The 53,482-nt window shown below is 72.8% G+C and carries 48 protein-coding genes; 19 read left to right on the top strand and 29 right to left on the bottom strand.

Translation table 11 applies throughout. The annotated features are described in order from the left end of the window. Positions 1-401: 401 nt before the first annotated feature. Positions 402-1,406 carry a tryptophan--tRNA ligase gene (trpS, locus tag IH45_RS0126350; RefSeq protein ID WP_030673360.1) on the top strand — a complete coding sequence of 335 codons (1,005 nt, stop codon included), beginning with the start codon at positions 402-404 and terminating at the stop codon, positions 1,404-1,406. 101 nt (positions 1,407-1,507) lie between these two features. Here the strand turns inward: trpS and proC are convergent, their stop codons facing one another. From proC to IH45_RS0126335, 3 genes are all read right to left on the bottom strand, one after another. Then, positions 1,508-2,317, bottom strand: a complete 810-nt coding sequence (proC, locus tag IH45_RS0126345; RefSeq protein WP_030673357.1) for a pyrroline-5-carboxylate reductase — start codon at positions 2,315-2,317, stop codon at positions 1,508-1,510. A gap of 287 nt (positions 2,318-2,604) precedes the next feature. Then, entirely contained in the window at positions 2,605-3,363 is a 759-nt protein-coding gene (locus IH45_RS0126340; RefSeq protein WP_030673356.1) for an ABC transporter permease, read from the bottom strand. A gap of 25 nt (positions 3,364-3,388) precedes the next feature. Beyond that, entirely contained in the window at positions 3,389-4,282 is an 894-nt protein-coding gene (locus IH45_RS0126335) for an ABC transporter ATP-binding protein (protein ID WP_078897789.1), read from the bottom strand. 209 nt (positions 4,283-4,491) lie between these two features. On the opposite strand from IH45_RS0126335, the gene IH45_RS1000000148105 reads away from it, so the two are divergent. The 4 genes from IH45_RS1000000148105 to IH45_RS0126315 all read left to right on the top strand — a co-directional run bounded on the left by IH45_RS1000000148105 (position 4,492) and on the right by IH45_RS0126315 (position 8,759). Then, positions 4,492-4,887 (top strand): hypothetical protein, encoded by a 396-nt coding sequence (locus IH45_RS1000000148105; RefSeq protein WP_030673352.1) that lies wholly within the window; start codon positions 4,492-4,494, stop codon positions 4,885-4,887. Positions 4,888-5,150: 263 nt separating this feature from the next. Further along, entirely contained in the window at positions 5,151-6,623 is a 1,473-nt protein-coding gene (locus tag IH45_RS0126325; RefSeq protein WP_394298712.1) for a SulP family inorganic anion transporter, read from the top strand. Positions 6,624-6,715: 92 nt separating this feature from the next. After that, a complete protein-coding gene (locus IH45_RS0126320) occupies positions 6,716-8,125 on the top strand; it encodes a M1 family metallopeptidase (RefSeq protein ID WP_030673348.1) in 1,410 nt (469 codons plus the stop codon). Positions 8,126-8,342: 217 nt separating this feature from the next. Further along, a complete protein-coding gene (locus IH45_RS0126315) occupies positions 8,343-8,759 on the top strand; it encodes a nuclear transport factor 2 family protein (protein ID WP_030673346.1) in 417 nt (138 codons plus the stop codon). A 29-nt stretch (positions 8,760-8,788) separates the two neighbouring features. On the opposite strand, the gene IH45_RS0126310 is transcribed toward IH45_RS0126315, so the two are convergent. Next, a complete protein-coding gene (locus IH45_RS0126310; RefSeq protein ID WP_030673344.1) occupies positions 8,789-9,307 on the bottom strand; it encodes a hypothetical protein in 519 nt (172 codons plus the stop codon). 356 nt (positions 9,308-9,663) lie between these two features. On the opposite strand from IH45_RS0126310, the gene IH45_RS0126305 reads away from it, so the two are divergent. Continuing rightward, positions 9,664-10,191, top strand: coding sequence for a hypothetical protein (locus tag IH45_RS0126305; protein ID WP_030673342.1), 528 nt, complete (start codon positions 9,664-9,666; stop codon positions 10,189-10,191). Positions 10,192-10,249: 58 nt separating this feature from the next. Here IH45_RS0126305 and IH45_RS0126300 read toward each other — a convergent pair whose 3' ends face one another. Continuing rightward, complete coding sequence (locus tag IH45_RS0126300) at positions 10,250-10,639, bottom strand: SH3 domain-containing protein (RefSeq protein WP_030673340.1); 390 nt, start codon at positions 10,637-10,639, stop codon at positions 10,250-10,252. A gap of 159 nt (positions 10,640-10,798) precedes the next feature. Here IH45_RS0126300 and IH45_RS0126295 point away from each other — a divergent pair, with 159 nt between their 5' ends. Further along, a complete protein-coding gene (locus tag IH45_RS0126295) occupies positions 10,799-13,162 on the top strand; it encodes a protein kinase domain-containing protein (RefSeq protein ID WP_030673337.1) in 2,364 nt (787 codons plus the stop codon). 34 nt (positions 13,163-13,196) lie between these two features. On the opposite strand, the gene ilvD is transcribed toward IH45_RS0126295, so the two are convergent. The 4 genes from ilvD to IH45_RS0126275 all read right to left on the bottom strand — a co-directional run bounded on the left by ilvD (position 13,197) and on the right by IH45_RS0126275 (position 17,693). Next, complete coding sequence (gene ilvD / locus IH45_RS0126290; protein ID WP_030673334.1) at positions 13,197-15,047, bottom strand: dihydroxy-acid dehydratase; 1,851 nt, start codon at positions 15,045-15,047, stop codon at positions 13,197-13,199. Positions 15,048-15,222: 175 nt separating this feature from the next. Continuing rightward, positions 15,223-15,894 (bottom strand): TetR/AcrR family transcriptional regulator, encoded by a 672-nt coding sequence (locus IH45_RS0126285; protein WP_030673329.1) that lies wholly within the window; start codon positions 15,892-15,894, stop codon positions 15,223-15,225. Next, entirely contained in the window at positions 15,891-16,703 is an 813-nt protein-coding gene (locus IH45_RS0126280; RefSeq protein WP_032918432.1) for a sugar phosphate isomerase/epimerase family protein, read from the bottom strand. The genes IH45_RS0126285 and IH45_RS0126280 overlap by 4 nt, the downstream gene beginning before the upstream one ends. Before the next feature lie 57 nt (positions 16,704-16,760). Next, complete coding sequence (locus IH45_RS0126275; protein ID WP_030673324.1) at positions 16,761-17,693, bottom strand: Ppx/GppA family phosphatase; 933 nt, start codon at positions 17,691-17,693, stop codon at positions 16,761-16,763. A 94-nt stretch (positions 17,694-17,787) separates the two neighbouring features. On the opposite strand from IH45_RS0126275, the gene IH45_RS0126270 reads away from it, so the two are divergent. Further along, positions 17,788-18,621 (top strand): hypothetical protein, encoded by an 834-nt coding sequence (locus tag IH45_RS0126270; RefSeq protein WP_030673322.1) that lies wholly within the window; start codon positions 17,788-17,790, stop codon positions 18,619-18,621. A 71-nt stretch (positions 18,622-18,692) separates the two neighbouring features. Here the strand turns inward: IH45_RS0126270 and IH45_RS0126265 are convergent, their stop codons facing one another. Then, positions 18,693-20,588, bottom strand: a complete 1,896-nt coding sequence (locus tag IH45_RS0126265; RefSeq protein ID WP_032918429.1) for a hypothetical protein — start codon at positions 20,586-20,588, stop codon at positions 18,693-18,695. Between the two features lie 278 nt (positions 20,589-20,866). Here IH45_RS0126265 and radA point away from each other — a divergent pair, with 278 nt between their 5' ends. Then, positions 20,867-22,327 (top strand): DNA repair protein RadA, encoded by a 1,461-nt coding sequence (gene radA, locus IH45_RS0126260; RefSeq protein ID WP_030673317.1) that lies wholly within the window; start codon positions 20,867-20,869, stop codon positions 22,325-22,327. A gap of 209 nt (positions 22,328-22,536) precedes the next feature. Then, complete coding sequence (disA, locus tag IH45_RS0126255; protein ID WP_030373403.1) at positions 22,537-23,691, top strand: DNA integrity scanning diadenylate cyclase DisA; 1,155 nt, start codon at positions 22,537-22,539, stop codon at positions 23,689-23,691. 42 nt (positions 23,692-23,733) lie between these two features. On the opposite strand, the gene IH45_RS0126250 is transcribed toward disA, so the two are convergent. Together IH45_RS0126250 and IH45_RS1000000148930 are read right to left on the bottom strand one after the other, a co-directional pair. Further along, positions 23,734-24,705, bottom strand: coding sequence for an NAD-dependent epimerase/dehydratase family protein (locus IH45_RS0126250; protein WP_199810727.1), 972 nt, complete (start codon positions 24,703-24,705; stop codon positions 23,734-23,736). 132 nt (positions 24,706-24,837) lie between these two features. Next, positions 24,838-25,656, bottom strand: a complete 819-nt coding sequence (locus IH45_RS1000000148930) for a hypothetical protein (RefSeq protein WP_030673311.1) — start codon at positions 25,654-25,656, stop codon at positions 24,838-24,840. A 229-nt stretch (positions 25,657-25,885) separates the two neighbouring features. Between IH45_RS1000000148930 and IH45_RS0126240 the strand changes: the two genes are divergently transcribed. After that, positions 25,886-26,470 (top strand): phosphatase PAP2 family protein, encoded by a 585-nt coding sequence (locus IH45_RS0126240; protein ID WP_030673309.1) that lies wholly within the window; start codon positions 25,886-25,888, stop codon positions 26,468-26,470. 43 nt (positions 26,471-26,513) lie between these two features. On the opposite strand, the gene IH45_RS0126235 is transcribed toward IH45_RS0126240, so the two are convergent. Further along, entirely contained in the window at positions 26,514-26,996 is a 483-nt protein-coding gene (locus tag IH45_RS0126235; protein ID WP_030673306.1) for a pyridoxamine 5'-phosphate oxidase, read from the bottom strand. Positions 26,997-27,295: 299 nt separating this feature from the next. Between IH45_RS0126235 and IH45_RS0126230 the strand changes: the two genes are divergently transcribed. The 5 genes from IH45_RS0126230 (at position 27,296) to cseC (ending at position 32,064) form a co-directional block, all read left to right on the top strand. Continuing rightward, positions 27,296-28,243: an HhH-GPD family protein gene (locus IH45_RS0126230; protein ID WP_030673303.1), complete on the top strand. Its 948-nt coding sequence runs from the start codon at positions 27,296-27,298 to the stop codon at positions 28,241-28,243. A 373-nt stretch (positions 28,244-28,616) separates the two neighbouring features. Next, positions 28,617-29,189 carry a SigE family RNA polymerase sigma factor gene (locus tag IH45_RS0126225; protein WP_234440678.1) on the top strand — a complete coding sequence of 191 codons (573 nt, stop codon included), beginning with the start codon at positions 28,617-28,619 and terminating at the stop codon, positions 29,187-29,189. Positions 29,190-29,428: 239 nt separating this feature from the next. Then, positions 29,429-30,034: a hypothetical protein gene (locus IH45_RS0126220; RefSeq protein WP_030673299.1), complete on the top strand. Its 606-nt coding sequence runs from the start codon at positions 29,429-29,431 to the stop codon at positions 30,032-30,034. 9 nt (positions 30,035-30,043) lie between these two features. Next, positions 30,044-30,754, top strand: coding sequence for a two-component system response regulator CseB (gene cseB, locus IH45_RS0126215; protein ID WP_030673298.1), 711 nt, complete (start codon positions 30,044-30,046; stop codon positions 30,752-30,754). 8 nt (positions 30,755-30,762) lie between these two features. Then, positions 30,763-32,064, top strand: coding sequence for a two-component system sensor histidine kinase CseC (cseC, locus tag IH45_RS0126210; protein WP_030673297.1), 1,302 nt, complete (start codon positions 30,763-30,765; stop codon positions 32,062-32,064). Between the two features lie 46 nt (positions 32,065-32,110). On the opposite strand, the gene IH45_RS0126205 is transcribed toward cseC, so the two are convergent. The 3 genes from IH45_RS0126205 to IH45_RS0126195 all read right to left on the bottom strand — a co-directional run bounded on the left by IH45_RS0126205 (position 32,111) and on the right by IH45_RS0126195 (position 34,949). Beyond that, positions 32,111-32,566, bottom strand: coding sequence for a VOC family protein (locus tag IH45_RS0126205; protein WP_030673296.1), 456 nt, complete (start codon positions 32,564-32,566; stop codon positions 32,111-32,113). A 69-nt stretch (positions 32,567-32,635) separates the two neighbouring features. Further along, entirely contained in the window at positions 32,636-33,073 is a 438-nt protein-coding gene (locus IH45_RS01000000144125) for a helix-turn-helix transcriptional regulator (protein WP_050515202.1), read from the bottom strand. 262 nt (positions 33,074-33,335) lie between these two features. Beyond that, positions 33,336-34,949, bottom strand: coding sequence for an MDR family MFS transporter (locus IH45_RS0126195; RefSeq protein WP_030673294.1), 1,614 nt, complete (start codon positions 34,947-34,949; stop codon positions 33,336-33,338). 139 nt (positions 34,950-35,088) lie between these two features. Here IH45_RS0126195 and IH45_RS0126190 point away from each other — a divergent pair, with 139 nt between their 5' ends. After that, positions 35,089-35,667, top strand: a complete 579-nt coding sequence (locus tag IH45_RS0126190; protein WP_030673293.1) for a TetR/AcrR family transcriptional regulator — start codon at positions 35,089-35,091, stop codon at positions 35,665-35,667. Positions 35,668-35,685: 18 nt separating this feature from the next. Here the strand turns inward: IH45_RS0126190 and IH45_RS0126185 are convergent, their stop codons facing one another. Continuing rightward, on the bottom strand, positions 35,686-36,375 hold the full coding sequence (locus tag IH45_RS0126185) for a M23 family metallopeptidase (protein WP_030673291.1): 690 nt from the start codon (positions 36,373-36,375) through the stop codon (positions 35,686-35,688). A gap of 575 nt (positions 36,376-36,950) precedes the next feature. On the opposite strand from IH45_RS0126185, the gene IH45_RS0126180 reads away from it, so the two are divergent. Next, entirely contained in the window at positions 36,951-39,563 is a 2,613-nt protein-coding gene (locus IH45_RS0126180) for an NACHT domain-containing protein (RefSeq protein WP_030673289.1), read from the top strand. 355 nt (positions 39,564-39,918) lie between these two features. Here the strand turns inward: IH45_RS0126180 and IH45_RS0126175 are convergent, their stop codons facing one another. After that, complete coding sequence (locus tag IH45_RS0126175) at positions 39,919-42,438, bottom strand: ATP-dependent Clp protease ATP-binding subunit (protein ID WP_003982979.1); 2,520 nt, start codon at positions 42,436-42,438, stop codon at positions 39,919-39,921. A gap of 508 nt (positions 42,439-42,946) precedes the next feature. Between IH45_RS0126175 and IH45_RS1000000146865 the strand changes: the two genes are divergently transcribed. Continuing rightward, the gene (locus IH45_RS1000000146865; protein WP_234440677.1) at positions 42,947-43,645 is read left to right on the top strand and encodes an SCO3374 family protein; all 699 of its coding nucleotides are present in this window, start codon (positions 42,947-42,949) and stop codon (positions 43,643-43,645) included. On the opposite strand, the gene IH45_RS0126170 is transcribed toward IH45_RS1000000146865, so the two are convergent. From IH45_RS0126170 to IH45_RS0126120, 11 genes are all read right to left on the bottom strand, one after another. Next, positions 43,576-43,908 carry a histone-like nucleoid-structuring protein Lsr2 gene (locus tag IH45_RS0126170; protein ID WP_030673287.1) on the bottom strand — a complete coding sequence of 111 codons (333 nt, stop codon included), beginning with the start codon at positions 43,906-43,908 and terminating at the stop codon, positions 43,576-43,578. The two genes, IH45_RS1000000146865 and IH45_RS0126170, sit on opposite strands and share 70 nt — an antisense overlap. Before the next feature lie 156 nt (positions 43,909-44,064). Next, positions 44,065-44,583: an amino-acid N-acetyltransferase gene (locus IH45_RS0126165; RefSeq protein ID WP_030673285.1), complete on the bottom strand. Its 519-nt coding sequence runs from the start codon at positions 44,581-44,583 to the stop codon at positions 44,065-44,067. A gap of 9 nt (positions 44,584-44,592) precedes the next feature. Next, complete coding sequence (locus IH45_RS0126160) at positions 44,593-45,048, bottom strand: BlaI/MecI/CopY family transcriptional regulator (RefSeq protein ID WP_030673283.1); 456 nt, start codon at positions 45,046-45,048, stop codon at positions 44,593-44,595. Between the two features lie 244 nt (positions 45,049-45,292). Further along, positions 45,293-45,472 (bottom strand): hypothetical protein, encoded by a 180-nt coding sequence (locus IH45_RS0126155; RefSeq protein ID WP_003982975.1) that lies wholly within the window; start codon positions 45,470-45,472, stop codon positions 45,293-45,295. A 46-nt stretch (positions 45,473-45,518) separates the two neighbouring features. Further along, positions 45,519-46,115 (bottom strand): hypothetical protein, encoded by a 597-nt coding sequence (locus IH45_RS0126150; protein WP_030673281.1) that lies wholly within the window; start codon positions 46,113-46,115, stop codon positions 45,519-45,521. A 459-nt stretch (positions 46,116-46,574) separates the two neighbouring features. Beyond that, positions 46,575-47,372 carry a type III pantothenate kinase gene (locus IH45_RS0126145; RefSeq protein WP_030673279.1) on the bottom strand — a complete coding sequence of 266 codons (798 nt, stop codon included), beginning with the start codon at positions 47,370-47,372 and terminating at the stop codon, positions 46,575-46,577. Positions 47,373-47,377: 5 nt separating this feature from the next. Next, entirely contained in the window at positions 47,378-48,421 is a 1,044-nt protein-coding gene (gene nadC, locus IH45_RS0126140) for a carboxylating nicotinate-nucleotide diphosphorylase (protein WP_030673276.1), read from the bottom strand. Further along, a complete protein-coding gene (locus tag IH45_RS0126135; protein ID WP_030673273.1) occupies positions 48,418-50,232 on the bottom strand; it encodes an L-aspartate oxidase in 1,815 nt (604 codons plus the stop codon). The genes nadC and IH45_RS0126135 overlap by 4 nt, the downstream gene beginning before the upstream one ends. After that, positions 50,229-51,254: a pantoate--beta-alanine ligase gene (gene panC, locus IH45_RS0126130; protein ID WP_030673270.1), complete on the bottom strand. Its 1,026-nt coding sequence runs from the start codon at positions 51,252-51,254 to the stop codon at positions 50,229-50,231. Before panC ends, IH45_RS0126135 begins: the two co-directional genes overlap by 4 nt. Further along, positions 51,251-52,342 (bottom strand): Rossmann-like and DUF2520 domain-containing protein, encoded by a 1,092-nt coding sequence (locus IH45_RS0126125; RefSeq protein ID WP_030673267.1) that lies wholly within the window; start codon positions 52,340-52,342, stop codon positions 51,251-51,253. The genes panC and IH45_RS0126125 overlap by 4 nt, the downstream gene beginning before the upstream one ends. 314 nt (positions 52,343-52,656) lie before the next feature. Further along, on the bottom strand, positions 52,657-52,857 hold the full coding sequence (locus IH45_RS0126120) for a hypothetical protein (protein WP_030673264.1): 201 nt from the start codon (positions 52,855-52,857) through the stop codon (positions 52,657-52,659). Between the last annotated feature and the right edge of the window lie 625 nt (positions 52,858-53,482).

Genomic DNA, 53,482 nt, shown 5'->3' with positions numbered 1-53,482 from the left:
CGTGATCACTACTTTAACGGCTTTTCCCGGTGACTCATAATCGAGTCGGCGGACCGAATTCCGGCATGCCGAAATTCATCCCGTTCGGGAGTCGTGCAGGTAGTGATTGTGCCGCCGGTGCGGCGTGAAGGGTCGTCACGGCGCCGGTTGGCTCCGTGGCAACTCGGAGAACACTACACGAGGGAGTTGGGGGCTTCAAACCCGCCTCCGGGGGCGGTCGGGAGCGTACGGTGGCCTGCATGACAACGCGTGCGCTCGCACAGCAGTGGTGGCCCGCCTGACGGCGGCCGCCCCCAGCGCATGCAGACGACGGCCGCCGCCCCGGCGGCCGTTTCGCGTATCTCCTCGCAGCCGGCCGGTGGGCACGGCGGTCCCGGGACCGGCAGGACGGGAGACGAGAGATGACGCGGACGCGGATCTTCGGCGGGGTGAGACCGACCGAACATCTGACTCTGGCCGACTACCTGGGCGCGTTGCGCCGCTGGGCGGACGAGGACCAGCACCGTGCGGAGGCCCTGTTCTGCGTCGTGGACCTGCACGCGCTGACCGTGGACCACGATCCGGCGCGGGTGCGCAGGCTCAGTCGGCAGGCCGTCACGCTGCTGTTGGCGGTGGGGCTCGATCCACGGCAGTGCACGGTGTTCGTACAGAGTCACGTCGCCGAGCACACACGGCTGGCGTATCTGATGGAGTGCACGGCCGGCGACGACGAGATGCGGCGCATGGTCCAGTACAGGGAGAAGGCCGAGCGCGAGCGGGCGCGGGGCGGGAGCGTACGGCTGTCGTTGCTGACGTCACCGGCGCTGATGGCGGCCGATGTCCTCGCGTACGGGACCGACGAGGTGGCGGTGGGTGAGGGCCAGGCACAGCACCTGGAGCTCACGCGGGACCTGGCGGTCCGCTTCAACCAGCGGTACGGGCAGACCTTCGTGGTGCCGAGGGCAACGTGTCCGGCAGAGGTCACGCGGGTGATGGATCTCCAGGACCCGGCCTCGGCGATGGGCACGTCGCCCGCCCGCAGGGCCGGGGTCGTCCATCTGCTCGACGAGGCGGAGGCGGTGCGCGAGAAGGTCATGGGTGCGGTGACGGATGCCGGGCCGGACGTGGTGTACGACCGGGCTGCGCGGCCGGGGGTGGCGAACCTGCTGGACGTACTGGCGGCGTGCGACGGAGGTGATCCGGAGAAGCTGGCGGCTGAGTACGACTCGTACGGCGCGCTCAAGAAGGACACGGCCGAGGCTGTGGTGGAGCTGCTGCGGCCGGTGCGGGAGCGGCACGCGGAGCTGGTGGCGGACCCGGGGTATGTGGACTCCGTCCTGCGGGACGGGGCCGGGCGGGCGCGGGGGATGGCACGGCCGCGGGTGGATGCGGCGTATCGGGGGGTGGGATTGCTGCCGGTGGGCTGAGCCCGGCGGGGGCGTGGTGGTGGCCTTGGGGTGGGGGCGTCCCGTACGTACGAGGGCGGGTCTCGTACGTACGGGTGGGGTCGGCCCCTGCGTACGGGCGGTCAGCCGTTGCCGGAGGCGAGTTCGCGGCTGCGGTCGCGGGCCGCTTCGAGGGCGGCGATGAGGGCGGCCCGTACGCCGTGGTTCTCCAGCTCGCGGATGGCGTTGATGGTGGTGCCGGCGGGCGAGGTGACGTTCTCGCGGAGGGTGACCGGGTGCTCGCCGCTGTCCCGGAGCATGGTCGCCGCGCCGATCGCGGCCTGCACGATCAGGTCGTGGGCCTTGTCGCGCGGCAGGCCGAGCAGGATGCCGGCGTCGGTCATCGCCTCGACGAGGAAGTAGAAGTACGCCGGGCCGGAGCCGGAGAGGGCGGTCGCGGCGTCCTGCTGGGACTCCGGGACGCGCAGCGTCTTGCCGACGGTGGCGAAGATCCCCTCGGCGCGGGTGAGGTGCGCGGCGGTGGCGTGGGTGCCGGCCGAGATGACGGACATGGCCTCGTCGACCAGGGCGGGGGTGTTCGTCATGACCCGTACGACGGGGGTGGCCGCGGGCAGCCGCTCTTCGAAGAAGGCGGTGGGGATGCCGGCGGCGCCGCTGATGACGAGGCGGTCGGCGGGGACGTGCGGGGCCAGCTCGGTGAGGAGGGCGCCCATGTCCTGCGGTTTGACGGTCAGGATGAGGGTGTCCGCGGACTTGGCGGCCTCGGCGTTGGTGACGGGGGTGACGCCGTAGCGGGTGCGGAGCTGATCGGCGCGTTCGGGGCGGCGGGCGGTGACCATGAGGTCAGTGGGGGCCCAGCCGCCTCGGATCATGCCGCTGAGGAGGGCTTCGCCGATTTTTCCGGTGCCGAGTACGGCGACCTTCTGGGTCATGTTGCGGTTCACCTCGCCGGTGGGGCTTCGGGGGTTGCGGTGGCCGGCGTGCGGCCGGTCCGTTACTTCTGCACTTCTGCTCGGTCATCGTCGCATCGTGGGGGTTCGGGGGGTGGAGGCGTTCACGTTGTGGGCAGGGTGGGGGGCAGGGGTGGGGCGGAACGCAGCCGGAAATGCCTGGGGTGAATCACGGGCCTCGGCTGGATTCGGCTGGGAAATCCCCTGGCCGTCGGCCGGATTCCATCGGCCGGATTCCATCGGCCGAGCCGCCCGTCATACGGCCGCGTTCACGGCGTACGCCGTCGCAGCGTCGTTGTGCTCAGGGCCAGGATTCCCAGCGTGCAGGCGGTGACGATGGTGATGTCCCGGAGGAAAACGGTGGTGAGGGCGGGGTGGGTTTGGAGTTCGGTCATGCTGTCGACCGCGTAGGACATGGGGAGGATGTCCGAGAGAGTTCTGAGGGCCGGCTGCATGGTGTCGCGCGGGGTGAACAGGCCGCACAGGAGGAGCTGCGGCATGAGGATGGCGGGCATGAATTGGACGGCCTGGAATTCGGATGAGGCGAAGGCCGAGACGAGGAGGCCCAGGGCCGTGCCGAGGAGGGCGTCCAGGACGGCGACCAGGAGGAGCAGCCAGGGGGAACCGCTGATGTCCAGGTCCAGCAGCCATACGGACAGGGCGGTGGCGAGGGCGGACTGGACGATGGCGAGGGCGCCGAAGGCCAGGGCGTAGCCGCCGAGCAGGTCGGCCTTGCCGAGGGGCATGGCGAGGAGGCGTTCGAGGGTGCCCGAGGTGCGTTCGCGGAGGGTGGCGATGGAGGTCACCAGGAACATGGTGATCATCGGGAAGACGCCGAGCAGGGAGGCTCCGACGCTGTCGAATGTCCGGGGACGCGCGTCGAAGACGTAGCGCAGCAGGGCGATCATCACGCAGGGGACGACCAGCATCAGGGCGATGGTGCGCGGGTCGTGGCGCAGCTGCCGCAGCACGCGGGCGGCGGTGGCCAGGGTGCGGGCCCCGGAGAAGGGCGGCGCCGCGGTGGTCATAGGGGCGCTCCTCGGGTGGGGGTGGTCATGCGGGGTGCTCCTCGGACGGGCGTACGGGGCGTTCCTCGGGGCGGGCAGGGGCGTCCGTGGCGGCGCGTTCCTCCGCCGCCGTCCGAGTGCCGGCGCGTTCCGCCGCCGCTGCCTCGTCGACCAGGTGGAGGAAGGCCTTCTCGACGGTGGCCGTACGGGTTCGGGTCCGCAGCGCGTCGGGGGTGTCCTCGGCGAGGATGCGGCCCTCGCGCATCAGGAGCAGCCGGTCGCAGCGCTCGGCCTCGTCCATGACGTGGGAGGAGACAAGGAGCGTGGCGCCGCGTTCGGCGGCGAGGCGGTGGAAGAGCTGCCACAGGTCGCGGCGGAGTACCGGGTCCAGGCCGACGGTGGGTTCGTCGAGGACGAGGAGTTCCGGTGTGCCGAGGAGGGCGACGGCGAGGGAGACGCGGCTGCGCTGGCCGCCGGAGAGGTTGCCGGCCAGGGCGTCGGCGTGCCGCGTCAGGGCGACGTCCTCGATGGCGCGGCGCACCTGCTCCCGGCGGGTGGCGCGGGCGGCCCGTCCGGGGTGCAGGACGGCGGCGAAGTAGTCGAGGTTCTGGCGGACGGTGAGGTCGCCGTATACGGACGGGGCCTGGGTGACGTAGCCGATGCGGGGGCGCAGGCGGGCGTGGCCCGCGGGGCGGCCGAGTACGTCGAGGGTGCCGCCGACCTTGGCCTGGGTGCCGACGACGGCGCGCATCAGGGTGGACTTGCCGCAGCCGGAGGGGCCGAGGAGGCCGGTGATCCGGCCGTGCGGGACGTCGAAGGTGAGGTCGTCCAGGACGGTGCGATGGCCGCGTACGACGGTGAGGGCGCGGGCCCGGACGGCGGCGGGGGCGGTCGGGGCGGCGGAGGCCGTACCGGCCGGGGCGCGACCGTAATTCATCATGTGTTGAATATTGCGCGGATGGTCCGGGGCGTCAAGGCGTCCGCGGTGGGCGCGCCCCGCGGGCGCCGTAGCGATCGGAATCGACCGTTCCTGTTCGCTGACTCCGCGTTTACATGACGGTTACACAGCGACTCGCGCAAAGTCATGTCCCCCTGGACAGAATGAGGTTGACCGCCCAACCATCCGTGCCGGAACAGGGGGCTGACGCCATGCGCCGCGTGCTGCTGTTCGTCCTGGCAGCGCTGCTGGCATTCCCGGTGGGTGGCGAGAGGGCGTACGGGCGGGTGGCCCAGGGCCGGACCACGGTCGCGGCCGGTGGCGCGGATGCGGCCAGGGGCGGCGTACGAGCTGCCGTGGCGCCGTACGCGTACGAGGACGGCGGCCCGGCGGACCCGACGGCCGAGCGCTGCCCCACCGGCCGCGCCACCCGCTCCGCGACCGGCATACCGGCCTCCCATCCCGGCGACCAGACCAGGTGCGCGAGCGACCCGACGGTCCCGCCCGCCGAGGGGCCGCCGCCGGCCGCCCCGGTCACCGGCAACCGCGCCGTACCCCTGATGAGGTCGGGACAACTGCCCGTCAGTCATCGCGTCTTCCGCTGCTGAGCGGCTGTCGGCAGCCGTAAGCCGGCAGCTGGCAGTCGGCAGTCGACCGCTGGGCACCGGCACACCGAACACCGGCATGCCGGGCCCCGCCCGGACCCCGCGACCCCGCCCGGACAGCCGCCCCGCGCCCCCGCAGGCCCCTGTGGCCCCCGTGGCCCCCGTGGCCCCCCGATTCACGGACATCCGTCCCTCTCCCCCGCACGGCGCACCTTCGCGCCATGCGGTCCGTCGCAACGCCCTGGAGGCACCGCATGCGAAAAATCATGGCCATACGCCCGGACTTCACCGCTTCCCTCGTCGTCTTCCTGGTCGCCGTGCCGCTGTGCGTCGGCGTGGCCGTCGCCTCCGGCGTCCCGGCCGAACTCGGGCTGGTCACCGGCATCGTCGGCGGGCTGCTCACCGGCTTCCTGCCGGGCAGCAGCCTTCAGGTGAGCGGTCCGGCGGCCGGGCTGACCGTCCTCGTGTACGAGGCGGTGCAGGAGTTCGGGCTGAGTGCGCTGGGCGCGCTGGTGCTGGCGGCCGGGGTGCTTCAGCTCGTCATGGGGGCGCTGCGGCTGGGGCGGTGGTTCCGCGCGATCTCCGTGGCCGTCGTGCAGGGCATGCTCGCGGGCATCGGGCTCGTCCTGATCGCCGGTCAGCTGTACGCGCTCACCGACGCCAAGCCGCCCGGCAGCGGTCTCGCCAACCTCGGCGGCCTGCCGGAGCTGGCGGCAGACACGATCTGGTCGGACCAGGCGCTGACCGCGACGGCGATCGGGGTCGGCACCATCGCCGTCCTGGTGCTGTGGCCGCGCTGGCGGCGGGCGGCCCGCGTCCTGCCCGCGCCGCTCGCGGCCGTGGCCCTGGCCACCGCCGCCGTCGCCGCGCTCCGGCTGCCGGTGGCGCGGGTGGAGGTCGAGGGGCTGCTGTCCGCCGTACAGCCGCCGGGCGGCGCGGACTTCGCCCGGCTGGCGGGGGTCGGCGCGGTCGGTACCGTGCTGGCCTTCGCGCTCATCGCGTCCGCCGAGTCGCTGTTCAGCGCGGCGGCCGTGGACCGGCTGCACGACGGGCCCCGTACGGACTACGACAAGGAGCTGATGGCGCAGGGGGCGGGCAACGCGGCGTGCGGGCTGCTCGGCGCGCTGCCGATGACCGCGGTGATCGTACGCAGCTCAGCGAACGTACGGGCGGGGGCGCGGACGAAGGCGTCGCGGGTGCTGCACGGCGTGTGGCTGCTGCTGTTCGCGGCGGCGTTCCCGGCGGCGCTGGGTGTCGTGCCGCTGGCCGCGCTGGCGGGGGTGCTCGTGCACGCGGGCTGGAAGCTCATCCCCGTACGGGATCTCGTGCCGCTGTGGCGGGAGCACCGGGGCGAGGCCGTGGTGCTCGCGGTGACGGCGGTGGCGATCGTGGTGACCAACATGTTCGAGGGCGTCGTCATCGGGCTGCTGATGGCGGTCGCGAAGTCCGCCTGGGAGACCTCGCACGCGCACCTGGAGGTGTCCGGGCTGGAGGATCGCGGGCCCGGGGCGGGGCCCATCCGTGTGCGCGCCTTGGGGAACGCCACTTTCCTGCGGCTCCCCAGGCTGCTGGACCAGTTGGAGGCGCTGCCGCGCGAGCGTGCCGTCGTACTGGACCTCTCCGGGCTGCGCCATCTGGACCGTGCTTGTGCGGCGGCGCTCGGCAGTTGGGCGGAGCGGCGGCGGCCGGGTGGTGGGCCCGTCGGGCCGGCACCGGCACCCGGACATAAGTGTGGATAGCCACCGTTAAGCGGAAGGGGGCGGCGTTGCGGGGCCAAAGGGCCGTAGGGTCGGAAGGCTTGATCAAACCGTCCGACGACCCGAGGAGCCCCGTGATCCGCCGGCCTCTCCGCTCCTGCGGTGCGACCGCCGCGCTCTCCGTCGCCCTGCTGCTGTCCTCCTGTACGAGCGCGTCGCGCCTGGACGGTACGGAGGGCGCGGGCAGCGTGCAGGACCCGCTCTTCCCCGCCCTCGGCAACGGCGGGTACGAGGTCGGCCACTACGGGCTCGACCTGGACTACGACGTACGCGGCGGCACACTCGACGCCACCGCCGAGATCAGCGCCACCGCGCAGGCCGACCTCGCCTCCTTCAAGCTGGACCTCCAGGGGATGAAGGTGCACAGCGTGCGGGTGGACGGCAAGGACGCCGGATTCTCGCGCAAGGGCCACAAGCTGACGGTCCGGCCGCCGCAGACGGTGAAGAAGGGCGCCACGTTCCGTACGACCGTCGAATACGACGGCACGCCGGAGGAGATGACGGACCAGGACGGCTCCACCGAGGGCTGGGTGCGCACGGAGGACGGGGCGTTCGTCGCGGGCCAGCCGGCCGGGTCGATGACGTGGTTCCCCGGCAACAACCACCCGGGCGACAAGGCGGCGTACGACTTCCGGATCACCGTGCCGGACGGATACACCGCCGTCGCCAACGGCGAGCTGCGCGGCCGTAGGAGTGCGAAGGGACGGACCACCTTCGAGTGGCACAACGGCGAGCCGATGGCCTCCTACCTCGCCACCGCGACCATCGGGAAGTTCATCGTCAAGGAGTCGCGCACGAAGAGCGGGCTGCCCGTGTACACGGCGGTGGACCCGGCGGAGGCCAAGGAGAGCGCGGGGCCGCTGGAGCGGCTGGAGACGATCCTGGAGTGGTCGGCGAAACGGTTCGGCCCGTATCCGTTCTCCAGCACCGGGGCGATCGTCGACCACACGCCGGAACGGATCAACTGGGGCGCGCTGGAGACGCAGACCAAGCCGATCTACGTCGCGGCGCCGGACGAGGGCACGCTCGTGCACGAGACCGCGCACCAGTGGTTCGGCGATTCGGTGACGCCGAAGACCTGGAAGGACATCTGGCTCAACGAGGGGTTTGCGCAGTACGCCGAGTGGCTGTGGGAGGAGGACAAGGGCGGCCGTACGGCACAGCAGCAGTTCGACGCGCTGTACGAGACGGACGAGGGCGACGAGGAGATCTGGGGCTTCCCGCCCGGCGACCCCGGTGGCCCGGAGAACGTGACCGGCGGCCCCGTGTACAAGCGCGGCGGCATGGTCCTCCAGCAGCTCCGGAAGGCCGTCGGCGACAAGGTCTTCTTCTCGATCCTGAAGGACTGGCCGGCGGAGCACCGGCACGGCAGCGCCGACACCCGGCAGTTCATCGACTTCTGCCAGGACCGCACGGACGAAGACCTGACCGACCTCTTCGACGACTGGCTGTACGGGGACGGGAAGCCGGACTGGGAGTACTGAGGCGGGCAGCCTACGGGCGGGGCCGAGGGCCACGGCATCACCTGGCGCATCACCCGTGGCATTACCTGCGACGTAATCGACGGGTGACCGGGCGAGCGGCAGCATCGTCCCTATGAGCAGCATTGATGCCCCGGAAGCGGCAGGGACAGAGAACGCAGGGAACGCGGAGAGCGCAGGGAACGCAGAGACCACGGGGAACACGGGGCACGCCGACAGCGTGGGCGCCGCGACGAGCGCCGTGGTCGACGCCTACCTGGCCACGGTCGCCGACCCGGACGCCACACCCGAGCGCATCGCCGCGCACTACGCGGAGCGGGTCGACTGGATGTGCGCCGACAACCCGGTGGTGCCGTGGCTGCGACCGCGCGCGACGCGCGACGATGTCGCCGCGCACTGGCGTGAGCTGCGCGAACACACCGTGCCCGGCGCGGGCGGCGCGTCCATCGACGCGCTCGTGGTCTCCGGGCCGGAGGCGGTGCTGACCGGGTACCTGTGGGGGACGGTGCGGGCCACCGGCAAGGCCTTCCGGTCGCCGTTCGCGCTGCGCTTCACCGTGCGGGACGGGGCGATCGTGCGGCATCACGTCTACGAGGACAGCCTGGCGATCGCCGCGGCCTGCACCCCCGGGAGCTGAACCGGCGGGAGCTGAACCGGCCGCGCCCCCTAGCCGCGCTTCTTCTTCGCCTTCTTGGCCGCCGGGTTGCCCGTACGCGCCTTTTGGCGGCGCTCGTAGCGCGCGCGTTCCTCCTCGTACTCGGCGCGCCGTACCCCCTCCCCCGGCGCCTCGACGAGGGCACGGCAGAAGTAGGCGAGCAGCGAGCCGATGAAACCGATGAGCAGCAGGCTCTGCGCGGAGCGGTCGGCCGGGCGGTTGGCGTCCACTTCGGCGGCGGGGCGGGTCAGGCGCTCCCACGTACGGCGGAAGGCGACCGCGCTGCACACCGCGAAGCAGGCCACGACCAGGGCGTTCAGGAACGAGCCGATCTCGGCGATCTCCAGCCCCTGGAAGGCGAAGCGCAGCACCACCGCGCCGGCGGCGGCGAGTGCCAGGGCGCCCACGGCGGCCCCGGCCCGGCGCGCGCCGTAGCCGCCGTCGTGGTGCACCCAGGTCGTCCCGAAGAAGCGGATCGGGGCCGGCTCGGGGCCGGACCGGTCCGGGGCGGGCCGTGTCTCGTCGCTCATGGGGACGATTATCCCCGGTGGGCCGGAGCGGCCGGTGGTGCGCCCGGTGGGCGCCTGGGGAGGCGGTGGGCCGCGATCATCCCGCTAGCATCTGGCTGTACATGCCAACCGGGGGAAGGGTCAGTATGCGCGGGCGTTACAGGCGTTTGGCTACGGCGGTCGGGGCGTTGCCCCTGCTGGTGGCCGGGGTCACGGGGTGTGGCGGGCCGGCGGGAAGCGAGCCCTCGGGCGGAACCACGACGGCCGTCGGTGCCCGCCCTGGAACGGGCTCGTCTCCTGCGGCGGACTCATCCCCCGCGGCAGACGCGTCCTCCGCTGCACCACGCCCCCTGACGGGCCCCCAGGCAGCCCGCGCGATGCTCTCGACCATCGATCTGCCGGCGGGCTGGTCGGTGGATGAAGAGGATCTGTCGCCCGCGGTGGAGAAGGACGATCACGGCATACATGACCTGAAGGGCGACGCGGCGTGCGACCGGGTGGTCGCCGACTCGTTCCGTGCCGTGCGGCCGAGCGCCGCGGTCGACCGGACGATGGAGAACCCCATGGCCCGGCGCTCCCTGATGTTCGAGGTCAAGACGTACCCGAACGTGCGGGGCGCCGCCCAGCAGCTCGAACAGGTCAGGCAGTTGCGGCAGAAGTGCGCGACGGCCACGGCGGGACCGTACGCGGTGAGCTACGGGGTGCTGAGCGTGCCGCGGCGCGGGGACGAGTCGGTGGGTGTCCGCCTGCGGGTGGGCGGCAACCGGTTCGACGAGGTCGTGATCCGGGTCGGCACCAGCATCACCGTCGTCACGTTCCCCGGGGTCGTCGGTGACGACGGCGGGCTGGTGGAGTCGCTCACCGCCCAGGCCACGGAGAAGCTGCGGCAGGCCGCCACCGGGTGACGGAGGGCCGCCGCCGGACGGCGGGGCCGGGCGGTCGCGCCCGGCCCGCTCAGATCACTCAGTTCGCGCAGCTCGGCGCCACGAAGCCGTCGCTGCCGGTGTGGACGTAGCTGTCCGAGACGTACTGGCCGGGCGCGATGCAGTCCCAGATGTCGGTGGTGCCGTACGGGCCGCTGACCCGCTGGCCGTGGCGCTGGCAGCGGATGGAGACCCGCGCCCCGTACGGGAGCTGCCGTACGAGGGAGGCGCCGGTGCTCGGGCCGCTGCGGACGTTGACGCGGTAGCCGGGCGCGACCTGGTAGGTGGCCGCGGTCGCCGCCATCGCCTCGGCGGCCACGCCCTCGGCCTCGGTGACCGCCTGCGCCTCCGCGACCACCGCGGCACCGTCCACGCCGGCGCCGCCGGTCCCGTCCGCCGTGCCGACGGTGTTCTCCTGCGTGCCGCTCATGCGTACTCCCCCGTTGAATGCTCTGATCCGGTGTCGTGGACCGGTCCGCGGGCCGCGGCCGGTGCAACGCGCACGCTAGCAAGCCTCACCTGTCCCGTACGCACCATCGACTAGGCTCCGTGCGTCGCATCCGCGGCCCATGGACACGGGGGTGGGAAGATGCCGCCGCTGCGCGGTTCCGAGGCGGACCCGGAAGCGGAACGTCCGCAGTACGCCGGCCGGTACCGCCTGGACGCGCGCCTGGGCTCCGGCGGGATGGGCGTGGTGCACCTGGCGCGGTCGTCGTCGGGGCTGCGCCTGGCGGTGAAGGTCGTACACGCCGAGTTCGCCCAGGACCCCGAGTTCCGCGGCCGGTTCCGGCAGGAGGTGGCGGCGGCGCGGCGGGTGAGCGGCGCGTTCACCGCGCCGGTCGTGGACGCCGATCCGGACGCCGACCGCCCCTGGATGGCCACCCTCTACATCCCCGGCCCGACCCTCGGCGAGCACGTCAAGCGCAACGGCCCGCTGGCGCCCGCCGAGCTGCGGCGGCTGGCCGCGGGCCTGGCCGAGGCGTTGCGCGACATCCACCGGGCGGGCGTGGTGCACCGCGACCTCAAGCCCGGCAACGTGCTGCTCGCCGCGGACGGCCCCAAGGTCATCGATTTCGGTATCTCGCGGCCCGCGGACAGCGAGATGCGCACCGAGACCGGCAAGCTCATCGGTACGCCGCCGTTCATGGCGCCCGAGCAGTTCCAGCGCCCGCGCGAGGTGGGCCCGGCGGCGGACGTCTTCGCGCTGGGATCGGTGCTGGTGCACGCGGCGACCGGGCGCGGGCCGTTCGATTCGGAGAGCCCGTACATCGTCGCGTACCAAGTGGTGCACGACGAGGCGGACCTGACGGGCGTTCCGGAGGACCTGGCGCCGCTGATCCGCACCTGTCTGGCGAAGCGGCCGTCCGACCGGCCGACGCCGGACGTGCTGATGCGGATGCTGCACACCGAGATGCCCACGGAGATCCACGACGATCTGGGCGGCCTGCTCGCGGACGTCCCCGCTGCGGGGGACGTGCGCGTACCGGCTCAGCGGGAGGCCGTGCAGGATGCCGTACGCGAGGCCGTGCGGGAGCCGGTACGGGTCGTTTCGGCGCCCGTGCCGTCCGCCGCGTCGGAGCGGGCCGAGGCGACGCACGTCCGGGACCGGAAGCCGGAAGCGGAAGCCGAAGCGGAAGCAGAGAAGTCGGCGGGCGCGGGGGCTGCGGAGCCGCCTGTCGCCGCCCCTGCGGAGGAGAAGGACGCGGCGCGCGCCGGGCGTGGCGGCGTCCGCCGTTGGGCCGTCTGGGCCGCCGTGGCGGCAGCGGTGGCCGGTGCGGGGGCCTTCACAGGCGTACGCATGCTGGGTTCCGGCGACGGCCCGGCGCTCCAGACGCACACCCCCGGCGGCACCGCCGCGGCCTTCCGCCCCTGGCACACCCCGCTGGTCCAGCGGCCCGCCGGCCACCCGGCCGAGATGCCCTTCTGCGCGTACGGCGCTTCCGGCGACGCCCCCGCCCTCTTCTGCGTCGAGCGGGGTCTGAAGGCCGCGCGGGTCGATCCGGGGAACGGCACGGTGACGTGGCGGCGCGCGGGTGAGCCGGTGCGCGAGAGCGACACCCCGCCGAGCGCACCGGTCTTCTCCGGCGGGCTGCTCTACGTAAGGTCCCCCGACGGCAAGCGGCTGGAAGCGCTCGACCCGTCGGCCGGCGGGCGGGGCGCGACGCGCTGGAGCAAGGGCCTGGCCGGGTACGGTCCCGAGGTCCGGTTCGTGGGCGGCGCCGTCCTGCTGACGGCGGCGGACGGCATGGTCACCGCCCTGGACGGCGCCACCCACCAGGAGCTCTGGCGCCAGCGCTTCCCTGCGCAGCCGCTGGGGCAGTTCACCGGGTACGGGGACGGCCGTACCGCCTACGCGGCCACCGTCGCGGCCGACGGCGCCACCACCATGGTCACCGCGATCGACCCGGCGCACGGCACGGTCCGCTGGGAGCGGCGGCTGCCCGGCTCGCTCACCGTGGCGGGCACCGGCGCGTCCGGCTCGGTCTACCTGACCGCCGCCGACCCGCTGATCGTCACCCGTACCGCGGCCGTCGTCCGCTACGACCCCGGTACCCACCGGGTACGGCGGCTGCCGCTGGCCGCGCCGGTGGACGACGCGGCGGTCGTGGTGCGCGGCGAGACGGCCTACGTGCTCGCGGCCGGCGGCACCCTCCAGGCGGTCGGCGACCGGCGCTGGACCATGGAGACGTCGGTGAGCCGCGCCTCCGCGCCGGTGCTCGCCCCGAAGCACGACCGGTTGTACTTCACCGGCGCCGACGGCCGGCTGCTGGCCGTGGACACCCGGCGCGGCGCGCTGCTCGGCCAGACGCCGCCCCGGCTGGCCACCGGCCGCAGCGGCTACCTGGAGAAGCTGCCCGCGCCGCTGCCGGACCCGCGGCACGGCCGGATCTACGCGGCGGCGCCGGACGGCTCGGTCTTCGCCGCGGACGCGGAGAACCCCGCCCGCTGGTGAGGCGGACGGGGTTCCCGACAAGCTGTTACGCGGCTCAGCCCAGCTTGGTGACGTCGCGCACCGCGCCCTTGTCGGCGCTGGTGGCCATCGCCGCGTAGGCACGCAGCGCCTGCGAGACCTTGCGCTCGCGGTTCTTCGGTGCGTACACGCCGCCCAGCGCCTCCCGGCGGGCCGTCAGCTCGGCTTCCGGCACGAGGAGTTCGATGGTGCGGTTCGGGATGTCGATGCGGATGCGGTCGCCGTCCTCGACCAGGGCGATGGTGCCGCCGGAGGCCGCCTCGGGCGAGGCGTGGCCGATGGACAGGCCGGAGGTGCCGCCGGAGAAGCGGCCGTCGGTGACCAGCGCGCACGCCTTGCCCAGGCCGCGGCCCTTGAGGAAGGACGTCGGGTAGAGCATCTCCTGCATGCCGGGGCCGCCCTTGGGGCCCTCGTAGCGGATGACGACCACGTCGCCCTCCTTGACCCGCTTGCCGAGGATCTTCTCGACGGCCTCCTCCTGCGACTCGCAGACCACGGCCGGGCCCTCGAACGTCCAGATCGACTCGTCGACGCCCGCGGTCTTCACCACGCAGCCGTCCTCGGCGAGGTTGCCCTTGAGGACGGCCAGGCCGCCGTCGGCGGAGTAGGCGTGCGCGAAGTCGCGGATGCAGCCGTTCTCGGCGTCGGTGTCGAGGCTGTCCCAGCGCTCGGACTGGGAGAAGGCGGTGGCGGAGCGCTTGCAGCCGGGGGCCGCGTGCCACAGTTCGACGGCCTCGGGGGACGGTGAGCCGCCGCGCACGTCCCAGGTCTTGAGCCAGTCGGCCATCGAGGAGCTGTGCACGGTGTGCACGTCCTCGTTGAGCAGTCCGGCCCGGTACAGCTCGCCCAGGATGGCGGGGATGCCGCCGGCCCGGTGCACGTCCTCCATGTAGTACGTGCCGCCCGGCGCGACGTTCGGCGCGACCTTGGCCAGGCAGGGCACCCGGCGCGACACCGCGTTGATGTCCTCCAGGCCGTAGTCCAGACCGGCCTCCTGGGCGGCGGCCAGCAGGTGCAGGATCGTGTTGGTGGAGCCGCCCATGGCGATGTCCAGGGCCATGGCGTTCTCGAAGGAGGCGCGGGAGCCGATGCTGCGCGGCAGCACGGTCGCGTCGTCCTCGTCGTAGTACCGCTTGGTGATCTCCACGACCGTACGGCCGGCGTTCTCGTACAGCGCCCGGCGGGCGGTGTGGGTGGCCAGCACCGAGCCGTTGCCCGGCAGCGACAGGCCGATGGCCTCGGTCAGGCAGTTCATCGAGTTGGCGGTGAACATGCCGGAACAGGAGCCGCAGGTCGGGCAGGCGTTGTCCTCGATACGGAGGATGTCCTCGTCCGAGACGTTCTCATCGACCGCGTCGGAGATCGCGTTGATCAGGTCCAGCTTGCGGACCGTGCCGTCGACGAGGGTGGCGCGGCCGGCCTCCATGGGGCCGCCGGAGACGAAGACGGTGGGGATGTTCAGCCGCATCGCGGCCATCAGCATGCCCGGGGTGATCTTGTCGCAGTTGGAGATGCAGATCAGCGCGTCCGCGCAGTGCGCCTCGGCCATGTACTCGACGGAGTCGGCGATCAGGTCGCGGGACGGCAGGGAGTACAGCATCCCGCCGTGACCCATGGCGATGCCGTCGTCCACCGCGATGGTGTTGAACTCGCGCGCGATGCCGCCGGCCGCCTTGATCGCCTCGCTGACGATCCGGCCGACCGGCTGGAGGTGGGTGTGGCCCGGCACGAACTCGGTGAAGCTGTTGGCCACCGCGATGACGGGCTTGCCGAAGTCCTCGCGCGCTACGCCCGACGCCTGCATGAGCGCGCGGGCGCCGGCCATGTTGCGGCCATGGGTGACGGTGCGGGACCTCAGCTCGGGCACGTGGATCCACTCCCTCGGGTGCGTGTACGTCTTTCGTACGCTCTCGTACGCCCGGTGCGCGTACGTAGGTGAATCAGTCGAGCCTACGCCCCGGCTCCAAGATCTGGACAGCGAATCCGGCATGTGAGACAGGTGACCGCTGGGCGGACAGCCCGCGCACGGCCGGACCGCACGGTCAGGGCCCGGTCAGATGCCCCTGCACCACCGGCGCCACCCGGGCGATGATCCGCTCCGGGTCGGCCGACGCCAGCGGCTCCAGCTTGATCACGTACCGCAGCAGGGCCGTACCGACCAGCTGCGCCGCCGCCAGCTCGGCCCGCAGATCGGCGTCCGGGACGGCCAGCTCGCCGGCGATCCGGCGCAGCAGCTGGCGGACGATGAGCTTGCGGAAGACCGCGGCGGCCACATCGTTGTTCAGGGCACTGCGGACCACCGCCAGCAGGGGTTCGCGGGTGACCGGGTTCTCCCAGACGCCGAAGACGAAACGGGTGAGGCGTTCCCCCACGCCGTCCAGGGCGCCGTCGAGCACGGCCTCGGACGCGTTCAGGGCAGGCGCGAAGGACATCTCGACGGCCGCCTCGAAGACCTGCTCCTTGGTGCCGTAGTAGTGGTGGACCAGGGCCGGGTCCACGTCCGCCGCCTTGGCGATGCCGCGGATCGAGGCCTTCTCGTACCCGCGCGCGGCGAACTCGGTACGGGCCGCCGCCAGGATGCGCTCCCGCGCGCCGGGGCCGTCCCCGGAGTCCGTACGAGAGGGGCGGCCGCGCCTGCGGGGCGGGGCGGGGGGCGTACCACCGGCGCCGGCGTCCGTTCCCGTACCCCCGGCCCCGGGGGACCCGCCCGTCACGTCCCCGGCACCCACGTCGGCGACGCCAGGTGGAGGCGGGTGAAGGCCAGCGCCTCCGCCAGGTCGGCCTCACGCTCGGCGCCGGACATCGCCCGCCGGGTGTTGACCTCGACCACGATGTGCCCGCCGAAGCCGGTGGCGGCCAGCCGCTCCAGCAGCTCGGCGCACGGCTGCGAGCCGCGCCCCGGCACCAGGTGCTCGTCCTTGTTGGAGCCGTTGCCGTCGGCGAGGTGGATGTGCGCCAGGCGCTCGCCCATCCGGTCGACCATGTGCAGGGCGTCGCTGCGGGAGGTGGCGGTGTGCGAGAGGTCGACGGTGAAGTGGCGGTAGTCGTCCTTGGTCGGGTCCCAGTCCGGCGCGTACGCCAGCATCTCGCGGTCCCGGTAGCGCCACGGGTACATGTTCTCGACGGCGAACCGTACGTCCGTCTCGCTCTCCATCCGCCACACTCCGCGTACGAACTCGCGGGCGTAGTTGCGCTGCCACCGGAAGGGCGGATGGACGACCACCGTCGAGGCCCCGAGCTTCTCCGCGGCGTTGCGTGCGCGCTGCAGCTTCACCCAGGGATCCGTGGACCACACCCGCTGCGTGATCAGCAGGCACGGCGCGTGCACGGCCAGGATCGGCACCCCGTGGAAGTCGGAGAGCCGGCGCAGCGCCTCGATGTCCTGGCTGACCGGGTCGGTCCACACCATGACCTCGACGCCGTCGTAGCCCAGGCGCGCGGCGATCTCGAAGGCCGTCGCCGTCGACTCCGGATACACCGAGGCCGTGGACAGGGCGACCTTCGCATCCGGGATGCGCACCACTGGCTCCGTCACGAGGGACAGGGTACGGGCCGCCGCCGACGGGCGGGGGCCGCGCCCCTACGCCGGAGGCAGGTGGTCCAGATGGCGCAGGATCACGCCCTCGCGCAGCGCCCACGGGCAGATCTCCAGCGTGCGCACGCCGAACAGGTCCATCGCGCCCTCCGCCACCAGCGCCCCGGCCAGCAGCTGGCGCGAGCGGCCGTCGGAGACACCGGGCAGCCTGGCGCGCTCCGCGCCGGTCATCCCGGCCAGCTTCGGCACCCACTCCTCCAGCGCCTTGCGGTCCAGCTCACGCTGGGCGTAGAGGCCGTCGGCGGACCGGGCGGCACCGGCGATCCGGGCCAGCTGCTTGAAGGTCTTGGAGGTGCCGACGACGTGATCGGGCGTGCCGAAGCGCGTGAAATCGCTCACCACCCGTGCGATTTCGGCCCGTACGCGCTTGCGCAGCGCCCGTATGTCCTCCGGCTCCGGCGGGTCGCCCGGCAGGTCGGCGGCGGTCAGCCGGCCCGCGCCCAGCGGCAGCGACACCGCCGCGTCCGGCTCCTCGTCCAGCCCGTACGCGATCTCCAGCGAGCCGCCGCCGATGTCCAGCACCAGCAGCCGCCCGGCCGACCAGCCGAACCAGCGGCGGGCCGCGAGGAACGTCAGCCGGGCCTCGTCCTCGCCCGACAGCACCCGCAGCCGCACGCCGGTCTCCCGCTCGACCCGGCCCAGCACGGCCTCCCCGTTGGCCGCCTCCCGGATCGCGGAGGTGGCGAACGGCAGCACGTCCTCGACGCCCTTGTCCTCCGCGACCTGCACCGCCGCCCGGACCGTGGCCACCAGCCGCTCCACGCCCGCGTCCGCGACCGCGCCGTCCTCGTCGAGGAGTTCGGCCAGCCGCAGCTCCGCCTTGTGGGAGTAGGCGGGCAGCGGCCGCGCGCCCGGGTGCGCGTCCATCACCAGCAGATGCACCGTGTTCGAACCCACATCGAGGACACCGAGTCTCATACCGTTGAACCTACTGCGCGATGGCCGGGAACCGACGGCGAGCCCCGGGCTCCGGCAGGGCGGTACCGTCCACCGGCCGCCTTACGCTGGAGTAGTGGCTAAGACGAACAAGGCGAAGCAGAAAAAAGCCCTGAAGAAGGCGGAAAAACAGCGCGCTGCGCAGGAGGCGCAAGGGGCTCGGGCCGACGAGGTCGGCGGTCTGGACTTCGCCCGCGCCTGGGTCACCTTCCCCGACCCCGCCGACGACGAGCAGGTCTTCCGCTGCGACCTGACCTGGCTCACCTCCCGCTGGACGTGCATCTTCGGCAGCGGCTGCAAGGGCATCGAGGCGGGCCGCGCGGACGACGGGTGCTGCACGCTCGGCGCGCACTTCTCCGACGAGGAGGACGAGCAGCGGGTCGCCGGGCACGTGGCGCGGCTCACACCCGACCTGTGGCAGTTCCACGACGTCGGCACCTCCACCGGCTGGACGCAGGAGGACGAGGACGGCGACCGGCAGACCCGGCGCTGGAAGGGCTCGTGCATCTTCCAGAACCGCCCCGGCTTCCCGGCCGGCGCCGGCTGCTCGCTGCACATCCTCGCGCTGCGCGAGGGCCGCGAGCCCCTGGAGACCAAGCCGGACGTGTGCTGGCAGCTGCCGGTCCGCCGCACCTACGACTGGATCGACCGCCCCGACGACACCCGGGTCCTCCAGGTCACCATCGGCGAGTACGACCGCCGCGGCTGGGGCCCCGGCGGCCACGACCTGCACTGGTGGTGCACGTCGGCGACCTCGGCGCACGGCGCGGGCGAGCCGGTGTACGTGTCGTACGGGCCGGAGCTGACCGAGCTGATGGGCAAGGAGGGCTACGACCGGCTCGTGGAACTCTGCGAGGAGCGGCTGGCGGCGACGCTGCCGATGGCGCCGCATCCGGCGGATCCCAAGTAGGGGCGGGAACGGGCGTCCCCCCCCCCGGGCTTCAGCACGTCCCGGCCTCGGATCAGCCCGATCAGCCCTGATCAGCCCGCCGGCCCGGCCGTATCGGACGGTGACGGGCTCGGGCCCGTCGTCGGCTCCCCCGACGTGGGGGTGGGCGTCGGTGTGGGTGCGGGCGACGCGGTCGGCCGGTCCGTCGGGCGCGGCGCCGGCGGAGTCGGCCTCGGGTCGGGACGGTGGCCGGTCCCGGGCCCCGGGGGCTGCCCGCCGGGCCCCGGCCGGTGGCCGCCGCCTTCGCCCCACCCCTCCAGCGTCACCGTCGTCCCGCCGGGCGCGAGCGTGATCCGCGCGTTCCAGTAACCGTCCGGTTCGCGGCCGTGGTCCACGGTCACCATGACCGTGACCGACTCGCCGGGGCCGAGCACCCCGGCCGTGCCGCTCAGCCGGAGCCATGGCGCGCCCGGCCGCGCCGACCAGTGGACCGGCTCGCCGCCGGACGCGGTGAGCGTGATGGCCGTACCGCCGCCGCCCGGCCGGGCCGTGATGGTCAGCCGCCCGGGGCCGGTACCGGAACGGTCCTGCTCGCCGGGGCGCAGCGGTGTGCCGTCCGCGCCGACGACCTGTACCGAGACGGCGGGCAGACCGCTCGCGGCGGCGGAGTGCGGCCCGGCGGAGGTCCGCGCGCTGCCCGCGTTCTCGTACGGGTCGCCGTCGAGCGCGCCGGAGCCGTCCGCCTCGCCGGCCGTCACCGACGGGCCCTCCCCCTCGCCGGTCGGCGGCGCGCCGCGGTAGGCGGCCCACAGGGCGAGCACCGGCGCGGCCAGCACCGTGGCGAGCACGGTCGTGGTCACGGCCCGGGTCCGGGCCCGGCGCCGGCGGGTCGCCGGGTCCTTGGGGCGGACGGGGAAACCGCGCCGGTCGTAGCGAGGAGAACCGTTTACGCCGCCGGAGCGGCCCGTACGCCCGGAGCGCGGCGAGGCGCCCGCGCCCGCCACGCCCTCGGCGCGCCCCGAACGCGAGCTGCGCGCCGCCGCCATGGCCGCGCGCACGGCCGTACGCGGGGCGGTGACCATCGACAGCGCGCCGTGGCCGAGGGGCGCGGTGCCCGGCCAGGGGCCGTGCGCGGTGGCCCGCTCGGCCGTACGGCGGCACTCGGCGCAGTCGTCCACGTGCCGGACCAGCTCCCGGCGCAGCGCGGCGCCCAGCAGCATCTGGGTGTCACCGGCGAGTTGGGCGACGTCCGGGCAGCGGCCGAACTCGACGACGGCGAGCGCGGCGCGGGTGCGCTCGACCTCGCAGGAGGCGGCCGCCAGGAGGGTGCGGGCGGCGACGAGGTCGCTGCCGAGGACGGCGGCGGCCTCTTCGGTGGACAGGCGGTGGCGTACGGACAGCTCCAGTGCCTCGCGCTGCTCGGGCGTCGTGCCGGCGGCCTCCGGCCAGGCCATGGAGGCCAGTTCGCGGCGGCGGCGCGCCGCGTCGGGGGCACCGCCGGGACCGGCCGGGGCGCCGAGGGCGGCTGACGCGTCCGCGCCGAGGGCGGACGCGCCCGTACCGAAGGTCGTGACGCCGTGGTCCGTACCGGGCGCGGGGTCCGCGCCGGTCCCGGCGCGCGGGTCCACGGCGGCCTCGGTGGGCGGGTCCACGGCGGGCGTGACCCCGGTACCGTGGTCCGTTCCGCCGTCCGGGGTCCGGTCCGTGAGCCGCCGCAGACAGGCCCACCGGGCCAGCGCGTACAGCCAGGAGCGGTAGAGGGCGGCGTCGGGGGGCCGGCGGCCGTGGTGCCGGTCGGCGACGGCGAGCACCTCGCCGAGGACGGCGGTCGCCGCGTCGTGGTCGCACAGGACGGACAGACAGTAGGTGAACAGGCCGTCCAGGTGGGGCTCGTACCGCTCGGGGAGGACCGGCAGGGCGCGGCGGCCGTCGTCGTGCGCCTGTTGACCGACGGTGGCGTGCGTGGGGTGATCGGACCTGCTGCTCATCACCCGGCGACGGTAGGCGGGTGACCCGGGACCTATCCCGCCCCATGGCCTCTTTTAATCCGTACGGGTGGTCTTCTCCCTCGAAAGGGGACCCGAGACCCTGGTTTCCCACTCGACACCCGCGGTCACATCCCGTGCCCGACCCGCCCGGTCCGCCGCTCCGACCCGCCCGGTCGGCCGTCCCCGCTCCGTCCGGTCCGCCGTCCCCGCCCCGACCGTTCCCCGCCGCCGGCGGCCGCACGCACGCGTTGTCACACCCCACGGCTACGGTGAACTCCATGGCGACTCGTAAATCCTCGGCCAAGGAGCGGCCCTCGTACCGCTGCACGGAGTGCGGCTGGACCACCGCGAAGTGGCTCGGCCGCTGCCCGGAGTGCCAGGCGTGGGGCACGGTCGAGGAGTTCGGCGGCGCCCCCGCCGTCCGTACGACCGCGCCCGGCCGCGTCACGACGGCCGCGCTGCCCATCGGCCAGGTGGACGGCCGCCGGGCCACCGCCCGCTCCACCGGCGTGGACGAGCTGGACCGGGTGCTCGGCGGCGGCCTGGTCCCCGGCGCCGTGGTGCTGCTCGCCGGCGAACCCGGCGTCGGCAAGTCCACCCTGCTGCTGGACGTAGCCGCCAAGGCCGCGAGCGACGACCACCGCACGCTGTATGTGACGGGCGAGGAGTCCGCGAGCCAGGTGCGGCTGCGCGCCGACCGCATCGGCGCCATCGACGACCACCTCTACCTCGCCGCCGAGACCGACCTGTCCGCCGTCCTGGGCCACCTGGACTCGGTGAAGCCGTCCCTGCTGATCGTGGACTCCGTCCAGACCGTCGCCTCCCCCGAGATCGACGGCGCGCCCGGCGGCATGGCACAGGTCCGGGAGGTCGCCGGTGCCCTGATCCGCGCGTCCAAGGAGCGCGGCATGGCCACCCTGCTGGTCGGCCACGTCACCAAGGACGGCGCCATCGCGGGCCCCCGCCTCCTGGAACACCTGGTCGACGTCGTACTGAATTTCGAAGGGGACCGGCACGCCCGGCTGCGCCTGGTGCGCGGTGTGAAGAACCGCTACGGCACCACCGACGAGGTCGGCTGCTTCGAGCTGCACGACGAGGGCATCACCGGCCTCGCCGATCCGTCCGGCCTCTTCCTGACCCGCCGCGACGAGCCGGTGCCCGGTACGTGCCTCACGGTCACCCTGGAGGGCCGCCGCCCGCTGGTCGCCGAGGTGCAGGCGCTGACCGTCGACACGCAGATCCCGTCCCCCCGCCGCACCACCTCCGGACTGGAGACCTCCCGCGTCTCGATGATGCTGGCCGTCCTGGAGCAGCGCGGGCGCATCGCGTCCCTGGGCAAGCGCGACATCTACAGCGCCACGGTCGGCGGCGTGAAGCTGACCGAGCCGGCCGCCGACCTCGCCGTGGCGCTCGCGCTGGCCAGCGCCGCCAGCGACACCCCGCTGCCGAAGAACCTGGTCGCGATCGGCGAGGTGGGCCTGGCGGGCGAGGTCAGGCGGGTGACGGGCGTACAGCGCCGGCTGGCCGAGGCGGCCCGGCTCGGCTTCACCCACGCCCTGGTCCCGGCCGACCCGGGCAAGATCCCGGCCGGTATGCGGGTGCTGGAGGTGGCCGATGTGGGCGAGGCGCTGCGGGTCCTGCCCAAGCGACCGCGCCGGGAGGCGCCGCGCGAGAAGGCCGCCGCCGGCAAGGCCCCGGCCGGACAGGCAGGTCCGGGTGGTGACGCCTCTGCCTCGTGAGGCGGTGCCCGCCGCGCGGGCGTCCGCCCGTGCCACGGGCGGACGGCGGGCTTTTACAGACAGCCTCTAGCCTGGGCGCCGGTAGACTTTGCCCCGGTCTCGCCTGTCAATGAAGTCGTGCCGTCGGCCCGCGCAGCCCGTGAGCTGCGCGACCAAGGCATCTGCCGGGCGGCCTGCGGCACCGACAGACCTTGCGACGGAGGAGTGCAGTGGCAGCCAACGACCGGGCATCGTCGTCTGGTGGCAGGTCCGGTTGGGGGCCGCCCACCCGGAGGTCGGGCGACGGCGGCGGTACGGACAGCCTGATGCGGGCCTCGCTGAGCGCCGTGGCGCCCGGTACGGCGCTGCGGGACGGCCTGGAGCGCATCCTGCGCGGCAACACCGGCGGTCTGATCGTCCTCGGTTTCGACAAGACCGTCGAGTCGATGTGCACCGGCGGCTTCGTGCTGGACGTGGAGTTCTCGGCGACCCGGCTGCGCGAGCTGTGCAAGCTGGACGGCGCCCTGGTCCTGGACAAGGACATCACCAAGATCCTGCGGGCCGGTGTGCAGCTGGTCCCGGACGCCTCCATCCCCACCGAGGAGACCGGCACCCGCCACCGCACCGCCCAGCGCGTCTCGATACAGGCCGGTTTCCCGGTCGTCTCGGTCAGCCAGTCGATGCGCCTGATCGCGCTGTACGTGGACGGTGAGCGCCGCGTCCTGGAGGAGTCGGCGGCGATCCTCTCCCGCGCCAACCAGGCCCTGGCCACCCTGGAACGCTACAAGCTCCGCCTGGACGAGGTCGCCGGCACCCTGTCCGCGCTGGAGATCGAGGACCTGGTCACGGTCCGGGACGTCACCGCGGTCGCGCAGCGGCTGGAGATGGTGCGCCGCATCGCCACCGAGATCGCCGAGTACGTGGTCGAGCTGGGCACGGACGGCCGGCTGCTCTCCCTCCAGCTGGACGAGCTGATCGCGGGCGTCGAGCCGGAGCGCGAGCTGGTCGCCCGCGACTACGTCCCCGAGCCGACGGCCAAGCGCTCCCGCACGGTCCCGGAGGCGCTGTCCGAGCTGGACGCCCTCAGCCACGCCGAGCTGCTGGAACTGCCCATCGTGGCGCGCGCCCTGGGCTACAGCGGCTCGCCCGAGACGCTGGACTCGGCGGTCTCGCCGCGCGGCTTCCGGCTGCTGGCGAAGGTGCCCCGGCTGCCGGGCGCCGTCATCGACCGGCTGGTCGACCACTTCGGCGGGCTCCAGAAGCTGCTCGCGGCGAGCGTGGACGACCTCCAGGCGGTGGACGGGGTCGGCGAGGCCCGCGCCCGGTCCGTACGGGAAGGCCTGTCCCGGCTGGCGGAGTCGTCGATCCTCGAACGGTACGTGTAGGGCCCGGAGCGGCGGGCGGCCGTACGCCGCTCCGGCCTCACCTCACCCGCGCAGGAACGCTTCCTCCTTCTCCGGCGCCAGTCCGACCGGCTGCCGGGGCCGCACCGGGGGCGGCCCGTCCAGCTTCCGGAGCCATGCCCAGGTGTCGGCGACCGTCTCCGCGACCGGCCGGCAGCGCAGCCCCGCCGCGTGCGCCTTGGCCGGGTTGCCGCGGTGGATGGCGTCGTACAGCTCGCCCGGCGGCAGCCAGACGGGCAGTTCCGTCCAGGGCGTCAGGCCCGCCGCGAGGATCTCCTCCGGCCCGGTCCAGCGCAGTTCGGCGTCCGACCCGGTGACCGCGGCGCACGCCTCCAGCAGCTCGCCCATCGTCGCGTGCCCCGGCTCGCTGATGAGGTTGTACGGGCCGGACAGTCCGGCCTCGGCGGCGTGCAGGATCCACTCGGCCAGGTCGCGCACGTCGATGTACTGAAGGCCCAGGTCGCGCGGGCCCGGCGCGAGCACCGGGCCGCCGCGCGCGATGCGCGTCAGCCACCAGGGGAGCCGGCCGATGTTCTCCCACGGGCCGAGGATCATCCCGGCGCGGGCCAGCACCGTACGGTCCTCGCCGAAGGCCGCCAGCGCGGCCAGCTCCCCGCCGCGCTTGTCCTCCGCGTACGCCACCGCGTCGGCGTCCGGGGAGCCCTCCACCAGCGGGCTCTCCTCGGTGTGCCCGGGCCCGGCCGGGTGCCTGTACACCGATCCGGTGGATACGTATACATATCGCCCGGCCCGGTCCGCCAGCAGCCGGGCCGCGTCGCGCACCGCGGTCGGCGCCCAGGCCCAGGTGTCCACGACGGCGTCCCAGGTGCCGTCGGCGAGCGCGGCGAGGGTGGCCGCGTCGGTGCGGTCGCCGCGTACGACGGCCGTTCCCGGCACCGGTTCGTGCTGCCCCCGGTGGAAGACCGTGACCTGCCAGCCGCGGGCCAGCGCGGCCTCGGTGACCGCGCGCCCCACGAACTCCGTTCCGCCCAGCATCAGTAGCTTCATGTGCCCGACTGTGCCGGATCATGGCCGGGCGGGCCATGGATGCACGCTCTCGGCGCAATCGCCGTCGGCGCGACGGGCGATGTCCGGCCACACTCGAACGCCCGTCTTCCGGGCGACGGTTCAGTCCTTGGCCAGGACGAACGACGCCCGCACCGCGGCCAGCCCGCCCACCTTGGCCTCGACCAGGTACGTACCGGGCCCGACCGGATCGGCCTGCGGCGTCGCGCACTCCGAGGTGCTGGGCTTGCGGTCCCACTCCACGGTCCGGGTGACCGAGCCGCCCGCCGGAACCTGTACGGCCGCGCTGCTGCCGCTGCCCGGCGGGCAGTCGCCGGAGGACCAGATCCGCTGGTCCTCGGAGGTCTCGGTTATGGTCAGCGCCGCGTAGCCGCGGCCGAGGTCCACCTTGCAGGCGCTGGCGGCCGTGTTCTCGACCGTGACCTCGAACGTGGGCTTCTCGCCGGGTTCGTAAGTGTCCTTCAGGCTGCGCAGCTTCAACTTCGTGTCGTTCTGCGCGCAGTTCGCGAGCGCGGAGCCGGCCGGTACGGTGACGGCGCCGCTGCCCTCCCCCAGGGGCGCGCCGCCGGAGCCCGGGGCGCCGCCGCTGCCGCCCGTACCGCCGCCGGAACCGGCGGCACCACCGCCCGAGCCGCCGGAGCCCGGGCCGGACCCCGCGCTGTCACCGCCCGACTCGTCGCGGCCGCCCGGCTTTTGGCTGATCCCGGAATCCGTCGCGTTCGGCCCCGGCGTGATGGACGTGGCAGGCCCCGGGGCGCCCGGGCCCTTGCCCTCACTGCCGGTCTTCCCGTCGCCGCCGCCCCAGTTGAGGGCCCACACCACCAACAGGACGAGCAGGGCGAGGATGGCCAGCGCAACGGCCCTCCGCCGCCAGTAGATGGAGGAGGGAAGCGGCCCGATCGGATTGCGCAGAGATCCCACGCGGAAACTCTACGAGAGATCAGCTGTCACACCGGCCAGTACCCGCCGCACGAAGCTGCAACTTTTACGATCATCAGCACGGAAACGGCCCGTGCCGCCGCCCGGGCCGTGACCCCTTCGTGATCCCCGGCCGTCCCCGTCCCCGCCGGCCACCCCCACTTTCGTCAGGGGGACCCCTTGACGTTCGCCAGATGCAGCTTTGACGTAACAGTCCGTACCGTATGCGTTCATGTACAGCACCGATCTCTATCGCGTCGTCACCGACTTCGCGCACGACACCCCTGGCTGGATTCATTCGCTGGCCGCCGGCGGCACGGAAGGCGGCATCCTGCTGCTCATGGCTCTGGCCGTGTTCGGCTGGTGGCGCTCCAGGAAGGGGGAGGAGCGGCTGGTCGCGCTGGCGATCCTGGTACCGGTCGGCACGGCCGTCGCGTACCTGGTGAGTGAGATCGTCAAGAGCTTCGTGGACGAGGAGCGGCCCTGCCGGGCCGTGGCCGGTGCCGCCGCCTCCATCGTCCCGTGCCCGCCGCAGGGCGACTGGTCCTTCCCGAGCAACCACTCGACGATCGCGGCGGCACTGGCCGTCGGCATCGTGTTCGCCTGGCGCGCGGCGGCCTGGCTGGTGCTGCCGATCGCGCTGCTGACCGGCTTCTCCCGGGTGTTCGTCGGCGTCCACTACCCGCACGACGTGGTGGCCGGCCTGGCGCTCGGCACCCTGACCGCCACGCTCTGCGTGACGCTCTTCGCCGGGCCGCTGACCTCGCTGGTCGTCCGGCTGGGGGCGGGGCGCTGGAAGATATTGGTGCGGGCGTAGCCCGCTTCCCGGTACGGGGGCGTCTCCCGGGCGCCCCTGGTGATCACGGCGCGTGCCACTCCTCCTTGTGCCCGAAGCCGCGCCCGTTGTCGATCAACCGCAGCCAGTCGGGGCGGACTTCCCAAAGTGCCGTGCGTTCCAGCGCCGCCGTGAGCCGGTCGTCGGCCGCGACGAAGGGGAAGCGCTCCAGGTACGTACGCCACCCGGCCGCGCGGTCCGCGCCCGCCAGCCGGCGGCAGACGCCCCGGCCCTGCACGCCGGTCAGCTCGGTCCACTCCTGGCCGTCGCGCTGGGCCGTGAAGGCGACCCGGGCGCCGGGGCCGGTTCCGGCGGCCCGCGCGAAGGCCCGGCCGTGCCGCGTGGACTCGGCGGTGACCAGGACGAGTGCGGGCGCCGGTCCGTCGGCCGTGGCGTAGAGCACGGCGCACGCCTGCGGCCCCTCGTCGTCGGTGTAGGCGAGGGTCAGCGTCGTGTGCGCGGCCAGGGCCCGGCGGATCGTGGCCGGGCAGTCGCTTGCGGTGGTCATCGCGGCTCTCCCGCCGGTCCGGTCGGCATCCACATCATGTGGACATCCTCACCCCGGGTGCTCCACGGGCCGCGCACCGGGCCGCGCACCGGGCCGCGCACCGGGCCTCGTCGCGCCTCAGGAGAGGGGCGGCCGGGCCGGTCGGGAGAGGGGCGGTCCGGCTGGTCAGTGAAGGCTCGGCCCGGCCGGTCAGCGGAGGCTCGGTCCGGCCGGGCGTTCCCGCGAGCGGGTGGGCGCATCGTGGCGCGCGCCCGGTGCGTTTCACGGCGGAGCGCCGTCGTGCCAGGATCGGCAGTGCCATGACTTCCACTCCTGCCGCCACCGGCGCCGCCCCTGCCACCGCCGCCGACGAAGCCGCCGAAGGGGCCCGGCTGCACGGTCCCGTCACCGACTGGTTCGACGAGCACGCCCGCGATCTGCCCTGGCGCCGCCCCGAGGCGGGCGCCTGGGGCGTGATGGTGAGCGAGTTCATGCTGCAGCAGACGCCGGTCAGCAGAGTGCTGCCGGTGTACGAACAGTGGCTGGCGCGCTGGCCGCGCCCCGCCGACCTGGCGGCCGAGCCGCCCGGCGAGGCGGTGCGCGCCTGGGGCCGCCTGGGCTACCCGCGCCGCGCGCTGCGCCTGCACGCCGCCGCCTCCGCAATACAGGAGCGGCACGGCGGTGACGTACCGCGCGAGCACGCCCAGCTGCTCGCGCTGCCCGGCGTCGGCGAGTACACGGCCGCGGCAGTGGCCTCCTTCGCGTACGGGCAGCGGCACGCCGTACTGGACACCAACGTCCGCCGGGTCTTCGCGCGCGCCGTCGCCGGCCGGCAGTACCCGCCGAACGCCACCACCGCCGCCGAACGCAAGCTGGCCCGCGCGCTGCTGCCCGAGGACGAGCCGACCGCGGCGAAGTGGGCCGCCGCCACGATGGAGCTGGGCGCGCTGGTGTGCACCGCCCGCGGCCCGGAGTGTGTGCGCTGCCCGATCTCCGCGCAGTGCGCCTGGCGGCTGGCGGGTTCACCGGCGCACGACGGCCCGCCCCGCCGCGGCCAGACGTACGCCGGTACGGACCGCCAGGTGCGCGGCAAGCTCCTCGCCGTCCTGCGCGAAGCCGTCGGCCCCGTGCCACAGGCCGTACTGGACGCGGTGTGGGACGAGCCGGTGCAGCGCGCGCGGGCACTGGACGGCCTGGTGGCCGACGGCCTCGTGGAGCCGCTGGCGGGCGGGCTCTACCGCCTGCCGCTCGGGCGCAGCGCGTCTTGATGACGGCTGTGTGACAGCTGACTGTTGTGCGGCGGGTGACAGCGGCGTGACAGCCGACGGATGTGCGGCGGGTGACAGCGATGTGACAGACGGCCGCTGTGCGGCGGATGACGGCTCCGTGACGGCCGGGGCCCCGCCGCCCGCCCGGCCTGCGGCCCATGGCTCTTCCGGCCGCCCCCGCCGTCCCTCGCAAGAAGGACCCGCCCCCGGTCCCCGTCCGTCGCAGGTATGACGCCCGGCCCGCTGTTACACAACCGACGGTTTTCCGTGCACTGCCTGTGGGGCCGACGCACATTACGCCGCAACACCCCCTCCGTAGCGTCTTCCTCGTGCTGGAGGTGACCCGCCGGCACGGTCAACGTGGGGAATCGCAATGCGGATCGGAGGCGTCGGGATGGCGACCAGCGGCGGCAAGGTACTGGACTTCGAAGAGTACGTGCGTACGCGGCAGGAGGCCCTGCTGCGCAGCGCCCGGCGCCTGGTGCCCGACCCCGTGGACGCCCAGGACCTGCTCCAGACGGCCCTGGTCCGCACCTACGGACGGTGGGACGGCATCGCCGACAAGTCGCTCGCCGACGCCTATCTGCGCCGGGTCATGATCAACACCCGTACGGAGTGGTGGCGCGCCCGCAAGCTGGAGGAGGTGCCCACCGAGCAGCTCCCGGACGCCAGCGTCGACGACGGCACCGAGCAGCGCGCCGACCGGGCCCTGCTGATGGACATCCTCGGGGTGCTCGCGCCCAAGCAGCGCAGCGTCGTCGTGCTGCGACACTGGGAGCAGATGAGCACCGAGGAGACCGCGGCGGCGCTGGGCATGTCCACCGGTACGGTCAAGAGCACGCTGCACCGGGCACTGGCCCGGCTGCGCCAGGAACTGGAGAATCGCGACATCGACGCGCGGATGCTGGAGCGCGGCGAGCAGGAGCGGGAGCGGTGCGCGGCCTGACCGGCTGCGACACCGGCGGCTTGGTCAGAGGGACTGTGAGCGGGAGCGGTTTGACCAGGAACGGGTTGGCCGGAGGCGGGACGGGCGGGAGCGCGCCGGCCGCCCGGCTCCGGCCGAAAGGGCCGGGGCGGGGCCCGGGGCGCCCGGCCCCGCAGCGGCGCCGCCGCACACACACGGCACGGCTCCGGTCCCGGCGGACCGGAGCCTTCCGCACGAGCACCGGAGCGGCCATCGCGTCGATGGCCGCCCTCTCGCTGTTGTTGGCCGGGTGCAACCCGGGCGGCGAGGGCGTCCGGACCGAGGGCACGGCGAGCAGCACCCCGGCGCCCAAGGGCCGTTCCGCACAGGCCCCGTCCCCGTCCCCCTCGGCCTCGGTCGCGTACCAGAAGGTCGACGCGGTGGACCTGATGAAGCACGACCCGAAGGTCGGCGCGGACGTCAAGAAATCCCTCGCCAAGCCCTGCGCGGCGGACGAGTACCCGGTCGAGGTGACCTACGCCAAGCTCACCGGCAGCAAGGATCCCGATGTCGTGGTCAACGTGATGACCTGCGCGGATTCGGTCGGCATCGGCAGTTACGTCTACCGCAGGGACGGCGGGGACTACGACAATGTCTTCGCCAACGAACAGCCCTCGGTGTACGCCAGCGTCAACAAGGGCGAGCTGGAGGTCTCGAAGCAGACCTACAACTCCGACGACAACCTGTGCTGCGCTTCCGGCGAGGATGTGATGACCTACCGCTGGACGGGTAGCCGCTTCGTCGAGTACGCCCGGTACCACACCGACTACAGCAAGACCGGGGGCACGGAGCCCGCGCCCGCGGACCCCACGGGACCGGAGGATTGAGAACACCGCATGGCCGATACCCATGTCCTCTTCGTCGAGGACGACGACGTCATCCGCGAGGCGACGCAGCTCGCCCTGGAGCGGGACGGCTTCGTGGTCACCGCCATGCCCGACGGCCTGGCGGGGCTGGAGGCGTTCCGCGCCGACCGGCCGGACATCGCCCTGCTGGACGTGATGGTGCCGGGCCTGGACGGGGTCAGCCTGTGCCGCCGCATCCGTGACGAGTCGACCGTGCCGGTGATCATGCTGTCGGCGCGCGCCGACTCCATCGACGTGGTGCTCGGCCTGGAGGCCGGCGCCGACGACTATGTGACCAAGCCGTTCGACGGCGCCGTGCTGGTGGCCCGGATCCGCGCGGTGCTGCGCCGCTTCGGGCACGCCTCGGGGCCGGACGGTTCGCACGCCGCCGCGTCGGAGGCGGCCGAGCCCGCCGAGGCCGTGCTGCGCTTCGGTGATCTGGAGGTCGACACGGAGGGCATGGAGGTGCGCAAAGGCGGTCAGCCGGTCGCGCTGACGCCCACCGAGATGCGGCTGCTGCTGGAGTTCTCGAACTCGCCCGGTACGGTCCTCTCCCGCGACCGGCTGCTGGAGCGGGTGTGGGACTACGGCTGGGGCGGTGACACCCGGGTCGTGGACGTCCATGTGCAGCGGCTGCGCGGCAAGATCGGCCAGGACCGGATCGAAACCGTCCGCGGCTTCGGATACAAGCTGAGAGGCTGACTCCTGCGGTGGTCAGGCTCGCCCTGCGTACGGGGCTGAGGTGGAAGCTCAGCGCCGCGATCGCGCTCGTCGGGGCGCTGGTCGCGATCGCGCTGAGCCTGGTCGTGCACAACGCGGCCCGCGGCTCGATGCTGGACAACAGCCGCGATGTGCAGACCGAGCGCCTCAACTTCACGCAGAAGATCTACGAAACCACGCACCAGCTGCGCTTCGGCGCCAAGCTGGACGACCCGGCGCTGCCGAAGGCACTGCGTGACGAGGTCGCCAAGGGAAAGCGGGCGACCTATCTGGAGGACACCGGTCAGACCACGCCCAAGGTGTGGGCGGCGGCGCCGGTCGCGGGCGGCCGGGTGCTGTCCATCCAGGGCTACTTCCCCGACCGGTTCGCCGTGCTCGACGACCTCGACCAGGCGCTGCTGATCGGCTCGACGGCGGTCGTGGTCGGCGGCTGCGCGCTCGGCGTGCTGATCGGCGGACGGCTGTCCAAGCGGCTGCGCAAGGCCGCGGCGGCGGCCGGAAAGCTCGCCGACGGCGACACCTCCGTACGGATCCGGGACGAGGTCGGCGGGCGCATCCGGGACGAGACGGACGATCTGGCCTGGGCGGTGGACGCGATGTCCGACGCGCTCCAGAAGCGCATCGAGGCGGAGCGCCGGGTGACCGCCGACATCGCCCACGAGCTGCGCACCCCGGTGACCGGGCTGCTCACCGCGGCCGAGCTGCTGCCGCCGGGCCGTCCCTCGGAGCTGGTACGGGACCGGGCGCAGGCGATGCGCACCCTGGTCGAGGACGTGCTGGAGGTGGCGCGGCTGGACGGCTACGCGGAGCGGGCCGAGCTGCAGGACGTGGCGCTGGGCGAGTTCGTCACCCGGCGGGTGCGGGCGCTGAACCCCGACATCAAGATCGAGATCCTGCGGGACGCGGAGGTCTCCACCGATCCGCGGCGCCTGGAACGCATCCTGGGCAACCTGATCGCCAACGCGGCCCGGCACGGCAAGCCGCCGATCGAGGTCACGGTCGAAGGGCGCGTGGTGCGCGTGCGCGACCACGGCACCGGCTTCCCGGAGGCGCTGCTGCGCGAGGGCCCGAGCCGGTTCCGTACGGGCAGCAGCGACCGGGCCGGGCGGGGCCACGGGCTCGGCCTGACCATCGCGGCGGGCCAGGCGCGGGTGCTGGGCGCCCGGCTGACCTTCCGCAACGCGGACGAGCTGACGGACGGCTCGACCGGCGCGGTGTCCGTGCTGTGGCTGCCGGAGAACGCGCCGACGAGCACCGGCAGCTTCCCGGTCATCCAGCTGCCGGACCGGTGACCGGGCAGGCCGGCGGGGCCGGGACGCGCGCAGCCGTCCCGCTCGCTCACTCCACGCAGTCACCCCACCCCTTGCTCAGGTCGAGCTCCTCGCCGGGCTGGGTCAGCGAGAACCAGTTGCCGGAGTCGTCGCGGAAGATCGCTTCGGTGCCGTACGGACGCTCCTGCGGCTCCTGGAGGAACTCCACGCCCTTGGCCTTCAGCGCCGCGTAGTCGGCCTTGACGTCGTCCGTCCGGAGCACCCCGGCACCCATCAGCCCCTTGCTCACCAGCTGCTTCAGTGCTTCACCGGCCTCCGGGTCCATGCCGGGCGGGCCGGGGACCATCAGCGTCAGCTCCACGTCCGGCTGGTCCTTGGCGCCGACGGTCAGCCAGCGCATACCGTCCTCGCCGCCCATCCGCAGGTCCGTACGGACCTCCATGCCGAGCTTTTCGGTGTAGAACTCCTTCGCCCGGTCCTGGTCGAGGACCCATACGGTGGTGATGGCCAAACCCTTGATCATGACGTGCCTCTCGCTCCTCGTGCGCGGTGGCACCGCGCGGTCTCGGATTCACCGTAGGCAGCCCGTCTGCTACCCGCCTTCTCCGGAATTGCGGTCTCCCGGCTCCGGCCCGGCCCCCTTCCCGTCCGGCTCCTCGAAGGACCCGTCCCGCTCCTCGAAGGACTTGAAGCCGCCGGACCACAGCAGGGCGTAGCACCCCGGTATCAGCCCAGCGCCGCGCCCGACGTGCCGCTTCCGGTAGGCGCTCGGGGTCAGGCCGGTCTGCTTCTTGAAGCGCGCGGAGAAGGTGCCCAGGCTGCCGAAGCCGACCAGCCAGCAGATCTCCGTGACGGAGAGGTCGGCCGTACGCAGCAGTTCCTCGGCGCGCTCGATGCGGCGGCGGCTCAGGTACTGGCCGGGGGTCAGGCCGTACACCTGCTTGAAGGCGCGGATGAAGTGGAAGCGGGAATACCCGGCGTGCGCCGCGACCGCGTCCAGGTCCAGCGGGGTGGCCCAGTCGCGGTCCATCGCGTCCTTCGCCAGCCGCAGCTGCCGGAGGCGGGCGAGGGGTACGGGGGCGGTGGCGCCGCCCGCCGCGCGCCCGTCCGCCCGCTCGTCCCCCGCCCCGTCGGCGTCCTTCGCCCCGTTGGCGTCCTTCGCCCCGTCGCCGTTCACATTCCGATGCTGGCACGCACCACTGACAACGGCCCGGCGGCGGCCTTCTCGCGAACACGGCAGCGGCCCCCGGCGCGTACGCCGAGGGCCGCTGACCTGCGAATTCAGTGCCGGATCAGACGGGCTCCGCCACCGCGGCGGCGACCGGGGCCTCGCCGCCCTCCGCCTTCTCGGCCGGCTTGGCGGGGCCACCGCGCAGCGGGACCTCCTTGAGGAACCAGGCCGCGGCGAAACCGATGACGCTGATCAGCGCGCCCCAGACGAAGACCTGGTGGGTGCCGCCGGAGACCGCGTGCATGTAGGCGTCCTTGACCGCGGCCGGCAGCTGCGGCAGCGTCTTCGGGTCCATCTGGCCGCCACCCGCGGTCGCATTCGCGCCCGCGGCGCCGAGCCGCTCCCTCATCACGTCCTGCACCTGGTTGTTGAAGATCGCCCCGAAGATCGCGACGCCGAAGGAGCCGCCGATCGTACGGAAGAGGGTGGCGGACGAGGAGCCGACGCCCATGTCCTTCATCTCGACGCTGTTCTGCGCGATCAGCATCGTGGTCTGCATCAGGAAGCCCATGCCGGCGCCCAGCACCGCCATGTACAGACCCGAGGTGAAGCGGGTGGTGCCGGTGTCCATCAGGGAGAGCAGCGCCAGCCCGGCGGTGATCAGCGCGCCGCCGCCCACCACGAACATCTTGTACTTGCCGGTGTTGGTGGTGACCCGGCCCGCGACCAGCGAGACGGCCATCATCGCGAGCAGCATCGGCAGGAGCAGCAGCCCGGAGTTGGTGGCCGAGGCGCCCTGCACGGTCTGCTGGAACAGCGGCAGGAAGGTCATCGACCCGAACATCACGAAGCCGACCAGGAAGCCGATCACCGTGACGAGGCTGAAGTTGCCGTTGCGGAAGATGCGCAGCGGCAGGACGGGCTCGCGGACCTTGGTCTCCACGAGGACGAAGGCCAGCAGCGCCACGACGCCGACCGCGCCGAGGCCGAGGATCTGGCCCGACAGCCAGTCGTACTCGGTGCCGCCCCAGGTGGTGATCAGCACCAGCGAGGTGATGCCGACGGTCAGCAGCAGGGCGCCCACGTAGTCGATGCGCGCCTGCGACCGCTTCTTCGGCAGGTGCAGTACGGCGGTGACCATGACCAGGGCGATCGCGCCGAGCGGCAGGTTGATGTAGAAGCTCCAGCGCCAGCCGAGGTGGTCGGTGATGGTGCCGCCGACCAGCGGGCCGCCGATCATCGCGACGGCCATGACGCCGGCCATCATGCCCTGGTACTTGCCGCGCTCGCGCGGCGGGATCAGGTCACCGATGATCGCCATGACGCCGACCATCAGACCGCCCGCGCCCAGGCCCTGTACGGCGCGGAAGCCGATCAGCTGGCCCATGTCCTGGGCCATGCCGGACAGCGCGGAGCCGATCAGGAAGATCACGATGGACGTCAGGAAGACGCCCTTGCGGCCGTACAGGTCGCCCAGCTTGCCCCAGATCGGGGTGGAGGCGGCGGTCGCGAGCGTGTACGCGGTCACCACCCAGGACAGGTGGCTCAGCCCGCCCAGCTCGCCCACGATGGTGGGCATGGCGGTACCCACGATCATGTTGTCCAGCATCGCCAGCAGCATGGCGATCATCAGCGCGAACAGCACCACGCGGACGCTGGCCGGCTGCTTCCCCCCGGCGTCCGCCGGTTCGGATATGTCCCCCGCTGGGGTCGCTTTCTTCTGCGACATCCCCATCTTCACTTCTCCCACTTACTTGCCGCCCGGCTAGTTGAGTACAGTGAAGAAGGTACGCACCGAACTAGCCGGGCGTCAAGTAAGTTAATCAGTGGCCCCCTGGCCTCGGCCCGGACGAACGACGCAGGAGAACAGCAGCATGGGCACACCGCACGCGCGCAGGGGCAACACCCGCCAGCGCATCCAGGACGTCGCCCTGGAGCTGTTCGCCGAGCAGGGGTACGAGAAGACCTCGCTGCGCGAGATCGCCGAGCGGCTCGACGTCACGAAGGCGGCGCTCTACTACCACTTCAAGACCAAGGAAGACATCGTCATCGGCCTGTTCCAGGACCTGGCGCAGCCGATCGACGACCTGATCGAGTGGGCCGGTGAGCAGCCGCGCACCCTGGAGACCAAGCAGGAGATCCTGCGCCGCTACAGCGAGGCGCTGCGCTCCGCCGAGCCCCTGTTCCGCTTCATGCAGGAGAACCAGGCGGCCGTACGGGACCTGAGCATCGGCGAGACCTTCAAGCAGCGGATGATCCGGCTCACCGGGCTGCTCAGGGAGCCGGAGGCGGAGCTGACGGACCAGGTGCGCTGCATCACCGCGATCTTCTCGATGCACGCGGGCCTGTTCGCGATGCAGACGCTCGAAGGCGACCCCGAGGACAAGCGCAAGGCCATCCTGGAGGTCGCCACCGAACTGGTCACCGCGGCCCAGCCGGGGAGCCCCGGCTAGTACTCACGGCAGGGATCATCACACGCCGTCGCCGCGCGCCTTCAGGAAGGCGGTCGGCTCGACGCCGGAGCCGTAGTCCGGGCCGGTGCGGACCTCGAAGTGCAGGTGCGGGCCGGTCGAGTTGCCGGTGCTGCCGGACTTCGCTATCTCCTGGCCGGTCTCCACGGTCTGGCCGACCTTGACCTCGGCGCTGGTCAGGTGCGCGTACTGGGTGTACGTACCGCTGTCGTGCTTGATCACGACGGCGTTGCCGTACGCGGGGCCGTCGCCGCCGCCGTTGGGGCCGGCCTTGACCACGGTGCCCCCGTGGACGGCGTGCACGGCGGTGCCGCTGGGCACCACGAAGTCCTGGCCGCTGTGGTTGTGGGCCCAGTGCTTGCCGGCCAGCCCGAAGGTCATGCCCAGCGTGTAGTCGTCCACCGGCTTGACCCAGGAGCGGGCCTTCTCCTCGGCGGCCTTCTTGGCCTTCTCGGCCTCCTGCTTCTGCGCGTCGGCCGCCTTCTGCTGGGCGTCGGCCTGCGCGCTCACCGAGGAGCGGATGTCGGACGTGAGCCCGCTCAGCGCGATCGCCTGCGCGTCGCCGCCGGCCGCCATCGCCACCCCGGCGCCCATGGCGACGGAGATGCCCAGGCCCGCCGCGAGCACGGAGGTGCGGGTACGGAGAACGGACTTCGTCGTCGGGCGGTGCAGGGGGTGGTGCTTCGTCATGCGGGAACTACCTCCGGAAAAGACGGGGTCCCGGCCGTCGACCGGGATCGCTCATCCTTGGTAACCGGAATCCGACATGTTGCCAATAGGCGCTTCTACTACCGCATCCCGTAGCAAAAGCCAGGGAAATAAATCCCCGCAACTACCCTCCGCATCAGCTCTCAAACCCACGGATCCGCTCCCTCTTCCCGCCCCTGCGCACCCCCGCCTTCACGCCTGTGACCTGCGCTTTTCGCCGATCGGACGAGGGTGCCCGGGCCCCCGGCCGCCCTCCGCCCCTCCCGCGGCGGCCACCGCGTCCGACCCGTCCCGCCGTACTGCGGAAAGCGTCCGCTATTCCGCGTAGTAGGCCGCCGAGGGCCTGTGCGGCATGTCACCGCGCCCCGGGTTCTCCCGGCTGCGCGGCGGGTCTTTCGCAGGTCCGCACCGGGACCAAAGACCCGTACGGAAACTCCCCCGCGCCCCGCGCGCCCGTACGCCACCTCCCGGCCGAGCGGCCTCCCGGGAACCTCCGCCTCCTCTAGGCTGGAAGTCCGGCGGCGCCCGGCGCCGCACAGGTGATGGGGGATCACCGCATGGATCCAATGATCATCATGGCCCGGCTGGCACCGAAGGTCGTGGGCCCGATCGTCAGGAAACTCCTCGTCCGGCCGGGCCCCGGCGCCTTCCTCGTGGACCGGCCGTTACGGATCGCCCGCCTGGTCTCCTTCCGGGGTGAGCAGCGTGCCGTCGGGGAGCGCGAGGTGCGGCGGATCGCCGCCAAGCTGGTCGACCGCGCCGTGACCCCGCTGCCCGGCGCCACCGGCGCGGCCCGCGAGCGGCCGGTGGCCCCCGACGAGGACCGGGCCGTCACGGACGCCCTCTCCCGTACGCTCTGGGCGCTCGGCGACCTGGACACGGAGATCGCGCAGGACGCCCGGCTGGAGGCGGCCGAACTCGCCCGGCAGCTGCGCCGGGCCGCCCCGGACGCCACCCGCGAGCTGACCGCTGACGGCACCGAACTGCACACCGTCCTCGTGGACACCGCGGCGCTGCACATCCTGAACTACTTCACACAGCTGACCGGCTTCGTCGCCCGCACCGTCGTCGAGAACCGGCGCACCCTCGGCAGGATCGACGACACCGTCGGCGCGCTGGCCGCCCGGCTGCCGTCCCGGCCCGCCGAGGACGCCGCCTTCGAGACGCAGTACGCCCTGGACACCGCCGTCCTCCACAGCCACCTCACGATCTTCGGCCTGGACCTGGTGCACTCCCCCGACAGCTGGCCGCTGGACGCCGCCTACCTGGGCCTGCGCTGCGAGCCGGAGCCGCCCGCCGCGGACCACGGCAGCACGCCCGAGCCGGCCGTCCCCGCCGAGCACGCCCTGTCCGGCCTGTGCCGCGTCCTTGTCCGGGGCGTGGCCGGCTCCGGCAAGACCACGCTGCTCCAGTGGCTGGCCGTCGCCACGGCGCGCGGCGAGCTGCCGCCGACGCTGCGCCGCGCGCTGTACGGCCGCGTCCCCTTCCTCCTCCCGGTACGCCGCTTCGCCCGCCACGGCCTGCCCTCCCCGGGCGCCTTCCTGTCGGCCGTCGGCTATCCGGGCGCCGAGGCGCAGCCGCCGGGCTGGGCCGACCGCGTACTGCGCGCCGGGCGGGCCCTGCTGCTGATCGACGGCGTGGACGAGGCCCCCGAAAATGAGCGCGAGGCGCTGCGCCGCAAGCTCCGCGACTGCACCGCCCTGTATCCGGGCAACGTCTGGATCGTCACCTCCCGCCCCTCCGCCGTCCGCGCCGACTGGCTGACGGCCGACGGCTTCACCGAGCTGTCGCTGGCCCCGATGAGCCGCGAGGACATCGCCGCGTTCATCCAACGCTGGCACCGCGCCGCGGCCCAGCAGGCCCCCGACGACCTGGACCGCCTGCCGCACTACGAACGCACGCTGCTCAACGCCGTACGCATCACCCGCGACCTGGGCCGGCTCGCCACCAACCCGCTGATGTGCGGCATGATCTGCGCCCTGCACCGCGACCGCCGCGGCTATCTGCCCAACGGCCGCAAGGAGTTGTACGAGGCCGCCCTGTCGATGCTGCTGGAGCGGCGGGACCGGGAGCGGGCCATGGGCACCACCGACGGCATCGACCTGCCGCGCCAGCCCAAGATCCAGCTGCTGCAGAAGCTGGCCCACTGGATGCTGGTCAACGGGCGTTCGGAGATGGACCGCGAGATCGCCGTGGACACCCTCGCGCAGCACCTGCCGGCCATCCCCGACGCCGCGCGCCAGGGCGGCCCCGAGGAGATATACCGCCATCTGCTGAACCGCACCGGGCTGCTGCGCGAACCGGCCCCGGGCACCGTCGACTTCGTGCACCGCACCTTCCAGGACTTCCTGGCCGCCCGCGCCACCGTGCAGCGCCACGACTTCGGGCTGCTGCTGAACCACGCCCACCTGTCCGAGTGGGAGGACGTCATCCGGATGGCCGTGGCGCTGGCCCGCCCCGACGAGTGCGCGGCGCTGCTGAACGGCCTGCTGGCTCCGCGCCCCGGCATCCGGGCCGCGGAGGCCCGGCACCGCAAGCTGCTCGCCGCGGCCTGTGTGGAGCACGCCACCGAACTCGACCCGGAGGTGCGCCACCGGGTGCGGCGCTTCACGCGCGACATGGTCCGCCCCAGCACCGTGGCCGGGGCCCGCGCGCTGGGCTGGATCGGCCCGATCGTCCTGGAGATGCTGCCGGAGCCGGCCGAGGTCTCGGACGGCGAGGCGTATCTGCTCGCGGTCACGGCCACGTCCATCGCCGACGACATGGCGATCGACTATCTCGCCGGGCTGCGCGGGCGGACGTATCCCGATGTGCGGGCGCAGCTGGCCGGTGCCTGGCGGCGGTACGACACCGCGCGCTACGCCCGGGAGATCATCGCCCACCTGGACCCGGACGAGCTGTTCTTCCCGGTGGCGGACGTGGAGGAGCTGGACGCCCTGCGGGGGCTCGGCGGCCGGCCGTACCTCCAGATCGCCGGGGAGTTCACCGTGGCCGAGCTGGTCGACGGCATCGTCCCGGCGGACGGCCTGGTCCGGCTCTGGCTGGCGTACGGCCTCGGGACCTCGATGGCGTGGCTGGCCGCGTTCCCCCGGCTGGAGGAACTGCGGATCAGCCGCCGGCTGCCGCCGGTGACCGGCGTACCGGACGGGATCCGCGTCGTCGAGCTGTGATATCGCGGTCCCGAGGGGCCGTACGCCTGCGAGCACGAGAGCCGGTGCCGGTCACGGCCTTGGAGACTTCGGGTCGCGGAATAATCCCTTCCGCATTTGTGCCGGACATCGGCGGAGCAATCCGGAATGACGATTTCCTTTTGCGCTCCGTGCAATAGCCGCGGCCGCTCCCGTACCGTCCGGGAAGGCCCGCATCCGCGGTTACGGATATCCGTTCGCGCCCGCCGCGGAAATACGCTTCCACGCGGGCCGGTACACGGACGCGACAACGCCGCGGCCCGGAACCTGGAGCAGGTTCCGGGCCGCGGCGGGTGCCGTAGCGGTCAGGCGCCGGGCGCCTGGTCCGTACCGGGCCTCACGCGTCCTTCGACAGGTCCGGGCCGCCGGCCGCGGACTCGACGGGCGGGGCGTCGGGCAGCGCCGACTTCTCCTCGCCGCGGAAGGTGAACTTGGCGTTCTCGCCCTCACCCTCGATGTCGACGACCACGATGTGGCCGGGGCGCAGCTCGCTGAAGAGGATCTTCTCGGAGAGAGCGTCCTCGATCTCGCGCTGGATGGTCCGGCGCAGCGGGCGGGCGCCCAGCACCGGGTCGTAGCCGCGCTTGGCGAGCAGCTTCTTGGCCTCACCGCTGAGCTCGATGCCCATGTCGCGGTCCTTCAGGCGCTCGTCCACCTTGGCGATCATGAGGTCGACGATCTGGATGATGTCTTCCTCGGTGAGCTGGTGGAAGACCACCGTGTCGTCCACACGGTTGAGGAACTCGGGCCGGAAGTGCTGCTTGAGCTCTTCGTTGACCTTGTTCTTCATCCGCTCGTAGCTGCTCTTGGTGTCGCCCTGGGCGGCGAAGCCCAGGTTGAAGCCCTTGGAGATGTCCCGGGTCCCGAGGTTGGTCGTCATGATGATGACCGTGTTCTTGAAGTCCACCACCCGGCCCTGGGAGTCGGTCAGGCGACCGTCCTCCAGGATCTGCAGCAGGGAGTTGAAGATGTCGGGGTGGGCCTTCTCCACCTCGTCGAACAGCACGACCGAGAACGGCTTGCGGCGCACCTTCTCGGTGAGCTGGCCGCCCTCTTCGTAGCCGACGTAGCCGGGAGGCGAGCCGAAGAGCCGGGAGACCGTGTGCTTCTCGCTGAACTCCGACATGTCGAGGGAGATCATCGCGTCCTCGTCGCCGAAGAGGAACTCGGCGAGCGTCTTGGACAGCTCGGTCTTACCGACACCGGACGGGCCGGCGAAGATGAACGAGCCACCGGGGCGCTTGGGGTCCTTCAGACCGGCCCGGGTACGGCGGATGGCCTGCGAGAGCGCCTTGATGGCGTCCTTCTGGCCGATGACGCGCTTGTGGAGCTCGTCCTCCATCCGCAGCAGCCGCGAGGACTCCTCCTCGGTGAGCTTGAAGACCGGGATGCCGGTCGCCGTGGCCAGGACCTCGGCGATCAGCTCGCCGTCGACCTCGGCGACGACGTCCATGTCGCCGGCCTTCCACTCCTTCTCCCGCTTCGCCTTCGCGGCCAGGAGCTGCTTCTCCTTGTCGCGCAGGCCCGCGGCCATCTCGAAGTCCTGCGAGTCGATCGCGGACTCCTTCTCCCGGCGCACATCGGCGATCTTCTCGTCGAACTCGCGGAGGTCCGGCGGCGCGGTCATCCGGCGGATGCGCATCCGGGAGCCGGCCTCGTCGATCAGGTCGATCGCCTTGTCCGGCAGGAAGCGGTCGGAGATGTAGCGGTCGGCCAGCTGGGCGGCCTGGACCAGGGCCTCGTCCGTGATGGAGACGCGGTGGTGCGCCTCGTAACGGTCGCGCAGGCCCTTGAGGATCTCGATGGTGTGCGGCAGCGACGGCTCCGCGACCTGGATGGGCTGGAAGCGGCGCTCCAGGGCCGCGTCCTTCTCCAGGTACTTGCGGTACTCGTCGAGCGTCGTCGCACCGATGGTCTGCAGCTCACCGCGCGCCAGCATCGGCTTGAGGATGCTCGCGGCGTCGATCGCGCCCTCGGCGGCGCCCGCACCCACCAGAGTGTGGAGCTCGTCGATGAACAGGATGATGTCGCCGCGGGTGCGGATCTCCTTGAGCACCTTCTTCAGGCGCTCCTCGAAGTCACCGCGGTAGCGGGAGCCGGCGACCAGGGCGCCCAGGTCCAGGGTGTAGAGGTGCTTGTCCTTGAGGGTCTCGGGCACCTCGCCCTTGACGATGGCCTGGGCCAGGCCCTCGACGACCGCCGTCTTGCCGACGCCGGGCTCGCCGATGAGGACCGGGTTGTTCTTGGTACGGCGGGACAGCACCTGCATGACCCGCTCGATTTCCTTCTCGCGCCCGATGACCGGGTCGAGCTTGGTCTCGCGGGCGGCCTGCGTCAGGTTGCGGCCGAACTGGTCCAGGACCAGCGAGGTCGAGGGGGTGCCCTCGGCCGGGCCGCCTGCGGTGGCGGCCTCCTTGCCCTGGTAGCCGGAGAGCAGCTGGATGACCTGCTGCCGCACCCGGTTCAGATCGGCGCCCAGCTTCACGAGGACCTGGGCGGCGACGCCCTCGCCCTCGCGGATCAGGCCGAGCAGGATGTGCTCCGTACCGATGTAGTTGTGGCCGAGCTGAAGGGCCTCGCGGAGCGACAGCTCCAGGACCTTCTTCGCACGGGGGGTGAAGGGGATGTGGCCGGACGGGGCCTGCTGCCCCTGGCCGATGATCTCCTCCACCTGCTGGCGGACCGCCTCGAGCGAAATCCCGAGGCTCTCCAGGGCCTTAGCGGCGACACCCTCACCCTCGTGGATCAGGCCCAGGAGGATGTGCTCGGTGCCGATGTAGTTGTGGTTGAGCATCCGGGCTTCTTCCTGAGCCAGGACGACAACCCGCCGCGCACGGTCGGTGAACCTCTCGAACATCGTTAATCGCTCCTCAGAGCGGTCAGGCAGTTAGGGGTCGGTCCCCTCCCTGTCCTTCCGCATGCTAGTCCCGTGGGACGGGACAGCTCATTCCAACTGCCGACATCCGTCCGGATCACCCCCGCGTCGGCGGGGAAATCTGCTGCCGAACAGCCGACATCTGCTCCAACCCGATGGTGCGAGACGATGTTCCCGCAGGCCAGGCATATACGCCCCGGGCCAGTACGCCCGTGGCGAACGCGCCCTCGACCGACACGCCCGCCCGGAGTCCGCCGCCGCTCCGGAAAAAGCGCTGCGCACGCCGCTGCACCGTCTCTTCCCACCGGTAATGTCTTACCCGCCGCCACTGACACTCCATGCGGCGCGGGCCCGTTCCCTCCGCTACGGGCGAACACCCGAGCGCCGTTCAATGCGCCGTCACGCCCCGCCACACCCCTTCCCCGGCGACAGTACGTACCCGTACGTCAACCCAGCGTAACTTCTCGGGGCTTGGTGAGTTGCTCCGGGTATGCCCGTCGCGATCCCGCGATCCCGCTTCCCCCTCGCCGCCGTACGGCGGTGGTACGAGGACGAGCTGCGCTGGCCGACCACCGGCACGGAACCGGTGGAGCTGCTCACCGGGGAGCGCTTCGACGCCCTGGACCTGCCCGCCGACGCGGGCCGGGCCGTGCTGGGGCGGGTGGGCCGCACGGGGCCCGTGGCGATCGACCACAGCGGCGCCGCCGGCCCCAGGATGCTCATGCTCGTGGCCGCCGGTGCGGCCGAGGAGCTGGCCGGTCTCCTGGAATGGCTGGAATGGGGCTCGCTGGGGCTGGATCTGACCGCGCGCGGGACCGGGGACCGGATGCCCGCGCCGTCACCGCCGCCGGCCCCGCACGCGCGATGGCCGTACGGAACCGGTCCGCGGGAGGCCGCGGGGTGGGTGCGGCCTCCCGAGCCGGGGTACGAGATCGAGGCCGGCCTGCCCACCACGGGGAACGGGGCAGGGCGCGGGGGCCGCGGAATTCCCCTCGCTGATCGCCAGGGGCGCGCCCCCGACCTCGTACGACTCGTGAGCGCGGCGGCCACGGAATGCCACCGGGCCCGTTTGCTGCGCAGTCGTCAAGCTCGAAGACAAACGGAACGCGGGTACGGCGATCAGCCGTTCGCCTTCTCGAACGCCTCACGGATCTCCGCGGGCACCCGGCCGCGGTCATTGACGTTGTAGCCGTTCTCCTTGGCCCACGCGCGGATCTTCGCGGTGTCCTGGCTGCCGCCGGAAGACGCCCGTGCCTTGCCGCGGCCGGCGGAACGGCCACCGGTCTTGCGGCCGGCCTTCACGAACTCCGCGAGCGACTCGCGCAGCTTGTGGGCGTTGTCGTCGGACAGGTCGATCTCGTAGGACTTGCCGTCGAGGGCGAACGTCACGGTCTCATGGGCCTCGCCGCCGTTGAGGTCGTCGACAAGAAGAACCTGAACCTTCTGTGCCACCGGTTTCCCTTTCATCGAATGTGGATTACGACGGAAAGCAAACCGCTTTTCCGGGAAAAACACAAACCCCTGGGTAGGGTTCAGTTGCACGGCCGCCGGGGAACGCTTGCTTCCACAGCTATGAGATAGGGGCGCGATTCGGACATAGAACGCTGATCACAGGTGCAGAAGCATGCGGCTGTTGCCCAGGGTGTTGGGCTTCACTCGTTCGAGACCGAGGAACTCGGCAACGCCCTCGTCATAGGAACGCAGCAGCTCGCTGTAGACATCGCCGTCGACGGGCGTCTCACCGATCTCCACGAAGCCGTGCTTGGCGAAGAAGTCCACTTCGAAGGTGAGGCAGAAAATGCGCCGCACTCCGAGCCAGCCCGCGGTGCGCAGCAGCTTGTCGAGGACTTGGTGGCCGACTCCGGTGCCCTTCAGGCGCGGGTCCACGGCCAATGTGCGCACTTCGGCCAGGTCTTCCCACATGACGTGCAGGGCTCCGCAGGCGACGACCGCGGCGTCCTCGTCCCGCTCGGCCACCCAGAACTCCTGGATGTCCTCGTAAAGCGTCACGGTGGCTTTGTCGAGCAGGATGCCGTCCGGCGAGTAGGCGTCGATGAGGGCACGTACGGCCGGTACATCGCTGGTCCTGGCGCGGCGGACGGTGACTCCATTGGATAGCGGCGGCATGCGGCGACGCTATCGCCCCGAGTCGCCGGAACCCGCCGCGGGTACTTCCCCCGCTTCCGCTTCCCCCGCATCCGCAGGTGCGGCGGCTTCGGGTTCCGCGCGCTCCGCTTGCGGCGCGGCCGGCGCGGGTTCCGCCGGTTCGTCGGCCTGCACCATCCGTACGGCATCCCGGAGCGCATGGCGCTGTTCCGGCGACATCATGCCGAAGAAGGCCACCAGAGCGGCGGCGGGGTTGTCACTGGCGGACCACGCTTCGTTCATGAGTGCGGCCGCGTAGGCGGCACGAGTGGAGACCGCCTCATATCGATAGGCGCGCCCTTCGGCTTCGCGGCGCACCCAGCCCTTCTGATGGAGGTTGTCCAATACGGTCATCACCGTCGTGTAGGCGATCGACCGTTCCTTCTGCAGGTCTTCCAGGACTTCCCGAACGGTGACCGGGCGGTTCCACTCCCACACCCGCGTCATGACCGCGTCTTCCAGATCACCCAAGCGTCGTGGCACACCAGCACAATAGTGGGAGATGTCGCGAATGCCGGTTCTTACCCGATTGATTTGCCCCGGAAAAAGGCCGTACGGCCCGAGACACGCAATCTCGGGCCGTACGGGACGGGTGCGGCGCGCAAGGCCGTCGGGCCGCCGAACGGACGGGCGAATTCCGTCGGCGGCCGGGGCCGGGCGGGAGCGGCCGGAGCGGTCCGGCCGCCGCGGGTCAGGCGCCGTGGGCCTTGGGCTCCTGGCGGGCGCCCTCGGCGCGGGCCAGCGCGGCGTCGACCGCCGCGTCCTCCTTGGACTTGTTCTCGCCGCCCTGGCTCTTCACGATCGTCACGATGAGCGCGACGAACGCCACGGCCATCACCACGGGCGGTACCAGCGCTGCGACGTAATCCATGACCAGGGGCCTCCTTCGGGAGTGAGGCTTCCAGAGTACGCAGCGCTCAGGCGGTCCGGGCCGCGGGGGGCGGCACCGGCTTGCGGCGTGGCGGGAACACCTCGCCCGGCGTGGGGACGGGGCGCCCGGGGCGCGGCGCCTTCGGCTGGGGGCGCACGGGTGCGGGCCGCGGCGCGGGCTCGGGCTCCCCGGCACCCCGGCCGCCCGGGAGCGCGCGCAGCCGGGCCCGTACGAACTGCTCGGCCAGACTTTCGCAGCGGCGCAGCAGGGCGGTGCGGCGCGCGTTCTCGTCCGGCCCCCGGGCGCCCGCGCACAGCGAGCGCAGGGCGGCGAGGTCGGCGGGGGCGGGGTCGTAGCCGGCCGCCAGGGCCTCCTGGAGCTGCGCCAGGTAGCCGCTGGCGGAGCCGGGCAGGGCTTCCCGGTAGCGGGCGAGGTCGGTGAGGAGGAAGGCGCGCAGCCGTCCGCCCTCGCGCGCCGCCTCGTCCACGGCCTCGGCGAGCCGCAGATATTCCTGGACCTCCTGGGCGCCGTCGGCGTCGTAGGCCGCCGGGGCGTCCGGGGCACCGGTCGTGTGGCGCGTCGGCCGGAGGGCGACGGCGAGGGCGCGCCGCAGCACGCGCAACTCGTCGGCGCTGAAGGCCATACCGCCGCGGGATCCGTATGGCATAGGCATGACCCGACCTTACGTCTCCGGTGGACAAAATCCGCTTAACGCGATTGGAACGCCAAAAGTGTCGCGTAACTGAACTTGACGGACAAAAACTGTCACTGGTGAACAAGGGGCCAAGTGGGCATACCACCCGGCCAGTCGGGGCACATCGGGCCGGCGTGGAGCAGACGGGTCCGTGCGGGACGGGAGGGGAGCGGCCGTCGCGGGCGGGTCCGTGGAGGACGGGTCGGACGGGTCCGTACAGGGCGAGGTGGACGGGTCCGTACAGGGCGAGGTGGACGGGTCCGTACAGGGCGGGGCGGGCCCAGCCGTCGCGGGCCCGCCTGTCCCGTACGGATCGGCCCGTCCCGTACGGATCAGCCTGTCCCGTACGGATCAGCCTGTCCCGTACGGATCAGCCCATCCCGTACGGATCAGCCCATCCCGTACGGATCAGCCTCGGGGAACGTTGCGCTCGTACACCAGGCGCAGTCCGATCAGCGTCAGCCACGGTTCGTGCTCGTCGATGACCGAGGACTCGCCGAGCACCATGGGCGCCAGCCCGCCGGTGGCGATCACCGTCACGTCGTCCGGGTCGTCGGCGAGTTCCCTGGCCATGCGCTGGACCACGCCGTCCACCTGCCCGGCGAAGCCGTACAGGATGCCGGACTGCATGGCCTCGACGGTGTTCTTGCCGATGACGCTGCGCGGCCGGGCCAGTTCGATCTTGCGGAGCTGGGCGCCCTTCACGCCGAGCGCGTCCACCGAGATCTCGATGCCGGGGGCGATCACGCCGCCGACGTACTCGCCGCGCGCGCTGACCGCGTCGAACGTGGTGGCCGTACCGAAGTCCACGACCACCGCCGGGCCGCCGTACAGCTCCACCGCCGCCAGCGCGTTGATGATCCGGTCGGCGCCGACCTCCTTGGGGTTGTCCATGAGGATCGGCACGCCCGTCTTGACGCCCGGCTCGACCAGGATGGCCGGCACGTCGCCGTAGTAGCGCCGGGTGACCTCGCGCAGCTCGTGGAGGACGGAGGGGACGGTGGAGCAGATGGCGATGCCCTCGATGCCGTCGCCCAGCTCCTCGCCCAGCAGCGGGTGCATGCCCATCAGGCCCTGGAGGAGGACGGCGAGTTCGTCGGCGGTGCGGCGGGCGTCGGTGGAGATGCGCCAGTGCTCGACGATCTCCTCGCCGTCGAACAGGCCGAGGACGGTGTGGGTGTTGCCCACGTCGATGGTCAGCAGCATGGGCGTCAGCGCTCCTCGCGCAGGTCGAGGCCGATGTCGAGGACCGGGGAGGAGTGCGTGAGCGCGCCCACGGCCAGGTAGTCCACGCCGGTCTCGGCGTAGGCGCGGGCGTTGTCCAGGGTGAGCCCGCCGGAGGACTCCAGGGCCGCCCGCCCGGCCACCAGCGCCACGGCCTCGCGCGTCTGCCCGGGGGTGAAGTTGTCCAGCAGGATCAGGTCGGCGCCCTCGGCGAGGATCGGCGGGATCTGGTCCAGCCGGTCCACCTCCACCTCGATCGGCAGGCCCGGGAAGCCGTCGCGTACGGCCTTGAACGCCTCGGCCACGCCGCCCGCCGCGACCACGTGGTTGTCCTTGATCAGGGCCGCGTCCGACAGCGACATGCGGTGGTTGACGCCGCCGCCGCAGCGCACCGCGAACTTCTCCAGGGCGCGCAGGCCGGGCGTCGTCTTACGGGTGTCGCGGACCTTGGCCCGGGTGCCCTCCAGGGCGTCGGCCCAGGCGCGGGTGGCGGTGGCGATGCCGGACAGGCGGCACAGCAGGTTCAGGGCGCTGCGCTCGGCGGTGAGCAGGTCGCGGGTGCGGGCGGTGACGCTGAGCAGCTTCTGCCCGGCCGCGACGCGGTCGCCGTCCTCGACGTGCCGTTCCACCTCGAACTCGGTGGTGCACACCAGGGACAGCACGGCCTCGGCGACCCGCAGGCCGGCCACGGTGCCCGCCTGGCGGGCGGTGAAGTCGGCGGTGGCCACGGCCTCTTCGGGCACGGTCGCGACGGTGGTCACGTCCACGCCCTGGTCGAGGTCCTCCGCGAGGGCCACGTGGGCGATGTCCTCGACCTGTACGGGATCCAGGCCGGCGTCGACCAGGAGGGCGGCGAGGGAGGGGTCCAGGCCGCAGGCGGCCGGGTCGAGTTCGTACGCACCGTCGCCGTCGCCGCAGCCGCAGGAGTCGCCGCAGCCGCCTTGGGGAGCCGGAGCCTGGTCCGGGCTCTGGCCCGCGGCCTGGTCCGGACGGCCGATCTGGTGCAGGGAGAGGTCGTCGGGAGTGCTCACTGGGTCGGCTCCGTTTCGGGCGCGGGTGCGGCGGTCGTCGCGGGGAACGCGGCGGTGTCGGTCGTACGGATGTGCAGGGTGTGCGGCGGGCGGTGGGTGACCAGGAAGTGCCGCTGCCAGTGGGAATCGTCCCGGTCGGCGTGGTCCTCGCGCCAGTGGCAGCCGCGGGTCTCCTCGCGGCGCATCGCGCCGGAGACCAGCACCCGGGCGACCAGGAGGAGGTTGGTGACCTCCCATGCCTCGACACCGGGTTCGGCGGGCTTGGGGCGGTCGGCGGGGGGCGGGGTGGTTCCGGTGGTCCCGTCCGGGCCGGTGGCCGCTTCGGCCGCGGCGCGCTGGAGGCGGGCGAGCGCGGTGGCGGCCTCGGCGAGGCTGGTGGCGGAGCGCAGCACTCCGGCGCCCGCGGTCATGATCCGCTGGATCGTGATGCGCGCCTCGGGGGCGAGCAGCGGTACGGGGGCGGCGGCGGGCTCGATGGCCGGCCCCGGGCGGCCGGCAGGGGCGGACGTGATGTCGTCCGCGATGCGCTCCGCGAAGACCAGTCCCTCCAGGAGGGAGTTGGAGGCGAGCCGGTTGGCGCCGTGCACGCCGGTGCACGCGACCTCGCCGCACGCGTACAGCCCCGGCACGGTCGTACGGCCGTACAGGTCGGTCCGTACGCCGCCGGAGGCGTGGTGCGCGGCGGGCGCGACCGGGATCGGCTCGGTGACCGGGTCGTTGCCGTGGGCGCGGCAGGCGGCGAGGATGGTCGGGAAGCGCTGCTCCCACATCTGCGCGCCGAAGTGCCGGGCGTCCAGGTACATGTGCTCGGTGCCCCGCTCCTGGGCGTGGCGCAGGATCGCCTTGGCGACGATGTCGCGCGGGGCCAGTTCGGCCAGTTCGTGCTGTCCGACCATGAAGCGGACACCGTCGGCGTCCACCAGGTGGGCGCCCTCGCCGCGTACCGCTTCCGAGATGAGCGGCTGCTGGCCTTCCGCGTCCGGGCCGAGATAGAGGACCGTCGGGTGGAACTGGACGAATTCGAGGTCGGAGATCTCGGCGCCGGCCCGCAGCGCGAGGGCGACGCCGTCGCCCGTGGAGACGGCCGGGTTGGTGGTCGCGGAGAAGACCTGGCCCATGCCGCCGGTCGCGAGGACGACCGCGGGGGCGTGCACGGCGCCCACGCCGTCGTGCTGGCCCTCGCCCATGACGTGCAGGGTGACGCCTGCGGTGCGGCCGTCGGCGTCGGTGAGCAGGTCGAGGACGAGCGCGTTCTCGATGGTGCGCAGGCCCTGGGCGCGTACGGCGTCGACCAGGGCGCGGGAGATTTCGGCGCCGGTCGCGTCACCACCCGCGTGCGCTATGCGGCGGCGGTGGTGCCCGCCTTCGCGGCCGAGGGCTATTTCGTCGGTGCCGGGCGCGGTGTCGAAGCGCGCGCCGGTGGCGATGAGGCGGCGGACGGCGTCCGGGCCTTCGGTGACCAGGGTGCGTACGGCGTCCTCGTCGCACAGTCCGGCGCCCGCCACGAGCGTGTCGGTCAGGTGCTGCTCGGGGGTGTCGCCCTCGCCGAGCGCGGCGGCGACGCCACCCTGGGCCCAGCGCGTGGAGCCGTCGTCCAGGCGGGCCTTGGTCACCACGACGGTGCGGCGGCCCGCGGCGGCGCAGCGCAGGGCGGCGGTCAGGCCCGCGACTCCCGACCCGACCACGACGACGTCGGCCTCGATGGACCAGCCGGGGGCCGGGGCGTGGAGGCGCAGGGTGGGGTTCTGGTGGCTGGTGGGGGTGTCGGGGCCGGTGGGAGTTTCAGGGCCGGTGGGGCCGGTGCCGGTCATCGGAGCGCTCCGAACGTGAGGCGGATGTTGTCGATGAGGCGGGTGGTGCCGACCTTGGCGGCGACCGCGAGGACGGCCTCACCCTCGTAGGTGTCCGGGACCTCTGTGAAGTCGGACGGGTCGACGAGCGCCACGTAGTCGAGCGCGAGCGGCGGGTTGAGGCGGGTGGCGTCCTCAAGGACCGCGCGGGCCGCGGCGCGGGCCACCGCGGGGGCGCGCAGCGGGGTGGCGACGGCGTGCGCGAGGGCGTGCGCGTCGGCTGCCGCGCGGTCCTCGCCGAGGGCGGCGAGCGCCGCGGAACGGTCGTGTGCGCGGTGTGCCGCCTGCGTCGTACAGGAGGCCCGGTCGCGCAGCGCTTCTTCGGCGGCGAGCCGGTCGCGGGCCGCGAACAGGGCCCGGGACAGTGCCAGGGCGGTACGGCGCTCGGCGGTGGAGAGGTAGCGGTTGCGGCTGGAGAGCGCCAGTCCGTCGTCCTCGCGGACGGTGGGGACGCCGACGATCCGTACGCCGAAGTTGAGGTCGGTCACCATGCGCTCTATGACGGCCAGTTGCTGCGCGTCCTTCTGGCCGAACAGGGCCACGTCGGGGCGGGTGAGGTGCAGCAGCTTGCCGACGACGGTCAGGACGCCGTCGAAGTGGCCGGGCCGGCTGGCGCCCTCCAGGAGGTCGCCCATCGGGCCGGCGGCTATCCGTATCCGCGGCGCCCCGCCCGGGTAGACCTCGTCGACGCCCGGCGCGAACACCACGTCCGCACCCGCCGCGCCGGCCAGTACGAGGTCCGCCTCCAGGGTGCGCGGATAGCGGTCGAGGTCCTCGCCGGCCCCGAACTGGAGCGGGTTGACGAAGACGGTGACGACGACGAGCCCGTCCGGCCCGACCTGGTCGCGGGCCGCGCGGACCAGCGTCGCGTGGCCCTCGTGGAGAGCACCCATGGTCATGACGACGGCCCGCTGCCCGGCCCGGTCCGGCAGGGCGCGCAGCTCGGCCGCGGTGTGCACGAGGCGGGGGCGCGGGGCGGTCATCGGTCGCCTTCTTCGGGGTGGTCGGTGGGAGGGTCTTCGGGGTGGTCGGTGGGCGGATCGTGCGGGTGGTCGGGGCCCTGGCCCTCCTGCCGGCCGCTCGCGGTGCCGCCGGTGCTGCCGGTGCTGCCGGTGCTGCCGGTACTGCCGGTACTGCCGGTACTGCCGGTACTGCCGGTACTGCCGGTACCGACGTTCGCCAGGACGCCCAGCAGGTCCTCGGCCAGCTCCGGCTTCAGCAGGCCGTGCGCGAGGGCGCGGTCGGCGGTCGTACGGGCCATGGCGAGGTAGCCCTCGACGCTCTGCGGCGCGTGTTTGCGCAGCTCGGAGACGTGCGCGGCGACGGTACCGGCGTCGCCGCGGGCGACCGGGCCGGTCAGCGCGGCGTCCCCCGAGCGCAGCGCGTTGTCGAGGGCCGCGCCCAGCAGCGGGCCGAGCATGCGGTCCGGCGCGCCGACCCCGGCGCTCCGGAGCAGTTCCATGGCCTGCGCCACCAGGGTGACCAGGTGGTTCGCGCCGATCGCGAGGGCCGCGTGGTAGAGCGGACGGGCGTCCTCCTCGATCCACTCCGGTTCCCCGCCCATCTCGATGACCAGCGCCTCGGCGGCCATCCGCAGCGGTTCGGGCGCGGTGATCCCGAAGGAACAGCCTGCCAGCCGCTGTACGTCCACGGGGGTGCCGGTGAAGGTCATCGCCGGGTGGAGGGCGAGCGGCAGCGCGCCGGCGCGGGTGGCCGGGTCGAGGACGGCCGTACCGAACCGGCCCGAGGTGTGCACGAGCAGCTGGCCCGGCCGTACGGCGCCGGTCTCGGCGAGGCCCGCGACGAGCCCCGGGAGGGCGTCGTCGGGCACGGTGAGCAGCACCAGCTCGGCGCGCTCCAGCACCTCGGACGGGGAGACGATCGGGACGTCGGGCAGCAGCGCCGCGGCGCGCCGTACGGAGGCGTCGGAGACGCCGGACACGGCGACCGGCCGGTGCCCGGCGAGCTGCAGCGACGCGGCGAGGGCAGGGCCGACACGGCCCGCGCCGACGACTCCGACGGTCAGCCGGGCGGGGCGGTCCTGGGCCTCGGTGGGTGGGATTGTGTTCACGCGGCGATGGCCTTCCGTTCCAGTCCGCGGGGGGTACCGGACGATTCGTTGGCCATGCTACGCGAGTGTTTCCGGCGGTCTTCAGGGCTGCACGCAGGGTGAGACGTGCGTCTCGTACCGCGTCTCGCACCGCGTCGCCGGCCGCTCTCCGAACGTTTTCCACAGGCTTGCCGGGCGGCCCGGGGTGGGTTTTCCACAGGGGTGGCAGGGGTGGGCCGGGACCCGTCATGGTTGGGGTGGCAGCGGGGCCGGAGGCCGGTGAGCGGGAATCGAGGGGGAGGGGTAGGTCGAGGTGGAGCGGTACGTACAAGTTCTCAGGTCAGGGCCTGGCGTACGGCGCGCCGGAAGCGGGCCAGCGGGCGGTCCGCCGGCGGGGTGACGACGGCCCGGAAGCGGAGCCACTGGCGGATCTCCCGCAAGGCCTGGAGGTCACCGGTGCCGGGCGGCGGGGGCGGAAGCTCGCCGCGCTGGGCGGCACGGTAGGCGTCGAGCATGTGCTGCTGGGATGCGTCCATGGGCACCACAGTGGGGCTGCCCGACGGCTGGCGGCTCATCGTTTGACGGGAGCCGTCAAACGATGACGGCGCAGGTCGGGGGGTGCGCATGATGGGTGGGGAGATAGTGGAGGGGGTGGGTGGCGTGACTGCGTGGGTTGTGTGAGTCGTGTGGCTGCGTGGGTTGCGTGATTGGCGTGGCTGCGTGGGTTGCGTGATCACGTGGACGTGTGACCGCGTGACCGCGTGGCGCGTGGACCGCATGGACGCGTGGACCGCATGGACGCGTGGACCGCATGGACGCGTGGACCGCATTAACCGCGAGACAGCATGAAGTCATGAGGGGGTGGGAGGGCAGGGGAGGGGGGAGGCCCCCGAGGGGGCCGGTGAACGTTAAGGGCCCGATGAATGCCGAGGCCCGGCGAACGCCAAAGGCCCGACGAACGCCAAAGGCCCGGCAAACGCCAAAGCCCGGCGAACGCCGAGGCCCGATAAGCGCGAGCCCCCGACGAGCGCAAGGCTTCCGATTAGCGCGCCCCACAGGCCCCATAAGCACACCGCACAAACACACCCAGCCCCTGCTCCCACCACCAGACCCAGCCCAGCCCCCGCACCCGCACCCGCACCCGCACCCGCACCCGCACCC

Origin of the sequence: Streptomyces rimosus subsp. rimosus (assembly GCF_000720725.1) — a bacterium.
In the GTDB taxonomy this organism is placed as follows: domain Bacteria; phylum Actinomycetota; class Actinomycetes; order Streptomycetales; family Streptomycetaceae; genus Streptomyces; species Streptomyces rimosus_A.
This window is presented reverse-complemented; position numbering and strand designations above follow the sequence as displayed.

Coding starts and splice junctions, on each gene's coding strand:
- trpS (WP_030673360.1), top strand. CDS start 402: ATGACGCGGACGCGGATCTTCGGCGGGGTGAGACCGACCGAACATCTG.
- proC (WP_030673357.1), bottom strand. CDS start 2,317: ATGACCCAGAAGGTCGCCGTACTCGGCACCGGAAAAATCGGCGAAGCC.
- IH45_RS0126340 (WP_030673356.1), bottom strand. CDS start 3,363: ATGACCACCGCGGCGCCGCCCTTCTCCGGGGCCCGCACCCTGGCCACC.
- IH45_RS0126335 (WP_078897789.1), bottom strand. CDS start 4,282: ATGATGAATTACGGTCGCGCCCCGGCCGGTACGGCCTCCGCCGCCCCG.
- IH45_RS1000000148105 (WP_030673352.1), top strand. CDS start 4,492: ATGCGCCGCGTGCTGCTGTTCGTCCTGGCAGCGCTGCTGGCATTCCCG.
- IH45_RS0126325 (WP_394298712.1), top strand. CDS start 5,151: ATGGCCATACGCCCGGACTTCACCGCTTCCCTCGTCGTCTTCCTGGTC.
- IH45_RS0126310 (WP_030673344.1), bottom strand. CDS start 9,307: ATGAGCGACGAGACACGGCCCGCCCCGGACCGGTCCGGCCCCGAGCCG.
- IH45_RS0126305 (WP_030673342.1), top strand. CDS start 9,664: ATGCTCTCGACCATCGATCTGCCGGCGGGCTGGTCGGTGGATGAAGAG.
- IH45_RS0126300 (WP_030673340.1), bottom strand. CDS start 10,639: ATGAGCGGCACGCAGGAGAACACCGTCGGCACGGCGGACGGGACCGGC.
- IH45_RS0126295 (WP_030673337.1), top strand. CDS start 10,799: ATGCCGCCGCTGCGCGGTTCCGAGGCGGACCCGGAAGCGGAACGTCCG.
- IH45_RS0126275 (WP_030673324.1), bottom strand. CDS start 17,693: ATGAGACTCGGTGTCCTCGATGTGGGTTCGAACACGGTGCATCTGCTG.
- IH45_RS0126265 (WP_032918429.1), bottom strand. CDS start 20,588: ATGAGCAGCAGGTCCGATCACCCCACGCACGCCACCGTCGGTCAACAG.
- radA (WP_030673317.1), top strand. CDS start 20,867: ATGGCGACTCGTAAATCCTCGGCCAAGGAGCGGCCCTCGTACCGCTGC.
- IH45_RS0126250 (WP_199810727.1), bottom strand. CDS start 24,705: ATGCTGGGCGGAACGGAGTTCGTGGGGCGCGCGGTCACCGAGGCCGCG.
- IH45_RS0126240 (WP_030673309.1), top strand. CDS start 25,886: ATGTACAGCACCGATCTCTATCGCGTCGTCACCGACTTCGCGCACGAC.
- IH45_RS0126235 (WP_030673306.1), bottom strand. CDS start 26,996: ATGACCACCGCAAGCGACTGCCCGGCCACGATCCGCCGGGCCCTGGCC.
- IH45_RS0126230 (WP_030673303.1), top strand. CDS start 27,296: ATGACTTCCACTCCTGCCGCCACCGGCGCCGCCCCTGCCACCGCCGCC.
- IH45_RS0126225 (WP_234440678.1), top strand. CDS start 28,617: ATGCGGATCGGAGGCGTCGGGATGGCGACCAGCGGCGGCAAGGTACTG.
- IH45_RS0126220 (WP_030673299.1), top strand. CDS start 29,429: ATGGCCGCCCTCTCGCTGTTGTTGGCCGGGTGCAACCCGGGCGGCGAG.
- cseB (WP_030673298.1), top strand. CDS start 30,044: ATGGCCGATACCCATGTCCTCTTCGTCGAGGACGACGACGTCATCCGC.
- IH45_RS0126205 (WP_030673296.1), bottom strand. CDS start 32,566: ATGATCAAGGGTTTGGCCATCACCACCGTATGGGTCCTCGACCAGGAC.
- IH45_RS01000000144125 (WP_050515202.1), bottom strand. CDS start 33,073: ATGGACCGCGACTGGGCCACCCCGCTGGACCTGGACGCGGTCGCGGCG.
- IH45_RS0126195 (WP_030673294.1), bottom strand. CDS start 34,949: ATGGGGATGTCGCAGAAGAAAGCGACCCCAGCGGGGGACATATCCGAA.
- IH45_RS0126190 (WP_030673293.1), top strand. CDS start 35,089: ATGGGCACACCGCACGCGCGCAGGGGCAACACCCGCCAGCGCATCCAG.
- IH45_RS0126185 (WP_030673291.1), bottom strand. CDS start 36,375: ATGACGAAGCACCACCCCCTGCACCGCCCGACGACGAAGTCCGTTCTC.
- IH45_RS0126180 (WP_030673289.1), top strand. CDS start 36,951: ATGGATCCAATGATCATCATGGCCCGGCTGGCACCGAAGGTCGTGGGC.
- IH45_RS0126175 (WP_003982979.1), bottom strand. CDS start 42,438: ATGTTCGAGAGGTTCACCGACCGTGCGCGGCGGGTTGTCGTCCTGGCT.
- IH45_RS1000000146865 (WP_234440677.1), top strand. CDS start 42,947: ATGCCCGTCGCGATCCCGCGATCCCGCTTCCCCCTCGCCGCCGTACGG.
- IH45_RS0126165 (WP_030673285.1), bottom strand. CDS start 44,583: ATGCCGCCGCTATCCAATGGAGTCACCGTCCGCCGCGCCAGGACCAGC.
- IH45_RS0126160 (WP_030673283.1), bottom strand. CDS start 45,048: ATGACGCGGGTGTGGGAGTGGAACCGCCCGGTCACCGTTCGGGAAGTC.
- IH45_RS0126155 (WP_003982975.1), bottom strand. CDS start 45,472: ATGGATTACGTCGCAGCGCTGGTACCGCCCGTGGTGATGGCCGTGGCG.
- IH45_RS0126150 (WP_030673281.1), bottom strand. CDS start 46,115: ATGGCCTTCAGCGCCGACGAGTTGCGCGTGCTGCGGCGCGCCCTCGCC.
- IH45_RS0126145 (WP_030673279.1), bottom strand. CDS start 47,372: ATGCTGCTGACCATCGACGTGGGCAACACCCACACCGTCCTCGGCCTG.
- IH45_RS0126135 (WP_030673273.1), bottom strand. CDS start 50,232: ATGACCGGCACCGGCCCCACCGGCCCTGAAACTCCCACCGGCCCCGAC.
- panC (WP_030673270.1), bottom strand. CDS start 51,254: ATGACCGCCCCGCGCCCCCGCCTCGTGCACACCGCGGCCGAGCTGCGC.
- IH45_RS0126120 (WP_030673264.1), bottom strand. CDS start 52,857: ATGGACGCATCCCAGCAGCACATGCTCGACGCCTACCGTGCCGCCCAG.